Genomic DNA, 43,673 nt, shown 5'->3' with positions numbered 1-43,673 from the left:
TCTGACGAAATACCATGCGCGAAAAAGGACTTGCAAAAAGGGAGCCATCCACACAAGACTAAGGTGTCTCATTGCTTGAACGAATTCTTGCCCAGTGGTCGTGTATCCGTTGAAGAGGTCGCGCGGTAATTGGCGATGAGCAAACGCACGCTCCAGCGACGTCTTTCGGATGAAGGGACAAACTGGCTCGAAGTGCTGAACGAGGCGCGCGAAGCCTTGGCTAAACACTATTTGACGACAACAAATTATGGCACGTCCGAGGTCAGTTTCCTTTTGGGGTTTGAGGACCCGAATTCATTCTTTAGAGCGTTCAAGCGGTGGGAGGATACCTCACCCGAGCTTTGGCGTTTGCGAAAAAAGGAGCAAGGCGGCTCGCTACACTAAACCTTGGCTGGTTTGGCGTCTTGGGCAGGTATGTTGGCGCGTCAAGCGAGTGTTGAACGCGCGAATGTATCGTAGGATTGACCGGTCTGTTTACCCCAGAAGGAGCACCTGACAATGGCCCGCTTAACCCGTTCTATGTATCACAAAGACCTTCAGCCAGCTTATGGTTTGGGCCGAGCGGTGACTTGGATAGGCCGTCGCAATTGGGGCCTGCGCATGATGCATCGGTTCATGATGCTGCCCTTGGTTGGCAACAATATCGACGGTGTCGATTGCACTGAAATTTACATCCCAAGCGTGGCAACCGCAGGGCATAAAATCCGTGCGCGCGTTTACAAACCAGCAGGTGCAAAGGGCCCGCTTCCTGCAATGCTGTATGCCCACGGCGGTGGGTATCAGGTTGGTGTGCCAGAACAGGCCAATCCGTTCTTTGAGGATGTGATCAAACGGCGGGATGTAGCCATTATTGCGCCTGCTTATCGGCTGTCCTTGCAAGGTCATCCATATCCAGACGGGTTGAACGATTGCTATGACACGTTGCTGTATATGAAAAAGAACGCAGCCGATCTTGGCATCCGCAACGACAAGTTCATCATTGCAGGCCATAGCGGTGGTGGCGGGATGGCCGCAGCGGTGACGTTGAAAACCATTGATACACAAGCCGCTGACATTGCCTTTCAGATGCCGATCTATCCGATGCTGGATCACAGGAAGAACACGAAGTCCGCGCGCGAGATGGTCGGGACCGCCGTTTGGGACTGCCGCTCAAATGCTTTGGCTTGGGAAAACTATCTTGGCCATTTGAAAGGCAACATTCCCGATCATGCGTCCCCGGCCTTGCGACAAGACCTGTCCGGCATGCCGCCCACGATCAGCTGGGTCGGTGATATGGAGCCATTCAAAGATGAAACAATCACGTATATGACGGCCCTCGAACACGCTGGAGTGCCAACCAAATTCAAGCTCCATCAAGGCGGTTTTCATGGGTTTGAGACAGTTCTGCCGAAAGCCGGTGTGTCCATAGAGGCCAACGAATTCCAAGTCAGCGCGTTCGCAGAGTTCTACGACAAGTATCTGTAAGCAGCATCTATGAAACGGTCATTAGTGCAGCCGCAGCGAAAGCACAGTTTGGTCGGCAATGCTGGCCTTCCAAACCTGCACAAGAAACAACCATTCCACCCATCCGAGCAACGGAGGTTTCCGCCCCAATGCCATCGAAGCTGAAACAAGTTCAGAAAATAAACGCGTACGGAGGGCCTATAAGCCGGATTTTGTCCAATGCGGCCCTCTCGAGCCGCAAATAGATGACCATTCATCTTAGCACTGGATTACCCCAGCGCCTCTAGCTGCCAACCCGGATGCCTCAGGCTAAAGCTTCCCTGCGCGGATATCGATTGCTCGATCACACGCGCGCAGCATCCCTATTTGGCATTGCTCCCGGTGGGGCTTGCCGTGCCGGTCCGGTTACCCGTCCCGCGGTGCGCTCTTACCGCACCGTTTCACCCTTACTTAAGTCGAAACAAAAGCGGTTTCTTCTCTGTGGCGCTATCCCTCAGGTTACCCTGGCCGGGCGTTACCCGGCACCGTTGCTTCATGGAGTCCGGACTTTCCTCGGCCCAATTAAGAACCGCAGCCATCCAGCCTTCCGTACGCTGGTGTCGCCTAACTTGTGCCAACCCATGGGTCAACTGCGAATCGCGCAGCAAGCGACGCAGCATCGCGTTGGTCTGCAACAGTTTCCGCCCCCTGACGCCAAGGAGCAAAGCGCAAGCGGAACGCATTCAAACACGCCTCAACACCAAACTCAGCAACGCTGTAGCCCAGCGCCTGTAAACTATCGGTTAATGGCTGTTCTTGCGCCTCAGAGGGCCACACAGACAGCCCCCCCAGCGCCAACCGGCACCAGTCAAAACGCGCGCCGGGATCACCTTTGCGCAAAGGCGCCATATCCGAATGCGCAATCACATGATGCATAGGAATATCCCAACGACGCAGGATCGCATCCAGCAGCTCTTCCAAAGAATCCATAAGCGGCGCAGAGAAGGGCGAGAAACCATCGTTATCCAGCTCGATCCCGATAGAGCGCGAATTGATGTCATCGCACCCTGCCCAGCGCCCTGCCCCTGCATGCCATGCACGCGCAGCTTCATCGACCATCTGCGTCACAACTCCGTCGCGCGCAATCAGGTAGTGCGCAGAAACTTCGCGCTCAGGATCACAAAGCAAGCAAATCGCATCCTCGGCGCTTTGCATCGCTGTGTAGTGAAGCACCACCATATCAGGTTTGAGAATGCCGCCTTTGCGCGGCCCACAATTGGGCGATGGACGCTGTAGGGCCGCGCCCATCGAATGATCAACCGCTTACTGCATTGCGAAAGGGTGCCGGATCCCATGCGCAGGCGAAACCATCACCATCGGGATCCATACCACTGCGATCCTTCACAGGACCGCCAGCAGCCAAGAATTCTTGTTGCGCTTGATCTTGAGAGGCAAAACCAGAACACGCGCGCTGATATTTGCGTTCAGCATTAAAACCGTTGCGTCGATAGACCCGCTGGCCTTTGGCGTTCTTTGCAGCAAGTGCAAATGCAACAATGTTCGGCCCTGCATTGCCTTGTCGCGTGGGCAGTGCCGTTGGCTGGATCACTTGATATTGTTGTTGGTTCTGCGCGCGTTTCGCGGCGTCGCCCTCGATCGAGCGCTGGCCAGAAACCGCGTTAAAATCATTCTCAGCACTGATGCCACCCGCACGCAGCACAGGCGCTGCATTGGTCGGGCTTGCGTTCACCGTTGCTTGTCCCGACGTTGCTTGCGCAATTCCAGACGCAGCAGCAGGCGCAAGGCTTTCAGAGCTTACCGCTTGCGGAGGCGGCAACGCCCCACCGCCCGTCAGAGCCGCGTCGCGCGCAGCTTGTGCACGTTCGAACTCATTATAATCACCAAAGCCAACACCAGCACCGCTGTCGGGGATGGTGGGGCTACATGCGCTCAGAGCAACGAGTGCGCCCAGCGCAAGTGTCGGAAGAAAAAACCGCTTCATTTTAGATGTGCCTCGAATGTCTTTTTGGGGCGTTTACCACCATTTGCTTGGTTTTGCTACAAAACCCGCGGATTGCTCGAGCGCATAGGCGGTATTTAGCAGATCACCCTCTTCCCACGGCTTGCCAATCAGTTGCAGCGCAAGCGGAAGACCATTCGCGTCAACACCCGCAGGCACCGCAATACCTGGCAGACCCGCAAGGTTCACAGTGACCGTAAAGACGTCATTAAGATACATCTGAACCGGATCTGCGTCCTTCATTTCGCCAAGGCCAAAGGCCGCGCTTGGGGTTGCAGGCGTCAGGATCGCATCGACGCCAGTGGCGAACACATCATCAAAATCTTTCTTGATGAGCGCACGCACGCGACGCGCGCGGTTGTAATATGCATCATAAAAACCAGCGCTCAAAACATAGGTGCCGATCATTACGCGACGCTGCACTTCTGGGCCAAAGCCTTCGGCGCGGGTCTTTTCATACATCTCTGTGATGCCGTCACCTGCATCCAGCTTGGCGCGGTGTCCATAGCGCACACCATCATAGCGCGCGAGATTCGAGGACGCCTCCGCAGGTGCGATCACGTAGTAAGCAGGCAATGCGTATTTTGTATGCGGAAGCGAGATATCAACAACCTTAGCGCCCGCCTCTTTCATCATAGCAGTGCCGTCAGCCCAAAGCTGCTCGATCTCGTCAGGCATACCGTCCATGCGGTACTCTTTCGGGATACCGATGGTCTTGCCTTTGATATCACCCGTCAACATCGCTTCAAAATTCGGAACAGGCAGGTTCGCGCTGGTGCTGTCTTTTGCATCGAATGAACACATGGCCTCTAGCATGATCGCCGCGTCGCGCACGTCTTTGGTCATAGGACCCGCTTGATCCAAGGACGATGCAAACGCAATCGTGCCCCAACGTGAGCAACGCCCGTAGGTCGGCTTGATCCCAGTAATGCCCGTAAAGGCCGCAGGCTGGCGGATGGAGCCACCAGTGTCCGTGCCCGTCGCCGCGAGGCAAAGATCAGCCGCGACCGCAGAAGCAGACCCGCCGGAAGAGCCACCAGGCGTGAGATCTGCTTCATCGCCGCTGCGACGCCAAGGGTTGACCACGTTGCCGTAGACAGAGGTCTCGTTGGAGGACCCCATCGCGAATTCATCCATGTTCAGCTTGCCCAGCATCACTGCGCCTGCGTCAAACAGGTTTTGGCTGACAGTGCTTTCGTATTCCGGCTTGAAGCCTTCCAGAATCGCCGATGCCGCCTGAGACGGCACACCTTTGGTGCAGAACAAATCCTTGATACCAATCGGCAAACCGCACATGTCAGGAGCATCGCCTGCTGCAATCCGTGCGTCCGCGGCTTTGGCCTGCTCAAGCGCGATCTCTGGTGTGTGATGCACAAATGCATTCAACGCGCCTGCGCCCTCGATAGCTTTCAAATGCGTCTCAGTCAGCTCAACGGATGTGGTTTCGCCCTTGCGCAGCGCATCGCGTGCGCCAGCCAGCGTCAATTTAGTGAGATCAGACATTATTCAACAACCTTTGGAACTGCGAAAAATCCTTCGCGCGCATCAGGCGCATTCTTGAGAATTTTTTCCTGCTGATCACCGTCCGTGACCACATCGCTCCGGCGATAAAGCCGCTGCGGCGTCACAGATGTCATTGGCTCAATGCCCTCAACGTCAACTTCATTGAGCTGCTCGATAAAGCCCAAAATATTGGTGAATTCCTGCGCCAAAGCGGGCAGTGCTTCTGGCTCTACCTTGATGCGCGCCAGTTTGGCGACGCGCGCGGCGGTTTGTTCATCAATGGACATTGGGCAAGTCTCCACAATAGCAAGTTGCGCTAGCGTTTAGCGCCCACGCCGCGCACTCGCAAGGGTGCAAGAGTTTGCAATTCTCAAATTGCCAAACCCTGCTAGCCTCTGCGTGTCAAAAAGGAAGGTAACACTATGAAAATCATCCCCCTCGGTCATTCCGGCTTTCGCATTGAAATCGAAGATCAGGTCTTGCTGATTGATCCTTGGCTCACAGGCTGCCCTGTGTTTCCTGAAGAGCGTCGCGCAGAGGCGATAAAGGGGGCAACGCACGTGCTTATTTCGCACGGTCATTTCGACCACTGCGCCGATGGTTTTGATGTTGCCAAGGAACTCGATATTCCAGCCGTCGGGATCTACGATCACATGGGTTTCATGGAGGGCAAACTCGGCATCAAAACCGTTGGGTTTAACAAAGGCGGTACCGTGCAGCTTGGCAAAGTGGCTGTCACAATGGTTACCGCTGCGCATTCCAGCACCTATAATTCCGACGATGGCCCCATGTATGCAGGCACCGAGAGCGGGTTCATGATCGCAGGCGAAGGCAAGGTCATTTACTTTAGCGGCGACACGGATGTGATGATGGATATGGAAATATTCGAAGACCTGCACCATCCAGATATCGGTATTCTGTGCGCTGGTGGGCATTTCACGATGGACATGAAGCGTGCCGCCTATGCTGCGAAACGGTTCTTCAACTTCAGCACGGTGATCCCATGTCACTACAACACTTTCCCTGTGCTCGAGCAAAGCGTACAGCCGATGATTGATGCCGTTCCAAACGCAAAGGTAATCGAACCTGAAGTGCTTGTCGCGATTGAGATTTAAAGTCCTGCAATGGAAATCATGTGCTTAAACGGTTGGGGCGGCAAACTGCATGAGGTGCTGTTGCCCTACCTGAACACTGCGACACCCGACGTGCTGTGTTTACAAGAAGTTGTGCACAGCCCGACCAGTGACAAAGACTGGCTCACCTACCGTGACGGTGACCATGTCCTGCCACAACGCGCGAATTTATTTCGCGATGTGTGTCGTGTGCTGCCCGATCATCACGCCATTTTTTGCCCACACGCTCAGGGCACTCTTTGGGATGGAGAGATGGAATTGCCGTCCCAATTTGGCATCGCGACCTTTGTGCACAAATCCTTGACCATCATCGGCCAAACCCAAGGTTTCGTTCACAAAGACTACTCTCCCAACGGCTATGGCAGTCACCCGCGTTCGCGAAACGCACATGGTGTGCGGGTCTATGACGACAATGCATGCCGCGCTGTGAGTATCACCCATATGCACGGACTTCGCGACTTGCGCGGGAAAATGGACACCCCAGATCGCGCAAGACAGGCGCAAAAGTTTCTCGACGTGAACCAGCAACTTTCCCAATCAAACGACATCAGCGTGCTTTGCGGCGATTTCAACTTGGAGCCCGAGAGCGAAACCCTCACCATCCTCGCGACTGCGGGTTTCACAGAGCTGGTCAAAGCACACGCTTTTCCCACGACGCGCACATCGTTTTACAAAAAATCTGACAAATTCGCCGACTACATGCTGATCAACTCTTTTACCGCAGTGAAAAAATTCGAGGTTATCAACAAACCTGAGGTTTCAGATCACTGCCCGTTATTCTTGCACATTTAGCATCACGGACCTGTCAGCTTGACGTAACGTACAACCGCGTCAAATAGCATTGCTCCTCCCAAACAAACCGCTAAGCTGAATTTTCAACAGAGAGCGTCCCCCACCCAATAGATCGCAAAGCGACGTCGTGATGGGGGCAAAAACAAGGTTTTGATCGGCCATGCTAAGCGTATCGGACTTGCATCTATCCTTCGGCGGGATCAAAGCGCTGCAAGGGGTCAACTTTGAAGCCAAAGAAGGCGAGATCACAGGTGTGATTGGCCCCAATGGCGCGGGCAAAACCTCCCTTTTCAACGCGATCTCTGGCTTTTACGCGCCTGACAAAGGCACCGTGACCTTCGATGGCGACGACATCACGGGTATCTCGCCGGACAAACGCGCGTCGCTCGGAATGGCGCGTACATTTCAGAATATTGCGCTCTTTCGCGGCATGACCGTGCTCGATAACATCAAACTTGGTGGTCATACGCGGCTCAAGACCGGTCTTTTCTCCGCGTTCAAGTATTTCGGCTCTGCGCGTGCAGAAGAGTTAGAACTGCGCCGCGACATCGAAGAGCGCGTGATTGATTTCCTAGAGATCGACCACATCCGTAAATACCCGATCACGATGCTCTCTTATGGTCTTCAGAAACGGGTTGAATTGGCACGCGCGCTGGCGATGCGCCCGCGCGTTTTGCTACTTGATGAGCCGGTCGCGGGCATGAACCGTGAAGAGACCGCAGACATGGCGCGCTTTATCTTGGACGTGCAGGAACAGTTCGGCACAACCATTCTGCTGGTAGAGCATGACATGCATATGGTTATGGATATTTGCAGCCACATCGTTGTGCTCAACTTCGGTCAACAAATTGCCTCTGGCACCCCTGCGGAGGTGTCGCAGAACCCCGCGGTCATCGAAGCTTACTTGGGCGCGGCAGCGTAAGGATCGATCATGGGACAGTTTATTCAATTCGCAATTAATGGCCTGATGAGCGGCGCAATCTACGCGCTGATCGCTGTGGGCATCGTGTCGGTGTATAAAGCCACGAAAGTGGTGAACTTCGCGCACGGTTACCTGATCATGTTCGGCGCTTACTTTTATTTTACCTTCGCCGTGATCATCCCGGGAATGGAGGGCGCGCCAGCTTGGCTCGCCTCTTGGAAGCCTGCTTGGATGGTCGAAATGCGAGAAGGTTTGACAATGTTCTCGCCGCTCGGCGCTGTGCTCGATTGGGCGGCGAATATACCGCGCATCGTCTTTGGTTTGCTCGGTGCGCTATTCTGTAACGCGCTTCTTGGCCTGCTGGTGGAACGTACATTGATGCGTCCTCTGATGGGTCAATCGGTCTTTGCGATGATTATGGTGACCGTTGGCCTCATCTCGATCCTTTCGGGCGCTGCATCTTTGATATGGACTGCGGACGCTGCGTTCGTGCCGCATATCGCGCCGAATACGCCGATCCGTTTTGAATTGTTCGGCACGATGATCTTCCTCTTTGGCGCGGACATTGTGAATATGATCATCGCTTTGCTCATCTTTGGCGGTATCGTAGCCATGGTGAAATTCACCAAAGGTGGCGTCGCGATCCGCGCTACAGCAGAGGATCAATCGACGGCCTATTCCATGGGTATTTCTGTCCCGAAAGTATTTTCGCGCGCATGGGTACTGGCTTGCACCACCGGTGCTGTTGCTGGCGCGATCCTCGCGACGCGTAACGGTATTTCACCATCGCTTGGCCTGTTTGGTTTTTCGGTGCTCGCTATTGTCTTGATGGGTGGCCTTGATAGCTATGTCGGCTGTTTCATCGCCGCAATGAGCGTTGGCGTGCTGGAAGCGATGACCCAATGGAAACTCGGCGGTGAGTGGGCAGAGATTGTGCCCTACGTGGCCGTCTTGGTCGTCATCATCTTCCGTCCACACGGATTAATGGGTCAAAAAGAAGTTGAACGCATATGATTAACGGCAACCTCAAAGCCACCTATGGCGCGGATGAGCGGGTTCTGAACAACCGCAACAAGCAGGCATTTGTGATCATCAGCATCGCCTTGCTGGCAATCTTCCCTTTGTTTGCTGACGACTATGCGGTCCTTATGGCGTGCAAAATGGGGATCCTTTTGATCGCTGTCGTTGGGGTGAATGTTTTAACAGGATACACAGGTCTTGTGTCCTTGGGCCACGGCGCTTTCGTTGCCATCGGCGCATATGCGACGGTGATCCTGAGCAATGCATTCAGCGGCCTGCCCGCTGGCATCTTGCCGTTCATTGTCGTGCCGCTGGCTGTTATTATCTCAGCGCTCATCGGCATTGTCGTAGGCCTGCCCTCTTTGCGGGTTAAGGGCCTCTACCTTGCGGTGGCCACCCTCGCCGCCAGCTTCATTGTGAAATTTCTGATCGAGCAAGATCTCTTTAAGGATTGGACCGGCGGCGTTGTCGGGATCAACACACCTGTGCCGAACCTGCTAGGTTGGGAGCTGGACACCAAGCGCGAAATGTATGTGCTGATCACCACTCTCGCAGTTGTCACACTTCTTGCGGCGCAAAACCTGTTTCGCACCCGCGTTGGTCGCGCCTTTATTGCCATCCGTGACCGCGATTATTCTGCTGAGATCCTCGGGATTTCCCTACTGCGCTACAAGCTTATGAGCTTTGCGATTTCTGCGGCCTATTGCGGCTTGTCCGGCGCTCTGTTCGCCTATTTCTACGCACGCATACTGCCTGAGCAATTCAGTCTTGATCTGTCGCTCGAGCTGGTTGCGGCCCTGATCGTTGGTGGCATGGGACGAACGATGGGGCCTGTCTTTGGCGTATTCTTGGTTCTGCTGGTCCCTGAATTGATCAAGATTGGCATGGGCGCGGCGACTGGTGGTAGCCTAGAATTGGCGCGCTACACTGCCCCTGTCCAAGAAATCGTCTTTGGTCTTTTGCTGGTTTTCTTCTTGTTGAAAGAACCACTTGGGATCAACCAAATCACCGACCGCATACTGCGCTCTGCAAACCGTTGGCCGTTTGCGCGTGGATAACAACATCAAAGGCCACCACTTAGGGAGACACTTTATGACACTCAACAGACGTTCATTCCTTGCCACAGGCGCCGCTGCGGCGGCCGTCATGGGCACACCAATGATCCTCAAAGCGCAACCCAAAGAGTATGTGCTTGGCGCGTCCTTGCCGCTCACAGGTCCTTTCGCGACTGCTGGCCAACTTGTGGCACCGGCGTTCGCATTGGCGCAGAAGTTGTTCAACGACGAAGGTGGTATCGCGGGTACGCCGATCCGTTTCGTCACAGAAGACTCCGGTTATGTGCCACAGAACACATTGGCCAACTACCAGCGCGCTTTGGCGACTGAGGGCAATGCTCTGGTTGGTTATTTCGCCGACTCCACAGGTGCGATGAAACTGATCGCGCCAGAGCTGAAAGGCGAGAATGCACGCCTGATGGGCTCTACGTCGTTCGCGTCTGAATTGGCAAACCCAGAGACGAACCCCTACCAGTACCTCTCTGGCCCGACTTATCAGGACCAGTTCGATATTTTGCTGCAAAACATCAAAGCGGCAGGTGGTACGAAGGTGGCATTTATCTATTCCAACACTGAGTTTGGTCGTGACCCGATTGAGCATGGCCGCGCGAAAGCTGCTGACTTGGGCATCGAAGTTGTGCTGGAAGAAAGCACGAAAGCGCAAGGCGCGGATATCCCGACACACGTCACCAAGCTCGCACAATCAGGCGCAGAGCACTGCATCTTGCAAGGCTACGTCACAGGCGTTTGGCCACAGTTGATCGGCGGCGCACGTCAGTTCGGTTTGCCTGTACAGTTCCACGGCACCTTCTGGGGCATGGAAAAGCTGATCGCGGATCGTATCACTGCAGAGGCGGGTCCGTTCCTTGCGGGCTACCAAGGCGTGATGCCCTACCGCTACTTCTATGATCGCGAAGACGCGCCGCGCTATCAGCAATATGCAGAGCTGTCCAAAGCAATGTTCGCAGGCACGCCGCTGGAAAACTACATGTCGACATGGGGTATCCAGGCGATGTGTGGTCTCGAACTGGCCATGAAAGCGATGCGCGACACGGCAGAAGCAGGAAATGAGCTGACGGCAGATAATATCGCTGAAAGCCTGTCCAGTATTTCCGATTGGGACAGTGGCGGTTTCTTTGGTGGTCCGGTGTCGATGAACAACAACAAGATCGGTACTGGTCGTGTCTATGAATACGCACCTGACACAGGTCTGTTCACGCCTGTGTCTGACTGGTTGAGCACTTAAGACCCGGTTTCGAATGGCCTTTGGGCCATCCAACCAAAGCGAGGGGGCTAGCCCCCTCGCACTCCCCCAAAGTTTATTTGGAAAGTTGAAGAGGACGCGTCGCGTATGTTGGCAATCGAGAACATCGAGGTAAGCTATTATCATACCGTGCAGGCGTTGCGCGGCCTATCGCTCGAAGTGCCTAAGGGCAAAATCGTGACGTTGCTTGGTACCAACGGTGCGGGCAAAACTACGACGTTGAAAGCGGCCTCTAATCTTTTGAAGCTCGAAAATGGAGATGTCGGCGAAGGCCGCATTCACTTTGACGGCAAGAACATCAAGAATACAGCGCCAGACGCCCTGGTGAAGCAAGGCATGTTTCATGTACGCGAAGGGCGCCGAATTTTCGCCGAAATGACCGTTGAGGACAATCTGATCGCAGCATCCTACGCGCTAGACGGGCGCGGTATAAAGGCCGATTTCGACAAGGTTTACGCGTTCTTTCCGCGGTTGTTGGAGAGACGCAAACAGATAGCCGGGTATCTTTCTGGCGGTGAGCAGCAGATGCTCGCGTTCGGGCGCGCGATGGTCGCCAAGCCCAAGTTGATCTTGATGGATGAGCCATCTTTAGGACTGGCCCCAAAGATCGTGAAAGAGATTTTTGAGACGATCCGGCGTTTGAACACAGAAGACGGCACCTCTATTCTTGTTGTTGAGCAAAACGCTGGCGTCGCCTTTTCCGTCGCGGATTACGGCTACATTATGGAAAGCGGTCAGATCGTTCTTGAGGGCGATGTTGAGACACTGAAGAACGATAAAGACATCCAGAGCTTCTATCTTGGCGTCGCCGAAGACGGCAGCGAAGATCGCCAATCTTTCCGTGATGTGAAGCATTACAAACGCCGCAAGCGCTGGCTGAGTTAAGGAATTTCCCATGACCGACTTTCGCTCCAACGTCTCGATCGTATCATCGCACGCCGCCAATGAGCCAACCCGCGTCGCCATGCGCCAGAAGGATTTCGGCATCTGGCAAGAGATCACATGGTCCGGCTTTGAAGATATTATGCACGCCGTCGCCGCAGGCCTGATAGAATTGGGTATGCAAGATGGCGAGCACATCGGCATCCTGTCAGAAAACCGCCGTGAATGGGTGCTTGCACAGTTCGGCATCAATGCTGCTGGCGGCGTGGTGACGGGCATGTACCCCACCTCCCCCGCGCCCGAGATCGAACATCTTGCTGGATCATCCGACACCACAATGTTGTTCATTGAGGACCAAGAGCAGCTCGATAAGGTCATCGAGCTGCGTGGCAAGCTGCCAAAGCTGCGCCAGTTGATCATTTTCAACCCCAAAGGCACCGTCGGTGAGACGGAATTGAACCTCAAAACCTTTGATGAGGTGATTGAAATGGGGAGCAAAGCACTCGCCGCAGGGGTCGACAAAACAGTCGCCGCGCGTATTGCGGCCATTACGCCAGAACGCACAGCGATGATGGTCTTTACATCCGGTTCAACTGGCTTGCCGAAAGCCGCTGAAATCAGTCATCACAACCTGTCTGTTGCGGCATCGCTTAGCCGCGAAATCTTTGGTGAATATCCTGAGGGTACCAATGTTCTCAGCTACTTGCCGCTGTGCCATATCGCCGAGCAGAACGTGACTGTGACCAATGCACTTGCGTCTAAAATGGTGATGAACTTTGGCGAAAGCCTGCGCACGATCATTATTGATCTACGCGAAGTCGCGCCGCAAATCTTCTTCGGCGTGCCGCGTATCTGGGAAAAAATGCGTTCTGATTTGACAATCCAAGCGGCAACGGCGGGCAAGATAAAAGGTCCCGTGACCCTTTATGCTTTGAAACAGGCGGAACGGCGTGGCGCAATCCGGCGTGATGAATGGAGCGTTCAGGACAAAATCGCCAACGCGTTTTGGGACTGGACAGTTTATCGTCATATCCGCTCTTATCTCGGCCTTGGTCGCGTTAAATTCGCGATCTCCGCCGCCGCGCCTATCTCGGAAGATCTGCTCGCGTTCATGCGTGGCTTAGGCATCAACATTCGCGAAGCTTGGGGCATGTCTGAAACCACAGGGGCGGCAACAATCCAACCCGATTGGGGTTGCTCTGAGGGGCGCGTTGGCCACTTCGTTGACGGTGTGGACTATAAAATCGCCGAAGACGGAGAACTCCTTGTCAAAGGCGGAATCGTGTTCAAAGGCTACTACAATCGTCCCGATGCTACGGCCGAAACAATCGTTGATGGCTGGCTGCACACAGGCGATGTGGCAGAGGCTTGCGCAGACGGCTCCATCTCTTTGATTGATCGCAAGAAAGACATCATGATCAACGCGGCGGGCAAGAACCTCTCTCCCTCGTTGATCGAGAACATAATGAAGGCCTCTCCCTTTATCAAAGAGTGTATCGTAATCGCAGATAAACGCCCTTATGTCTCGGCACTCGTGCAGATCGACATGGACCCTGTGCGCCTTTGGGCAGAAAGCAAAGGTATCGCTTACACGACTTTCCGCTCGCTCGCTGAACATCCGCAAGTCGTTGAACTTATTGACAAAGAAGTCGCCAAGCAAAACGCCAACCTTGCGCGGGTTGAGCAGATCAAAAAGGTTCATTTGCTGTCCAAAGAACTGGATCACGATGATGGTGAAGTCACTGCAACGATGAAAGTGCGCCGCAACAAAGTGTTCGAACTCTATGATGGCCAGATCGAAGCGCTCTACGCGTGAGGGCGGATCTGTTTGCGCCCTTCACGGATATCGCCTCACAGCTTTTGCCGTTTGCCATCCCAAACGCTTCTGACGGCGCGCATGATATCGCCCATATCACACGCGTTTGGAAGAACGCTCAAAGCATCGCGGCGCAAGAGGGTGGAAATCTTGAAATTATAGTTTCTGCAACGCTTTTGCATGATTGCATAAGCGTCGAGAAAGACAGTCCGGATCGCGCGAAAGCGTCTATCCTCGCAGCCACGACTGCGCGCGACCATCTCTTAAATATGAGCTGGGACGAGGAAAAAATCGCCCAAACCTGCCATGCAATTGAAGCGCATAGCTTTTCTGCGGGAATTACGCCTGAAACTCTGGAGGCGAAGATCCTGCAAGACGCAGATCGCTTAGATGCCATTGGTCTCATTGGCATTGCACGCTGTTTTTATGTTGCCGGCAGAATGGGCAGCGCACTTTATGAACCAAACGATCCACGTGCGGCGCATCGCCTGCTTGATGATCGCTCCTACGCAATCGATCATTTCGAAACCAAATTACTAACTCTTGCAGATGGCTTTAAAACCGAGAAAGGCCAACGCTTGGCGAAAGCGCGACACGAAGAACTTTTGAGCTTTCGCTCAGCTTTCTTCACACAAATCGGCGCTTAAAAACCCACCTTCATCTTTCCAAATAAACTTCGGGGGAGTCTCAGCTTGCTGGGACGGGGGCTGGCCCCCACTTCTACAGTTGCCACAAAAAAACCCCCGCTGTCACTCACTCCAGCAGGGGTCTCTCGGGTCCGCTGGGGAGAACAGCGGGGTCTGTTAACTTTATTCCGCAGCCGTGGCGGAAGGATTATTCGGATGCGTTGTCCAGTTGGCATACTCCGGCTCAACCACACGGTCCGTCCGTGGGTCAATCGCGCCTACGGGCATCTGTTCCATGGTAATGCAATTTTCAACGGGGCACACGTTCACGCAAAGATTACATGCGACGCACTCCTCGTCGATCACCGAAAACACACGGTCGTCAGACATGGCGATCGCTTGATGCGAGGTGTCTTCACACGCCGCATAACACCGCCCGCAAGAGATACACAGATCCTCATCGATCTTGGCCTTCGCGATATAGTTGAGGTTTAGATATTGCCAATCCGTCGTGTTCGGTACAGCCATCCCGACGAACTCAGACGTGTCTGTATAGCCCTTCTCATCCATCCATTGGCTCAGGCCCGAAATCATCTCTTGCACGATCTTGAAGCCATAGGTCATCGCCGCCGTGCAAACCTGCACATTGCCACAACCAAGCGCCATGAACTCCGCAGCATCGCGCCATGTCGTAATGCCGCCAATACCCGAAATCGGCATGCCAGCGGTGTCTTGAGCACGCGCAATCTCGCTTACCATGCTCATCGCAATAGGTTTAACCGCAGGGCCACAATAGCCGCCATGGGTACCTTTGCCATCGATAGAAGGCTCAGGCGACATCGTATCCAGGTTCACGGAAGTAATTGAATTTATGGTGTTAATCAAACTCACTGCATCCGCGCCACCCCGATGCGCCGCAGCTGCAGGCTTTCGCACGTCGGTGATATTTGGCGTCAATTTGACGATGACTGGCTTGGAATAATACTGCTTACACCAGCGGGTCACCATCTCGATATACTCGGGAACCTGGCCAACCGCCGCGCCCATACCGCGCTCGGACATCCCATGGGGACAGCCGAAATTCAGCTCAATCCCATCCGCACCCGTATCCTCAACCAGCGGCAGAATGGCCTTCCACGCCTCTTCTTCACAAGGCACCATCAAGGACACAATCACCGCGCGATCAGGATAGTCCGCCTTCACGCGCTTGATCTCTTCAAGGTTAGTGAACAGATCGCGATCCGTGATCAACTCGATATTATTCAACCCCAGCAACCGCCGATCCGCGCCATAAATCGCGCCATAGCGCGGGCCGTTCACATTCACCACAGGTGGTCCTTCAGAACCGAGCGTTTTCCAGACCACGCCGCCCCAGCCTGCTTCAAACGCACGACGCACGTTGTATTCTTTATCCGTTGGCGGCGCAGAGGCCAGCCAGAAGGGATTGGGGCTTTTGATCCCCAGAAAATCAGTCGTGAGATCAGCCATTAGGACGCTCCCCCCATCAAATGCGCATGTATATCCATCGCCGCGTCGCGCCCTTCGGCGACCGCCGTCACGGTCAGATCATCGCCGCCAGAGGCACAATCGCCGCCAGCCCAGACACCTTTCACAGAGGTCGCACCACTTGCGGAGACCTTAATTTTGCGACCCTCCAACGTTGGCAAACCTTCGCCCACCAAGCTCTGTCCAATCGCACGAAAAACTTGATCCGCTGCGATGCGCACCGTCTGGCCTGTCGGCTTCAGATCATCATCAGTGTATTCAAATTCGACCTCGCGCACAGCACCGTTGCCATGCACCCCTTTGGGCGACGCATTGGTGATAATCCGCACACCTTTGGAGGCCGCGAGATCCTGTTCATACACGCTCGCGTTCATGCGAACGCGAGAGCGACGGTACACCAAAGTCACATTCAAAGCGCCAAGCAATTTCGCCTGCACCGCTGCATCCACAGCCGTCATACCGCCGCCAATTACGACAACATCGCGTCCAACGGGCACTGAACTTAAGTCGCTCGCTTGGCGAAGATCTGCAATGAAATCAACCGCATCCGCGATACCGTTTTTGTCATCGCCCTCAACACCAAGCCCATTCACACCACCAAGTCCCATTCCAAGGAAGACAGCGTCGTAGTCGTCTTGTAACTCGGCAAGACTCACGTCAGAGCCAAGCGCTACGCCAGGCTTGATCTCGATCCCGCCAATCTGCAAAAGCCAATCGACTTCGCGCGCGGCAAAATCATCGGTGCTTTTATAGGCCGCAATCCCAAACTCGTTCAGCCCGCCCGCTTTCGCGCGCGCATCCATTACAACAACATCATGCCCCTGCATCGCTAGACGATGCGCGCAGGCCAGACCCGCAGGCCCTGCTCCAACGACCGCCACTCGCTTACCAGTAGAGCCAGCGCGCTCAAACGGATGCACCCCTTTAGCCATCAAACCATCTGTCGCATAGCGCTGAAGTTGACCGATCAGAACAGGTTTGCCTTCTGCAACTTCGCGCACGCAAACCTCTTCGCACAATGTCTCTGTCGGACAAACCCGCGCGCACATGCCGCCCATGATATTCTGGCTCAAAATCGTTTTCGCCGCAGCATCTGATGTCCCCGTAGCGATCTGGCGAATGAACAATGGAATATCTATGTCCGTTGGGCAGGCCGTCACACAAGGCGCGTCATAGCAAAAATAACAGCGATCCGCTGCCACCAAAGCCTCATGATCATCCAGCGGCGCATGCAGATCTGCAAAATTCGCCTCATATTGATCAGCGCTTATGCGCCCTGCCTTTATCCCCTGAGCGAGCATATCTGCTGGCATTGACCTCTCCTCGTGACGTTCGATTTCCCTCACGTTTGCAGGGTTTTATTTTTTTATCAACTGGTAAAATTTATTTTCGCTTATTTTCCGCTGCTACGGCTTTGACTTGCCCACGCGCCAAGCGGGCGATAACCAAGTGGCAAGAGGTCCCAACATGAAGAAACAAGATATGAACCGCGATTGGATCGCCACAGCGCAAACGCTCTCTTCCGCGCTCCCGTATTTGCAGCGCTATGACGATGCGACTGTTGTCATCAAGCTTGGTGGTCACGCGATGGGCAGCGACGAAGGCATGGAGAGTTTCGCGCGTGACGTGGTGCTCATGCAGCAAGTCGGCGTGAACCCTGTAATCGTGCATGGTGGCGGGCCAATGATCAACGCAATGCTAGAAAGGCTCGATATCAAATCGGAGTTCGTGAACGGCAAACGCGTCACGGACGCGGCCACCGTCGAAGTCGTCGAAATGGTCCTTTCTGGGCGCGTCAACAAACGCATTGTCCAAGCAATCAACGCACAAGGCGGCAAGGCAGTTGGCCTTTCTGGCAAGGACGCGAACCTGATGGTCTGTGAGCAAACCGACCCAGATCTGGGCTTTGTGGGTACTCCTGTTGAGATGAATCCCGACTTCCTGCGTGGTCTCGCCAAAGATAACATCATTCCTGTTATCGCCCCCCTTGGAACAGGTCGAAACGGCGAAACGTTCAACGTCAATGGCGACACCGCTGCTGGCGCGATAGCGGCAAGCCTTGAGGCGGATCGCCTATTGCTGCTAACAGACGTGGCCGGTGTGAAAGATAGCTCTGGCGAAGTCGTGACAGAACTGACGGCCGCGCAAATCCGTGCACTGACCGCAGATGGCACCATCGCAGGCGGCATGATTCCCAAAACAGAAACCGCGCTTAACGCGATTGAGGGTGGCGTACGCGCTGTTGTCATCCTAGATGGCCGCGCACCCAACGCCTGCTTGCTAGAGCTCTATACAGAGCACGGCGCTGGCTCGCTGATCCGTGATTGAACAAATTCGCGCCGCTGCGCGCTTGGATTTTCTGGATGTGTTTGGCTCCGTCGTTAAAGATGGCGAAACAGTCCTCCTCCTTGGTCCCCATGAGCCCGGCTTCTGGCCGCATGTCACCATATCTGTTGAACTTAATGATGGCGCGCCTAATCCTTTAGATCGATGGTCCAAACGCGTGATTGGCAAGCTTGCCAAGAGCTTTGCAGCCGATGCGCTCTTTCCCTCCGATGGACCTCCCTACCCGCCTTTCATCTCTTGGGCGCTTGCCAGCCAGCAAGCATGGCTCGCCCCTGTTGGTATGTTGGTGCACGACCGCGCAGGCCTGATGACGTCTTATCGCGGAGCGCTAAGGATCAAGGGCCAGTACACTCGCACATCACTCGAACTGTCCCCCTGCGTCCCCTGCGCCAAACCCTGCAAAACTGCCTGCCCTGTCGATGCGCTAAGCGAAACGTCCTATTACGTAGAGGCGTGCAAAACGCATATCCTAGGGCCCGATAGTAAAAACTGCCGCACCATGGGCTGCGCTGCCCGCCGCGCGTGCCCGATCTCGCAAACCTACGGGCGCCTACCCGAACAATCCGCTTTCCACATGCGTGCTTTTTTGGGAGAATAATACCATGAGCAAAACCCTAATCGTCATGCGCCACGCCAAATCAAGCTGGGACTTTCCTTTTGACGACTTTGACCGCCCTCTCAACGCGCGCGGATACAAAGCAGCAAACGCCTTGGGGGATTGGCTGCGCACTCAAAACCTCGCACCAGACGAAACCTTCTGTTCCGCTGCGAAACGTGCTCAAGAAACCGGCGCGGGTCTAGATCTCAGCATTGCGCTCACTCAAATCAAACCCCTCTACATGAGTTCCCCAGACACGCTGCTCGATCACGTCCACCAAGCAAAAGGCGACACTGTCCTCGTGATCGCTCATAACCCCGGTATTGGTGAATTTGTCGAAAACCTCGCAGCCAATGCTCCAAATCACGAACGCTTCTTCGACTACCCGTCAGGTGCCACAACCGTTTTTGAATGCGACATTACAGATTGGCGCGACCTCACGTGGTCATCTGCCAAAGTTGTGCAGTTTGTCATCCCACGCGAACTTCCTTAATCCTCTTCCTCTTTTCAGAAATATCCCGGGGAGTCTCAGCTTGCCTGAGACGGGGCAGAGCCCCCAAACAAAAAAAGACAGGCCCGAAGGCCTGCCCTTTGAAAAACACCAATGTGCCTTGAACTTAGTGACCCAAAATCTGGCTCAAGAACAACTGTGTACGCTCGGACTGCGGGTTGTTAAAGAACGCTTCCGGCTCGTTCTGCTCAACAATCTGCCCTTGGTCCATAAAGATCACGCGGTTCGCAACCTGACGGGCAAAACCCATCTCGTGCGTGACGCAGAGCATCGTCATGCCCTCTTCCGCCAGTTCGATCATCGTATCAAGAACTTCCTTGATCATCTCAGGGTCAAGCGCTGACGTCGGCTCGTCGAACAGCATGATTCGCGGCTGCATGCACAAAGAGCGCGCAATCGCCACACGCTGCTGCTGACCACCAGACAACTGACCGGGATATTTGTCCGCTTGCTCTGGGATCTTCACCTTCTCAAGGAAATACATCGCCAATTCTTCGGCTTCTTTCTTGGGCGTTTTGCGCACCCAGATCGGAGCCAAGGTACAGTTCTCCAAGATCGACAAATGCGGGAAGAGGTTAAAGTGCTGGAAACACATCCCCACTTCCGAGCGGATCTTGTCGATATTCTTGATGTCGGATGACAAAACTGTGCCATCGACTTCAATGCGACCCTGCTGATGCTCTTCGAGCGCGTTTATGCAGCGAATGAGCGTGGATTTACCAGACCCCGAAGGTCCACAAATCACGATGCGCTCGCCGCGGTTAACTGTCAGATCAATGTCGCGCAGCACGTGGAATGTGCCGTACCACTTGTTCATGTTCTCGATTGAGATAGCGATCTCATCGGACACCTGTAGTTTTGCTTCAGCCATGACTGAGACCCCTTCTTATCGGTGACCGGTTGCGAGCTGACGCTCCAACCATTGTGAGTATTGTGAAATGCCGTAGCAGATTGGGAAGAAGAACAAGACAGCTGCAAGCCAGAGCTCCCAATAGACGCCGTTCCATTCTGTGGAGGCCAAGATCGGACCACGGATCATACCGACCAGATCGAACATCGAGATGACCGAAACCAGAACCGTGTCTTTGAACAATCCCACGGCCACGTTCACGATCCCCGGAATGGAAATCTTGAGCGCTTGGGGCAGAATGATCAAACGCATGGACTGGGCATAATCCAACCCCAAGCTGCCTGCGGCTTCTGCTTGACCCTTTGGCAAAGCAGCAAGGCCACCACGCACCACTTCCGCGATATAGGCGGCAGAGAACATGGTGATCATGATGATCACACGCAGGATAAGGTCAAAGTTCGTACCTGGTGGTAGGAAGTATCCAAGAACCACGTTGGCCACGAACAACAATGTAATCAGCGGAACGCCACGAATGAATTCAATGAAGACCACGCAGATCCATTTGATGATCAACATGTCCGACTGACGACCAAGTGCGAGCAGAATACCCAGCGGCAAGGACAAGGACACGCAGGTTACACCCAGAATGAAGTTCAACATGAACCCACCCATGTCGCGTGAGGGCACAGGCTCTAGCGCCAGAAAACCCGACAGCGGATCAGTGATATAGCCTGACAGCATCCATACGGCAACTGTCGCCACGAGTCCGCCGATCATACCCATCGCAGAGCTTTGATACACAAGGCGCGTGAAGACCACGTAACCCACGATCAAACCAACTGCGACCATGATAGGCACAAGGATGGAGCCGCCCCAGATCAACCAAAAAGCTGCAAATGGGAAGATCGCCGTGACGATCAACAGCTTGCGCGGCAATTTGTTGAATAACACAGGCGCAACGGCAACGAACAAAGCAAAGAATGCGATTGTCGGACGCCAATATTCCTCGGACGGGTATTTGAAGCCGAACAAAAGCTGCGGCCAACGTTCGGTCAGAACCGAAAAGCATCCACCCGTCTTGCCTTGCAAGATTTCACGGCACTCCGCGAGGGAGTCCGTTGTCCAGACCCCGTTGTAAAACCAAGGGAATGCGCCAGACACGATCAAGTAAATGAAGTAGATCGCGACAATTGTCAGGATCGAATTGAACCAGCCGTCAAACAAGTTCTTCTTGATCCAAGCCAATGGTCCCGCCGCTGTTATCGGAGCAGCTTGTTCTGGCAACATTGCATCGCGCACAAAAGCGACAGGTGTGGTGTTGGTATCGCTCATCCTACCGCTCCTTCAATTTTACAGAATTGTTGTACACGTTCATCACCGCAGAGATGCTGAGCGAGATGATCAGGTAGAAAGCCATCAACAGCAGAACCGTCTCAATCGCGCGGCCTGTCTGGTTCAGCGTGATACCACCCAAAGTGCCGGTGATGTCCATGTAACCCACCGCAATCGCCAGCGATGAGTTCTTGGTGATGTTAAGATACTGCGAAATCAGCGGCGGAATGATCACGCGCAAAGCTTGCGGCAAGATCACAAGGTTCATGATGCGACCCGGACGCAGACCCAGCGAAGCGGCTGCCTCTGTCTGTCCGGTCGAAATTGCGAGGATACCCGCACGCACGTTTTCCGCAATAAAAGCTGCCGTGTAGATCGACAACGCGAATGTCAGCGCGATGAAAGAGTTACGCGCATAGATGCCACCTTGGAAGTTGAAGCCCTTCAGAGCGGGATAATCCAGGGTGATCGGCTGGCCCATAATGAAAAACATCAAAATCGTGGGAACGAAGAACAACCCGATAGAGGGCCAAAGCGTCGATACCATGCGACCGTGATCGAACAACTGCTGCTTGGCGTAGCGGCGATAGCCCCAAATCCCAACAAGCGACGCGATAAACGTCAAAACGACGATCATCGACCCTGGCCCAAAGACCGGCTTAGGGAAATAAAAGCCACGCCCTGTGAAAGCGAACGATCCTAGTACCATACTCGCAGTCGCATCATCACCACGAAATTCGCGCGGCTGCGGCAACACGGCGACAAAGACCGCCATGATGATCAGGATCCAAATAAGGACAGGGACGTTGCGGAAAATTTCCACGTAAACACCCATCAACTTGTTGACGAGCCAGTTCTTGGACAATCGCAAGACGCCAACGATGACGCCGATAATTGTCGCAAAGAAACAGGCAACCACAGCGACAAGCAGCGTGTTCAACGCGCCGACCATCGCAGCGCGAAGGTGTGTGGATTGGGATGTATACTCGATCAAGCGCTGGTTAATGTCGTAGCCCGCAGGCTCGCCCAAGAACCGATACGAGATATTCAGACCCGCCGCTTTGAGGTTGGCAACAAGGTTGCTTCCCAAATAGCCGAAGGCTGCGATCAGCGCGATCAGAGCAATGAATTGGAATGTGTAGGATCGGTAACGCGTATCGTTGATCAACATCGATAAGCGAAATCCGCCCTTGGGAGGGTCAGATAGAGTCGTCATGGACTGTTCCCTGATGTGCTGCCTCTGGTGAAACCTGCCAGTTAATCCGGTCATGGCTCAGGGGCGGCGTTTTCTAGTATTGCCTAAAGGAAAAGGGCGCGGAGTGCTCCGCGCCCTTCCTAGATCAATCCGGATTTAGCGGAATGGTGGAACGTAGAGCAGACCACCGTCTGTCCACTGAGCGTTCAGACCACGACCAAGACCGATTGGTGTGTTCTCACCAATGTTCTTCTCGAAGATCTCGCCGTAGTTACCGCCAGCCATAATCGCATTCTTCGCCCAGTCAGCGGACAGACCGAGCATTTCGCCCAATGTGCCTTCTGTACCGAGGAGACGGTTGATTTCTGGGTTGTCACCAGCAGCCATAGACATTTCGCCGATGTTTGCAGATGTCACACCCAGCTCTTCAGCTGCGATAAGTGCGTTCAAAGACCAGCGAACAACGTCGCCCCACTCAGAATCGCCGTGACGGACCAGTGGGCCGAGTGGCTCTTTAGAGATGATCTCTGGAAGAACAACGTGATCACCTGGGTTCTCGAATGCGGCACGTGTTGCTGCAAGACCGGATGCGTCTGTTGTGTAAACGTCGCAAGCACCCTCAAGATACAAAGGCTGAGCTTCAGCGTTTGTCTCGATTGGAACTGGCTCATAAGAGATGTTGTTTGTACGGAAGTAGTCCGCCAAGTTCAGCTCTGTTGTTGTACCAGTCTGGATACATACTGTCGCGCCGTCGAGCTCTTTCGCGGAAGATACGCCAAGGGCCTTAGGAACCATGAAGCCTTGTCCGTCGTAGTAGTTAACACCTACGAATTCGAACTTCAGGTCAACGTCACGAGAGAACGTCCATGTTGTGTTACGTGCCAGCATGTCGATTTCGCCGGACGCCAACGCTGTAAAGCGTGTCTTACCAGTTGTTGGAACGAACTCGACCGCGGATGGGTCGCCAAGAACAGCAGCTGCGACCGCGCGGCATACGCCCACGTCGAAACCTTGCCATTCGCCGTTCGCATCTGGTGCCGCGAAACCAACGAGACCAGTGGTCACGCCACAGTTCAGCTTGCCGCGCGCTTTAACATCGTCAAGCGTACCGGCCGCTGCTGCGCCAGCTGCCAAAGCAGCTACAGTCATCGCACCAAAAAATACGGATTTTTTCATTTTTACCTCTTCCTGATTTCCCACCCTTTGCGGGCGGTTCTTCCCGCGAGTGAGCACGGGGGTTCATACCAAAGGAGGGATAGTCCCCCATCAGTGGCGATGAGTTTGGCCGCAATCGTCGACAAACGTCAAGTAGAACATCTGAAGAATTGGCCAATTTCGCGTTGCCGGACCTTAGGTAAGCCTGAACAGTTCAAATTAACGTCAAAAAACGTATTTTTAACTGTGTTATTTACTCATTTTGTAGAAATCATGCGCATGTTTGAAGGCTTCCAGCTTGATTCTTGCCATCTCTTCAGCGTCATCATCGAGCCCCCATTGTTCTTGCTGATAACGCTCATCTAGGCGCGACAACTCCCACAACTCCTCTGGGCGAGCGTACTCGTGCATCGCAGCAAGACCTATGACGAAAGAGCCGGGCAAAGTGATCAGATCATGCATCGCTGTTAACTCAAACGCACTCATATCATCCAAAAGCGCGCGTAACGTAACGAGGCTTGATTCGGGTTGAGCCGCGAACATCACACCTGAAACCGGGGTCAAAGGCGCAGCAAATCTCTGTGCACACCAACTCAACAATGGATCCCAATGCTCTGCTTGGCGCGCACTTAAAGCAACAGGTCGATCCGCACGATAACACAGCAAGTCTGTCCCCGCATATTCGCCCAACATATCCGCTACAGCATCAAATTGCGCCGTCACCTTGTCCACCGCCGAATTGGCTGATTTGGTTACGGGCATCGTGTTTGGATTGACCACTTTTTCCTGTGCATCCCACTCCAGCGCCATGCGCTCAGCCATCACCTGTGTCGGCACAACCAACGCTGACTTGCCTGGCGTTTTTATCGAACGCCCGTCCAGATGCACGCTAAACCCGCCCTCGACTTCAACCGCTTCAGCGACTTTCCAAAAGCGCTTCATTGTCCAATCAGTCATTGGCCTTGCTCCAAATCAAATCGAGCGCGCCATCAAGCTGCGCGAAATCTTCGATCACAACATCGGCCCCCGCGAGGCGGCTGGTCTCGTGATAACCCCAACTCACAGCGATGAAATGCACACCTGCAGCGCGCGCCATGTCCATATCAAAACTGGTATCGCCGATCATCACCATGTCGCGGGCCTCAACGCCCAGTTCATGCATCGCTTGCAACAACATCGATGGGTTCGGTTTGCTCGGATGGTCATCCGCCACCTGTTGGGTGAGGAAGGTTTTCGCCAACCCATGTGCTTCGATTAATTTATCCAAACCGCGTCGCGACTTGCCAGTTGCAACCCCGAGCAAGATTTCATCTTGCTCTTTTAAGCGCGCCAGTGCCTCGCGTGCACCAGCGTAGAGTGGCGAAGAGACATCCGCCCCCTGTAATAAGCGCAAATTCGTATAGGCGTCTTTGTAGCCCTGAACCATTCGCGTGCAGGCCGCATGATCGCTCTGGGGCGCAAGCATCGGGATCGCAACATCCAGCGATAACCCCACAATACCGAGCACTTCATCTCTACTCGGCGGCTTAATACCTTCCGCCTCGAACGCAGCACTCATCGCGGCCAAGATATCCGCCTGACTGTCCACAAGCGTGCCATCCACATCAAAAATAACAGCCCTCAAGCGCATTACATCATCTCTTCAAAGGGATCTTCCGGCACCTCTTTGGGGTTCCATGCGAATGTATCCCAAGTGCGCTGCATGTGTTCAGGAAGCGGCGCAATCACGTGCAGCATTTCTTTGCTGACCGGATGTTCGATCTGCAAAGACCGCGCATGAAGGTGGAGCTTCTTGCTGATATCACCACCAAGTTGCGACCCCCAGCCATCGCCCATATTTTCCTGACCGGATCCGCCGTATTTCCCGTCACCCACAACAGGATGCCCCATCTCGGCCATATGCGCGCGCAGCTGGTGCGTGCGGCCTGTGATCGGGATCAGTGCGCACCACGCGGTGCGCTGCCCTGCCGTTTCAAGGACTGCGTAATCGGTCATGGCGCGCTTGGCACCGTCAGTAGAATCCACTTCATTGGGGTGGACACAGATCATCTTTTCGCCTTCGCCGCGTGCTCCGTGGCCTAGCGCTTTCATCAAGCCGTATTTGATTGTTCCCATGCGCGGATGCGGAACGCCTGCAATCGCGGCCCAGTAGATCTTGCGCGTTGCACGGTGGCGGAAAGACGCGGTGAGATCAGCCGTCGCGCGACGCGTGCGCCCCAAGATCAAAACACCCGTCGTGTCTTTGTCCAAACGGTGCACCAAACGCGGGCGTTCTTCTGCGTCATAGATCAAGGCATCCAACAACCCATCAATGTGGCGCGAATGGCCCGAACCACCTTGAACAGGCAAACCCGCTGGCTTGTTCAGTACAATCACAGCGTCATCTTTGTAAATCACACAAGAGCGAATGAATTTCGTATCCGCTGCACTGACACGGTTGGTCGGCGCATGTTTAGGTGCATCCCCATCAGGGAGCGGCGGAATACGCAATTGTTGGCCTGTATTGACGCGACTGTTGGCCTTCACGCGACCACCATCCAAACGCAGTTCGCCCTTGCGGCACATCTTTTCGATCATCCCTTGGGTGATCTTGGGAAACTTGCGCTTCAGGAAACGATCAAGGCGCTGATCGCCATCATCTTCTTCTATCATTATCGTTTGAACGCGGCTCATGCCCATATTCCTCTCGCGATGGCGAGACCCGCCATCAAACCTAAAATCGATAGGGCCACAGATAGCCCAACGTATAGCGCTGCTTGGCCTAAATGCCCGCGCTCCATCAATGTCACCGCCTCAAGTGAGAACGCCGAAAACGTGGTAAACCCACCCAGTAAACCGGTCATCACAAACAAGTTCGCAACGCTCAATCCCTTTTGATGCGCAAAGACCACGAAGAGTCCCATCGCAAACGAGCCGAGTATGTTCACCGGTAAAACACCCATCGGAAACCCGAGCGGCATCGCTTTTACGAAAGCCAAGCCCACCAGATAGCGCAGGCTTGAACCAAGCGCACCGCCGAGGGCCACAAGTGAGACATTGAGTAACATGGGGCCGTGTCGCTCTGTGCGCGACAAGAGTCAAGTTTTGCGCACGACGTTCGATGCTCCGATTTTTCTAGAAAAATCGCTCACCCGCCCCGTTGCGCGCGTAGTTTGGCAAAATACTCAAGTCGCTTTTTCAAATCGCGTTCAAAACCACGCTCTACAGGTTGATACATCGCGGGCCGCTCCATCCCTTCTGGAAAGTAGTTCTGCCCAGAAAACCCATCATCTGCGTCGTGATCATAGGCATAATCCGTGCCGTAGCCTTGATCCTTCATCAAATCCGTCGGGGCATTCAGAATGTGTTTTGGCGGCAGCTTCGAGCCCGTCGCCTTCGCAGCGCGGCGCGCCGCTTTGTAAGCCACATAATTCGCGTTCGATTTTGGCGCCAAGGCCAGATAAATCACCGCTTGCGATAACGCCAATTCACCCTCAGGCGAACCAAGCCGTTCATAGGTTTGCCAGCTTTGCAAACACACAGCCTGCGCGTGTGGGTCAGCCAAGCCTATATCCTCAACCGCCATGCGCACCAAACGACGCGCCAAGAAACGCGGGTCTTCTCCCCCCTCAAGCATCCGTGCAAACCAATACAAAGATGCATCAGGATCAGAACCGCGCACAGATTTATGCAAGGCAGAGATCAGATTGTAATGCGCATCACCGGATTTATCGTATTGCGCAGCGCGCTTTTGAAGGCGTTTGGATAGGTCGATTGAAGTTAGCTTGTGATCCGTTTTCCAAGCAACCACTTGCTCAATCAAATTGAGCAACGCACGCCCGTCTCCATCCGCCATTTCCAAAAGCGCTTCACGCGCAGGGCCATCCAGCGGCAGTTCCTTTTGCAAGTCTTGCTCAGCGCGCTGCGCCATGCGTTCCAAATCCGCAAGATCAAGACGTTCCAACACCAGAACCTGCGAACGCGAAAGAACCGCAGAATTCAGCTCAAACGATGGGTTTTCTGTTGTCGCGCCCACCAAAAGAATGGTGCCATCTTCCATATGAGGAAGGAAACCGTCTTGCTGTGCTTTGTTAAACCGATGAATTTCGTCAACAAACAACAAAGTACCTTGTCCATTTTGCCGCCGGATTTTAGCGGCTTCAAATACTTTTCGAAGGTCTGGCACACCTGTGAAAATTGCACTGATCTGGACGAAATGCAGATCCGTCTCGTGGGCCAAAAGCCGCGCGATCGTTGTTTTGCCAACACCCGGAGGTCCCCAGAAAATGATCGATGACAACGAGCCGGACGACAGCATGACCTCAAGCGGAGCACCCTCGCCCAACACTTGTTTCTGACCGATCACATCACTCAAGGTCTGAGGCCGCAATCGATCCGCAAGCGGGCGCGGACCTTTTAGCGGTTCAGCACCAGCGGCACCATTGTCGAACAAATCGCTCATAGTCTGAACCGTAGCAGGACCAATTGCCCACCACGCTCAACGACAAGTGAAACCGAACGCCGCGCATTTCGAAGTGCTCTCACAGCATCCATAGGAGAGTTTATCTCTTGCCCGTCAATCTCACGCAAGAGATCGCCTTTTTGTAGGCCAATACGCGGCGCGATTTGACCAGTGTTGAGCACCACGACCCCGCTCGGTAAAATCGGCAATTGATACTGAGCCAAAACCGCAGGGTTCACGTTGGCAATTGTAAGCCCTTCCAAAACATCGCGCGCGCCTAAGGTCTGCTCTTCACGCGGTGGCAATTCCGGCGGACCAATCATCGCCACCTTGAACTCTTCTTGCACCCGATCGCGTACAGCGGTCACTGTGATCTGCGCTCCAATTCCTGCAACGGTCATATAATAGAGCATTTCTGACGGCGAATTAACGGCGCGCCCATTTGTAGCGACGATCACATCGCCGACGCCAAGTCCGACTTCGGCAAAAGGACTGCCCTCTTGCACCTGTGTGATCGCCATGCCGCCCGGACGCTCAAGACTGAGCGAGTTCGCCAAATCTGCGTCGACAGTTTGTCCGCCCATTCCGGCCCAAGGACGCATGAACCGCGTCTCACCTGCGCGTGCTTGGGTCACAAATTGCGCGACCAAAGCCGCCGGAATCGCAAAACCAATCCCGTTTGAGCCCCCCGAACGCGTCACAATCGCAGTGTTCACACCTATCAGTGCACCATCCATGCCGATCAAAGCACCGCCAGAATTGCCCGGATTGATAGGCGCATCGGTTTGAATGAAATATCCACGCTCGTTTCCAGTGACCGCACCCGAGCGCGCAAGGCCGGAAATGATTCCGCTTGATACCGTCTGGCCAACACCGAATGGGTTGCCAATTGCGAGGGTAAGTTCACCCACTTCAACCGTGTCGCTCTCACGCAGTGGCAAGAAAGGCAAATCCTGCGCATCTTTCAAACGCAGAATTGCAAGGTCGCTCGCTTGATCGCCAAGCAACACCTCAGCAGAATATTCGCGCCTGTCGTTGAGAACGACGCGAATGTCGCTTGCTCCGCCAACCACGTGAAAGTTCGACACCAAATACCCGTCGCTTGAAAGGATAACGCCCGACCCCAACGAATTTTGTACACGCGGTTGCGCGCGGCCCATATCGCCAAAGAAGTCGCGAAAGAACGGGTCAGATGCAAATGGACTAACGCGCGATTGCACGATGCGTTTGGCGTAAATGTTAACGACCGCTGGTGCGGCCTGTCTTACCAAAGGGGCAAAACTAAGCGAAATCTGTGCTTGGCTTGTTGGAACTTGTGTTTGTGCTGCAGCGTTTAGAGGCAAGAACAGACAAAGCGACGTTAAGAAAATGCGTAACATGGGCGTTTCCGTAATTGATCATGCCTTTGATATGAGAGGCGCGCGCACGCGGCGCAAGTGTGAAGACAGACTTAGCCTGTGTTACATGGATTTATCCCACCTTCAAAGCGAGCCGTGAAGGCGTGTGATCCCCCAAAATAAAAAAGCCCCCGCAATTAGCGAGGGCCCTTCAAAATCTCAAAATGTAAGCGTCGCTTACTCGTCCGCGTCAGCCTGTGCTGCAACGCGCGCTTTGTCAGCGGCGCCCTTCGCGTCAACGTCGCGGTCAACCAGTTCGATGATCGCCATTGGCGCCATGTCACCGTAGCGGAAACCCGCTTTGAGAACACGTGTGTAGCCACCCGGACGGTCTGCGTAGCGTGGGCCGAGGATTTCGAACAGTTTTGCAACGTCCTTGTCTTCCTTCAGCTGAGCCGCAGCCTGACGACGCGCGTGCAGATCGCCGCGTTTGCCAAGTGTGATGATCTTATCCATGATACGCTTCAGCTCTTTAGCTTTAGGAAGCGTTGTTTTGATTTGCTCATGCTCGATGAGCGAGCCCGCCATGTTCGCCCAGAGCGCTTTACGGTGCTCGTGAGTACGGTTTAGGCGGCGGTAACCTTTTGCGTGACGCATGTGTCTTCTCCAATAATGTGCCCTCTACGGGCTGTTTTTACTTTGTCTGGCAAGCGGTGCGTACCCGCCTACTCTCCTTGGGGTCATTGCTGACCCAGTCGTAAAGTAAGGTGCGTGATATCACGCACCTTACCAATTCTTAAAAGGCGTCTTCGAATTTCTTCGCAAGATCTTCGATGTTGTCCGGTGGCCAGTCCTCGACGTCCATGCCGAGGTGCAAGCCCATACCGGACAGCACTTCTTTGATCTCGTTCAAAGACTTGCGGCCGAAGTTTGGCGTGCGCAGCATTTCTGCTTCGGTTTTCTGGATCAGATCGCCGATGTAAACGATGTTGTCGTTCTTCAGGCAATTCGCGGAACGTACAGAAAGCTCCAGCTCGTCCACTTTCTTCAACAGAAGTGGGTTGAACTCAAGACCGTCATCCTCATCCTTGGCGGATGCGGACTCTGGCTCGTCGAAGTTCACGAAGATAGACAGCTGATCTTGCAAGATGCGCGCTGCATAAGCAACCGCGTCATCCGGCGTCAAAGAACCGTCTGTTTCGACTTTCATCGTCAGTTTGTCATAATCAAGCACCTGACCTTCGCGGGTCGGCTGCACGTCATAAGAAACCTTTTTCACAGGCGAGTAGATCGCATCGATCGGGATAAGACCGATTGGCGCATCTTCTGGCTTGTTCTTCTCAGCTGCAACATAGCCTTTGCCCGTGTTTACGGTCAGTTCCATGTACACATCTGCACCATCGTCGAGGTGGCAAATCACGTGCTCGCGGTTGAGAACTTCGATGCCAGCGCTGTCGGAAATGTCACCAGCGGTGACAATGCCTGGACCTTTTGCATTGATTGAAAGACGCTTTGGTCCTTCAACTTCCATGCGCAAGGACACACCTTTGAGGTTCAAAACGATGTCTGTGACATCTTCGCGAACGCCGGCTACCGAAGAGAACTCGTGCAAAACGTTGTCGATTTGTACGGATGTGATTGCTGCGCCCTGAAGCGAGCTCATCAATACACGGCGCAGCGCGTTACCAAGCGTGAGGCCGAAGCCGCGCTCAAGGGGTTCTGCTACAACAGTCGCCTGACGGCCTGCATCGTTGCCCGGCTTCACGTCAAGCTGTGTTGGCTTGATCAGTTCTGCCCAATTTTTGTGGATCATACGTCCCTCCATCCTTGTTTCGACCTCATGTCCAAAAGATCAAAACGCTCGAGGTTAAAATGACGAAGCAGAGGCCGCGCGGACATGCAGCCTCTACCGAAAAATAATAGTGCTTAGACGCGGCGACGCTTTGGTGGGCGGCAACCGTTGTGAGCCATAGGCGTCACGTCACGAATGGACGTGATGTTGAAGCCTGCCGCTGCCAACGCACGAAGCGCGGATTCACGACCAGAGCCTGGGCCCTGAACTTCAACTTCCAGCGTTTTCACGCCGTGCTCGGAGGCCTTGCGGCCAGCATCTTCAGCAGCCATCTGCGCCGCATATGGCGTGGACTTACGTGAGCCTTTAAAGCCCATCGTGCCCGCAGAGGACCAGGAAATCGCATTACCCTGAACGTCAGAGATTAGGATTTTTGTGTTGTTGAACGAAGAGTTCACGTGAGCAACGCCAGCGGCGATGTTCTTGGAGACCTTCTTCTTTGCGCGTTTAGCTTCGCGTGCCATTAGTCAGTCCTCCCTTATTTCTTCTTACCAGCAATGGCCTTTGCAGGACCTTTGCGAGTACGAGCATTCGTTGATGTACGCTGACCACGAACGGGCAGATTACGGCGATGACGCAGGCCACGGTAGCAACCGAGATCCATAAGACGCTTGATGTTCATCTGCGTGTCACGGCGAAGGTCGCCTTCTACGGTGTACGTCGCGTCGATGTGCTCACGAATTGCGAGGACTTCTGCATCGGAGAGCTCGTTGATACGACGTGTTTCGTCGATTTTAACGGCTTCGCAGATTTCTTTGGCAGAGGTTGGACCAATACCAGTGATATATGTGAGGGCGATCGGGACCCGTTTGTGGGTCGGGATGTTTACGCCGGCAATACGTGCCAAGTGGGAACTTCCTTCTTCGTTGCGGGTCCGTAATGCCGGACCCTTTTTTCACAACACAAAGCCCTAGGCGACTGAGCCGAGGGCTTAAGCTGATCAGGTGATCTGTCAGAGATGGGAGCTACCCATCTATGACGGTTTGATTCTCGTTAGAGATGGTGTGGATTAGGAGCTTTTGACGCTATGGTCAATAGGCTCTAAATCAACCTTATACTTAAGCGTCCAAGACACCCGCAATATCAGCCTTCACACCGTCCATGGTGCCAAGACCATCGACGCCTTTGAGCATACCCTTTGCATGGTAATACCCGATCAGCGGAGACGTTTGCTTGTAATACGCCATCAAGCGAATCTTCAGGCTTTCGGCGTTGTCATCAGCACGTGCGGTTCCGCCAGCGGCAACCGCCTCAGCGGCGCGGCCAACGATGCGCTCTACCAAGACTTCGTCGTTCACTTGCAACTCAATCACGTGGTCAAGCGTCTCGCCCTGCTCGGCCATCAACTCACCGAGAGCATCAGCTTGCGCCAATGTACGGGGGAAACCGTCAAAGATGAAACCGCCCGCTTTGTCGCCCTGCAACTTCTCGCGGATCAAGCCGATCACGATCTCGTCCGTCACCAGATCACCGCGCGCCATGACGTCTGCTACGATCTTTCCCATTTCGGTGCCGCTGTCTTTGGCTTCGCGCAGCATGTCACCCGTGCTTAACTGGATCATGTTGCGCTCTTCAACGAGCATACCGGCTTGTGTGCCTTTACCCGCGCCGGGTGGTCCTAGCAGAATAATATTTGTCATCGGCGAATTGGGCTCCGTTTCTTACGACCTTTGCCGCCCTTACCGCGCAGCTGGGATTTCTGGATCAAACCTTCGTACTGATGTGCCAGCAGATGGCTTTGGACTTGCTGGATAGTATCCATCGTGACCGAAACAACAATCAAAACCGACGTACCACCAAAGTAGAAAGGAATAGCGAACTGACCGCGAATGACTTCAGGAAGCAGGCAGACCAAAGTGAGGTAAGCCGAACCGAGGACCAAAAGACGTGAAACCACGAACTCAAGGTACTCTGCGGTCTTCTTGCCGGGACGTACGCCGGGCACAAAGCCATTTTGGTTCTTCAGATTATCCGCAACATCGTCGACTTTGAAGCTGACGTTGAACGTGTAGAAGAACGTGAAGAAGATGATCATCGCCGCGAAGAACAACAGATAAAGCGGCTGACCCGGTCCGAAATACGCCAATAGCGTGGACATAATTGGCCCAGTAGAGTTGCCCGAGAAGGTCGAAACCGTCGCTGGTAGCAGCAACAAAGACGACGCGAAGATCGCAGGGATAACGCCGGCTGGGTTCACTTTAACGGGCAGGTGCGAGCTTGAGCCTTCCTGAACGCGCATGCCAACTTGGCGACGCGGGTACTGGATATGGATCTTGCGCAAGGCCCTCTCCATAAAGACCACAAAGGCAATGGTGACGACCACCATTAGAATAACCCCGACGATAACCGCAGGGCTGATCGCGCCGGAACGACCGGATGCGAAGAACTGTGCCAAAGCTGCAGGAACCTCAGCGATGATGCCGACGAAGATAATAAGGGAAATACCGTTACCAATGCCGCGCGCGGTGATCTGCTCACCCAGCCACATCAGGAACATTGTACCACCAACTAGCGTGATCAAACATGCCGCGCGGAAGTAAAGACCGCCCTCGGTCACGAGACCGCCCGCTTCCAGCGAAACAGCAAGACCGTAAGCCTGCATCGTCGCCAAAGCGACCGTTCCGTAACGCGTGTATTGGTTGATTTTCTTTTGGCCTTGCTGGCCCTCTTTCTTCAATTGCTCCAAGGCTGGAACCATCGAGGTCAGAAGCTGAACAATAATGGAGGCCGAAATATAAGGCATGATGCCCAGAGCAAAGATGCCCATCCGCCCCAAAGCACCACCTGTGAACATGGAAACCATGCCACCAATGCCCTGCCCTGCACTTTCCATGAATTCACGCAGGGCTGCACCGTCAATACCGGGAACCGGAATAAACGTACCCAATCGATAAACGATGAGCAAACCAAGCGTGAAAAGGATGCGGTTGCGAAGATCAGTGGCTTTGCCAAGGGCGGACCAACTTGTGTTGGCTGCCATTTGTTCTGCTGCGGATACCATGAACGGCTCTCTTTTGAATGTAAAACGCCGCCAAAGCGTTTTCAGCTCAGGCGGCATTTAGGAAAACGTCTAAAGTTACTTAGGGGCTAGGTCGCCCCGTCACAACCTCTTATTCAGCCGCTACTGCTTTTGTGACCGTCAGTGAGCCACCCGCTTTTTCCACCGCTTCGACTGCCGCTTTAGAAGCGCCTGTCACTGTGATGTTCAGTTTGGACGTGATTTCACCCTTAGCAAGCACGCGCACACCGTCTTTGATACGACGTACGAGGCCGGAAGCAACGAGTGATTCCTCGGTGATCGCCGCTTTCGCGTCGATCTTGCCTGCGTCTACAAATTTCTGGATCAGACCAAGGTTCACAACAGCGTGTGTCTTGGAGTTGATGTTGTTAAAACCACGCTTTGGAAGGCGCTGGTAGATTGGCATTTGACCGCCTTCAAAACCCTTGATCGCTACACCTGAGCGGGATTTCTGGCCTTTGATACCACGGCCACCGGTCTTACCCATGCCGGAACCAACACCGCGACCTACGCGCTTGCGTTTTTTCGTGGCACCTGGATTGTCGTGCAGTTCATTAAGTCTCATGTCGCTTCTCCTTTGCCGGATGCGACCCCCAGCGACGGGAGTGGCCGAACGCGGCGTATAATTGATTCGTACGTGACACGGATTGCCACTCGGGGGCGTATAGAGCGCAGAGTGGTTTTGAGCAAGAGGAATGGCACGCGATTATGAAAGCTTGGCGCACGCGCTTGTTGATCGTAGCCTGCTCGCAGATCAAGGCATTGAGGTAAGGTCTTTTGACAATGAACAAACGCAGCTCCCAATATGCCTGTGCCCTAATTGTGCGCGACAACCAAGTGCTACTCGGCAGGCGCGCGCATTTTCGTGCAGCTTACCCTAATTGTTGGGATTTCATTGGTGGAAAGATCGAAACCGGAGAATCGAAAGAGGCCGCGTTGACGCGCGAATTAGCGGAAGAAATCGCGATTGTGCCTACAAATCCAATCTATTTTGAGAAAATTGAAGACAAGCATGTCTGCACTGATCAACCACCTGTCTATCATTTTTACAAAGTAACCGAATGGCAAAACGGTGATCCGCATATAAACAACCATGAACACGCCCACTTGGCTTGGTTCACGTTGGAACAGGCTTGCGATCTCTCAAATCTCGCGCTGCCAGAGTACCGTAACCTGCTGCGCTCTTTGCTGAAGTAGAATGCGCTTAGGACAAAAGGCATGCCAAACCCGCCAACTTGAGCTAAGCTCAGCCCTATGGATATTACAGCGCTCAGTTTCTACGCGATAATTTGTGGTGTGTTAAGTTTGGCCGCCCCCCGGTTTGGCGGCGCTTGGATACGCTTTGGCTTGGGTGCCCTTGTTGGCATATTGGCGGCTTTGTTCCTGCCAATCATAAAGCAAAGCCTAGGGTATTGAGCGGCGGCAAGGTGCGCGAAATCACGCACCTTGCCCGATCATTTAATACCAGCCGCGTAGCTGAACAGTCGCGGCATCGCCCACGAGATCTGCAAACTCTTGTGGATCTTGCGTTCCGCCATCTCGGCCACGGAAATGGTATGGGTACACGTTCTTGGGTTTGAACTCGCGCACAGCGTCTGCTGCTGCAGAAGCAGGCATGGTGAATGGCAAATTCATGCAGACAAACGCAAGATCGATGTCTTTTAGCGCACGCATCTCAGGGATGTCCTCCGTGTCGCCTGAGAGGTAGATGCGAAAATCGGCCATGGTGAGAACATAGCCATTGTCGCGACCCATCGGGTGGAAATTTTTGCGCTCTTCTGTCAGGTTATAGGCAGGGATCGCATCGACCTTAAGCTCGCCAAAACTGGTGCTTTCGCCATTGGCAACCTGAACTGATTTGCTTTGCATCTCCTCGGACAGCTTGGCGTAAACGGCTGGGTTGGTGACAAGTTTGGTACCCTCTTGAACAAGCGCTGCAAGCGTCTCTGCGTTGAAGTGGTCGCCATGTTCATGAGTAATCAGGATCAAATCAGGCTTTGGACGGCTCGCGTAAATATTTGGATCACCAACAGGGTCGACGTAGAGAACACCAACAGGTGTTTCCATGATCACAGAAGCATGCCGGATTGGGTGTACTTTCACCGGACCTGCGCTTGATTCAAACATGTCTCCGCTATGGTTGGCAGCACTTGCGGCAAATGGAAAGACAGTGATGGCCGCCCCCGTTGCAGCAGTTGTTTTAGAAATTCACGTCGTGTCTGTGTCATACCTATGCCCTTATGTTGCGTAAGGAGAGGGTAGCATGACGATAGGACAAGGCAAGTTTTTGAAAGACACGTATCAAAACGAAAAACGCCCTCGGAGCGATCCGAAGGCGTTCTTTCTGGTCGCCTTACGTGTTCAGCACGCAAGGCCACTGGGCTGAATTCAGCCTTTTTCTTCGATGATCTCAACCATGTGAGAGATCTTGTTGACCATGCCGCGTACCGCTGGCGTGTCTTCAAGTTCACGTGTCTTGTGCATCTTGTTCAGGCCAAGACCGATAAGTGTCTGGCGCTGCTTTTCTGGGCGGCGGATCGGGGAACCGATCTGCTTTACAACGATTGTTTTAGCCATCTCTCAGGTCTCCTTACGCGTCAGCTGCTTCAGGAGCGGCCGCAGCAGGTGCGTCGTCCTTCTTCAGAATGTCAGCAACTTTCTTGCCACGGCGCTGTGCAACAGAGCGTGGGCTGCTTTCTTTCTTCAGACCGTCCATAGTGGCGCGGATCATGTTGTACGGGTTTTGCGAACCGATAGATTTCGCAACAACGTCTTGTACGCCAAGCATCTCGAATACGGCACGCATTGGACCACCGGCGATGATACCAGTACCTTGTGGTGCTGTGCGCATCACAACTTTGCCTGCGCCGTGACGGCCCTCGACATCGTGGTGCAACGTGCGGCCTTCGCGAAGGGCAACGCGGATCATCTGACGCTTTGCTTGCTCTGTGGCTTTACGGATCGCTTCAGGAACTTCCTTCGCTTTACCTTTGCCAAAGCCTACGCGGCCCTTTTGGTCGCCAACAACGACAAGTGCGGCGAAGCCAAAGCGCTTACCACCCTTAACGGTTTTGGAAACGCGGTTGATCGCAACCAAGCGATCGGCGAATTCCGGTGTTTCATCGCGGCGATTGCCACGGCGGTTGTCACGTTCTGCCATGTGGAGCAGTCCTTTTATGAGTGGCGCACTTGGCACCTGAATTTCGTTCGATCCTAGTGAGTGAGGCACCCCTGGGTCATCGGAAGAGCCCGCCTAAGCGAGCTCTTCTCAAGTGATTTAGATCTTCAAACCACCTTCACGCGCGGCTTCGGCAACTGCCTTGACCTTACCGTGAAAGAGGAAACCGCCACGGTCGAAGTAAACTTCTTCCACGCCAGCTTTCTTTGCGCGTTCTGCAATCGCAGCACCAATTTTGGTGGCTGCTTCAACATTGTTCTTGCCGACAACACCCAAAGACTTCTCCAAGGAGGAAGCCGAGGCGAGTGTAACGCCATTCACATCATCAATCACCTGAGCGCTGATGTTTTTGTTGCTGCGGTGAACAGAGAGACGAAGACGTCCCGCGTTAACCTTGCGCAGTTTGTTCCGGACGCGCAGACGGCGCTTCAGAAACAGAGTTCTTTTGCTATTTGCCATTTGACTGGTCCTTACTTCTTCTTGCCTTCCTTACGGAAGATAAACTCGCCTTTGTAACGAATGCCTTTGCCCTTGTAGGGCTCAGGCTTGCGCCACGCACGAATGTCGGCGGCCACTTGGCCAACCTGCTGTTCGTCGTTGCCTTCGATGATGATTTCGGTCGGCTTCGGGACAGTAATCGTGATGCCCTCAGGGATTGCGAAATCGACGTCGTGAGACAGACCGAGGTTCAGTTTCACTACATTACCGGCCAAAGTGGCACGATAACCAACGCCGTGGATCTCAAGCTCTTTCTTGGCACCGGTGTTCACACCAGTCACAAGATTTGCGATGCGAGTGCGGGACATGCCCCACTGCTGACGCGCGCGCTTGGAATTGCCACGAGGTGTGACTTTAACGGTGTTTTCCTCAACTGTGAGGGTAACATCGTCTGTTGCGGTGAAGCTGCGTGCCCCCTTAGGGCCTTTCACTTCAACAGTCTGACCGGAAACAGCTGCGGTAACACCTGTAGGTAGATCGACTGGTTTTTTACCAATTCGAGACATACGCTTTCCTTAGAAGACTGTGCAGAGCACTTCGCCGCCAACGTGGGCAGAGCGTGCAGATGCATCCGACATCACACCTTTGGAGGTGGAGACAATCGACACACCCAAGCCCTGACGGACTGTTGGGATGTCATTAGCGCCCATGTAAACGCGACGACCAGGCTTGGAAACCCGCTTCAATTCGCGAATGACAGGGATGCCATCGTAGTACTTCAGGCTGATTTCGAGAGCCGGGTGGCCGTCAGAACCAGTCATTGCTTCGTAGCCACGGATGTAGCCTTCGTCTGCAAGCACATCCAGAACCCAAGCACGAATCTTGGACGCAGGTGTCATCACAGTAGACTTGCCACGCATCTGAGCGTTGCGGATCCGTGTGAGCATGTCGGCGATAGGATCAGTCATATCTTATCTCCTTACCAGCTCGACTTCACGAAGCCCGGCAACTGACCATGGGAGGCCAGGTCACGTAGGGCGATACGAGAAACCTTGAGTTTACGATAATATGCGTGAGGACGACCAGTCAGCTGGCAACGGTTGTGCAAGCGTGTGGCCGAGCTGTTGCGCGGCAGTTTTGCAAGCTTCAGGCGAGCCGTAAAACGCTCTTCCATTGTCTTGCTTTCGTCATTCGCGATCTCTTTCAGCGCAGCACGCTTAGCAGCATATTTTGCTACCAGTGCTTCACGCTTCTTTTCGCGTTCGATCATTGCTTTTTTAGCCATAACTCTCTCTCCCGCGCTTAGCTGTTGAACGGCATGTTGAAGTGCTTCAACAGTGCTTTAGCTTCAGCGTCGGTTGCAGAAGTGGTGGTGATGATGATGTCCATCCCCCACACTTCGTCCACTTTGTCATACTCGATTTCTGGGAAAACGATGTGCTCTTTCATGCCCATGGCGTAGTTGCCACGGCCGTCAAAGCTTTTCCCGGAAACACCGCGGAAGTCACGTACACGTGGCATCGCAATGGTGATCAGACGGTCGAGGAATTCATACATACGGTCGCCGCGCAGGGTTACTTTCGTACCCAGTGGCATTTCTTCACGTACGCGGAAACCCGCGATGGATTTCTTCGCTTTGGTTACAACAGCTAACTGGCCTGCAATCGCGGTCAGGTCTTCCTGAGCGGATTTGGCTTTCTTGCTGTCACGAACGGCTTCTGCGCCACACCCGATGTTCAGAACAATTTTGTCCAAACGGGGGATTTGCATGTCGTTCTTGTAACCGAACTCTTCCTTCATAGCTGCGCGGATCGTGTCGCGGTACTCAGCCTTCAGGCGGGGTGTGTAATCGCTAGAATCAAGCATCAATCACGTCTCCCGTGGTTTTTGCGAAGCGCACTTTCTTGTCGCCTTCCATGCGGAAGCCAACGCGAGTTGCTTTGCCGTTTGCGTCGATAAGAGACAGGTTGCTCAGCTGGATTGGCATCGCTTTCGGGATGCGGCCACCTTGAGACGTTTGGCTCTGGCGTGTTGCGCGGATGGCGATGTTGATGCCATCTACAACTGCTTTACCTGACTTAGGATCAACAGAGCTGATTGTGCCCTCTTTACCCTTATCTTTGCCAGCAAGCACGACGACTTTGTCGCCCTTTTTCAACTTAGCAGCCATATCACAGCACCTCCGGCGCGAGCGAGATGATTTTCATGAAGTTCTTTGCACGCAATTCGCGAACAACTGGTCCAAAGATACGTGTACCTACTGGCTCATTGTTGTTGTTCAGAATTACCGCGGCATTGCGATCAAAACGGATCACAGTCCCATCTTCACGGAATACTTCTTTGGCGGTACGTACGACGACGGCTTTACGCACGTCACCTTTCTTTACGCGACCGCGCGGGATGGCTTCCTTAACTGAAACGACGATAATATCTCCAACGGAGGCATAACGACGTTTGGAACCACCCAGAACCTTGATGCACTGAACACGGCGAGCGCCGCTGTTGTCAGCTACATCCAGATTTGTTTGCATCTGGATCATTTGGTTTCTCCGGACCTATGGGGCAGCGATGCGCGCTGAAATCCCCAGGGTTTCACTTCCTAAGAAGCGCCGGAAGCTTGAATTAAGCTTCCAACACTTCCCAGCGTTTTGTCTTCGAGCGAGGTGCGCATTCGATAATCCGAACTTTGTCACCAACCTTGAAGGCATTCTGTTCATCGTGCGCCCGATACTTTTTGGACTTACGAATGGTTTTCTTAAGAACCGGGTGTGTAAAGCGACGCTCTACAGATACGGTAATTGTTTGTGCGTTTGCGTCAGAAGTTACGACGCCGTTAAGAATACGCTTAGGCATATCGAGACTTCCTTATTCTGCAGCAGCCGCAGCTGCCTTTTCGTTAAGAATGGTATTCACGCGAGCGACGTCGCGCTTCACACCGCGCATACGCGCTGTGGATTCCATTGCGCCTGTGGCTTGCTGAAAGCGCAAGTTGAAGGCTTCTTTCTTGAGATTTGCCAGCTCTTCACGGAGCTGATCGGGCGTTTTATCCCGCAGTTCGTTGGCGTTCATAGCCTATTCCTTTTTCAACATCACGAGGTTGCCGCAAGAGCGTGACAAACGAATCCCGTGGAGGTCACTAGAAGTTGTGCGTTTAGAGGGGTTATTGCCTTGGCGCAAGTGTTGTTTCGCAACAGTATTTCCATGCGGTGTTTAGGTGTCGCGCGCGCCGCCCTCGTATGGAATTAATCAAAAGTCGACGCTGACTTCAGTGATTGTTTCTAGTTTGGGAACATCTGCGCCCAATCCAAAGAAGAGCATCGCCGTGATCACTAAGATTCTTGTTATTTTCGTTGCATGCCGCAATCTCGCGCCTCACTCTCATCTTTTAAATGTACGAGGGAGTTTGGGTATTTGGGTTATTGCGCTGATGTTTGCTTTGATGCTGGGCGTTGTTTTTGGATTTGAGAACACTTCTGAGCTAACTGACCCCGATCCATCAGACGCTCCACAAGACGAAGGCATGGAGCCTGATCCCGTCGCTCCCCTGGCCGACCCGATGCCCGAACCTGCGCTTGAAACTGTGGAAGAAGACACCACAGAGCCTGAGCTAGAGCCTGCAAGTCCGGAGCCAATCGTTTCAGAAGAAATAGGGGAAACGTTCGAACTGCTTTCAAACCAATCCGCTACAGGAACAGGCAGTGACGACCGGTTTGTACTGATCGAGGGCGAACGCCTTCCCTCTGATGGGACCGCTATTTCAATTAGCGGCGGTGCTGGCGATGATACGTTCGACTTACTTAACCCAACGGGCGAGGCAGACACCCTTAACTCCCCTTTCCTTTTCAGCGAGGCACTCGTCGATGGCGGCGCTGGTAACGACACCATTAACGTGGCCGCGCCCGATTCAACCGTGTCTGGCGGGGACGGCGATGATCGGATCAATGTTGTCGTTGCGGGCAATACGTTCATTACAGGCGATGCTGGTGATGATTACATCTTTGGCGATCAAGTTAATGATCCTGTGACCATCCAAGGCGGAACAGGTAACGACACGATTGATGCCACAGATATGAGCAATGTGGCGGCTTTCGGCGATGAGGGGAATGATCAAATCATGGTCACAGGTCGTGACTTACTTGGAACGGGCTATTCGACTTTTGCATCCGGCGGCGATGGCGAAGACACTCTTAGTCTTGCAGATGAAGCATTTAGAAGTGACCCGCGTTTTATGCCTATTGGGTTGCGCGGTGATGCTGGAAACGACATCTTTGAATTGACCTTCAACGAGGGTCGCGAGATCGACGTTCCCTTGGACGCGACGCCCCCTGCATCCGTTTTTGTGGCGGAGTTGCTCGACTTTGAACCCGGTATCGATGCCATTTTGATCGAACCGCAGGTGATGAATGACGCCTTTGAGATCACTCAAGCGCGCCTTGATGAGAATGCAACCGCAGGAACCACCGAGTTGATCATTTCTTATCAGAGCGAAACAGAAATAGATCGCGAAGTCCGCGTTATCATCAATGCAACAGGGATAAGTTTTGATGATATTTCTCTTGTCGGCATAGACGAAGCCGCACTTACAACACCACTGATCTCATAACTTATAGGTTTCGTTCAGAGTGTCGGTGCGTTAAGCGATGCGCATGTTAGATCTATCAAAAACACCCCTCGCGCAGCTATCCCTTCAGGAAGACGCCCGCCCGAAAATGCCACCTATCGCGGGGGCGACTGATGTGGATCGGCGCAAAGGGAAACATCTGGCCGCGATCCATCGTCATTATCTTTCCGAGATGGCGCAAATCGCGCAAGTGTTGGAGCGGATCAAAGCGGGGGATGAACCGCCTGAGGCACTATCGCAAATCGTGCTGCATTCAGACATGCGCAAAAACTTCGAAGTCGTGGGAACGATCTGTGGTCACCAATGTCGCGTTTTAACGATGCACCACAATATCGAAGAACACTCTATGTTCCCTGCACTTGCCGCTAAAGGAAATTCCGCATTGACAGCGGTGGTCGAAAAATTACGCGCAGAGCATTTGATCGTGCACGAACTTCTCAAACGTCTTGAAGCCGCAGGCAGCACCCTCACCCAAACCCCAAGTGATGCGCACTTTCGCGACGCCACTGAGGTGTTCTTTAAGCTACGCCGCGTGGTGATCTCGCATTTTGGCTATGAAGAAACCGAGCTTGAAGAAGCTATCGGGCTATATCTTGACGGCCTTTAAGCGCCTCGTCGGTCTACACAAACGTGGCGACGGCGCGGGCACGGTAAAGCATTCGGACGCTTTTGGCTGATTGTTCCCAATTTTCGCAAAAATTGGTCGGATATCTGGACGAAACCAGCCAGAACACCCTGAAAAGCGCTCTATTAACCTTCGTTAATTGACGCCCTCTGCGCTGAGTGAAGTGGTCCTACTAATTCGGACAGGTTTGTGGCTCAGCTAAGATGTAATCGGG

General features: G+C 53.7%; 54 protein-coding genes and 1 other RNA gene. 19 read left to right on the top strand and 36 right to left on the bottom strand.

What is annotated here, in order from left to right; all coding sequences use genetic code 11:
- Nucleotides 1–135: 135 nt before the first annotated feature.
- Entirely contained in the window at nucleotides 136–384 is a 249-nt protein-coding gene (locus PFRI_RS21520; RefSeq protein WP_072630353.1) for a helix-turn-helix domain-containing protein, read from the top strand.
- A gap of 114 nt (nucleotides 385–498) precedes the next feature.
- Nucleotides 499–1,464 carry an alpha/beta hydrolase gene (locus tag PFRI_RS08895; RefSeq protein ID WP_084649648.1) on the top strand — a complete coding sequence of 322 codons (966 nt, stop codon included), beginning with the start codon at nucleotides 499–501 and terminating at the stop codon, nucleotides 1,462–1,464.
- A 164-nt stretch (nucleotides 1,465–1,628) separates the two neighbouring features.
- Here PFRI_RS08895 and rnpB read toward each other — a convergent pair.
- The 5 genes from rnpB to gatC form a co-directional block, all read right to left on the bottom strand.
- An RNA gene (gene rnpB, locus PFRI_RS08890) (RNase P RNA component class A) lies at nucleotides 1,629–2,033 on the bottom strand.
- A 13-nt stretch (nucleotides 2,034–2,046) separates the two neighbouring features.
- Nucleotides 2,047–2,730 carry an N-acetylmuramoyl-L-alanine amidase gene (locus PFRI_RS08885; protein WP_483878466.1) on the bottom strand — a complete coding sequence of 228 codons (684 nt, stop codon included), beginning with the start codon at nucleotides 2,728–2,730 and terminating at the stop codon, nucleotides 2,047–2,049.
- A 7-nt stretch (nucleotides 2,731–2,737) separates the two neighbouring features.
- Nucleotides 2,738–3,424 carry a hypothetical protein gene (locus PFRI_RS08880; protein WP_072630351.1) on the bottom strand — a complete coding sequence of 229 codons (687 nt, stop codon included), beginning with the start codon at nucleotides 3,422–3,424 and terminating at the stop codon, nucleotides 2,738–2,740.
- A 33-nt stretch (nucleotides 3,425–3,457) separates the two neighbouring features.
- Nucleotides 3,458–4,945, bottom strand: a complete 1,488-nt coding sequence (gene gatA / locus PFRI_RS08875) for an Asp-tRNA(Asn)/Glu-tRNA(Gln) amidotransferase subunit GatA (protein WP_072630350.1) — start codon at nucleotides 4,943–4,945, stop codon at nucleotides 3,458–3,460.
- Nucleotides 4,945–5,232 carry an Asp-tRNA(Asn)/Glu-tRNA(Gln) amidotransferase subunit GatC gene (gene gatC, locus PFRI_RS08870; protein WP_072630349.1) on the bottom strand — a complete coding sequence of 96 codons (288 nt, stop codon included), beginning with the start codon at nucleotides 5,230–5,232 and terminating at the stop codon, nucleotides 4,945–4,947. Before gatC ends, gatA begins: the two co-directional genes overlap by 1 nt.
- A 135-nt stretch (nucleotides 5,233–5,367) precedes the next feature.
- On the opposite strand from gatC, the gene PFRI_RS08865 reads away from it, so the two are divergent.
- From PFRI_RS08865 to PFRI_RS08825, 9 genes are all read left to right on the top strand, one after another.
- Nucleotides 5,368–6,060 carry a metal-dependent hydrolase gene (locus tag PFRI_RS08865; protein WP_072630348.1) on the top strand — a complete coding sequence of 231 codons (693 nt, stop codon included), beginning with the start codon at nucleotides 5,368–5,370 and terminating at the stop codon, nucleotides 6,058–6,060.
- A gap of 9 nt (nucleotides 6,061–6,069) precedes the next feature.
- Nucleotides 6,070–6,870 carry an endonuclease/exonuclease/phosphatase family protein gene (locus PFRI_RS08860; RefSeq protein ID WP_072630347.1) on the top strand — a complete coding sequence of 267 codons (801 nt, stop codon included), beginning with the start codon at nucleotides 6,070–6,072 and terminating at the stop codon, nucleotides 6,868–6,870.
- A gap of 160 nt (nucleotides 6,871–7,030) precedes the next feature.
- Nucleotides 7,031–7,792 (top strand): ABC transporter ATP-binding protein, encoded by a 762-nt coding sequence (locus PFRI_RS08855; RefSeq protein WP_072630346.1) that lies wholly within the window; start codon nucleotides 7,031–7,033, stop codon nucleotides 7,790–7,792.
- Nucleotides 7,793–7,801: 9 nt separating this feature from the next.
- Entirely contained in the window at nucleotides 7,802–8,806 is a 1,005-nt protein-coding gene (locus PFRI_RS08850) for a branched-chain amino acid ABC transporter permease (protein ID WP_072630345.1), read from the top strand.
- Nucleotides 8,803–9,870 (top strand): branched-chain amino acid ABC transporter permease, encoded by a 1,068-nt coding sequence (locus tag PFRI_RS08845; RefSeq protein WP_072630344.1) that lies wholly within the window; start codon nucleotides 8,803–8,805, stop codon nucleotides 9,868–9,870. The genes PFRI_RS08850 and PFRI_RS08845 overlap by 4 nt, the downstream gene beginning before the upstream one ends.
- A 34-nt stretch (nucleotides 9,871–9,904) precedes the next feature.
- Nucleotides 9,905–11,113: an ABC transporter substrate-binding protein gene (locus PFRI_RS08840; RefSeq protein WP_072630343.1), complete on the top strand. Its 1,209-nt coding sequence runs from the start codon at nucleotides 9,905–9,907 to the stop codon at nucleotides 11,111–11,113.
- A gap of 105 nt (nucleotides 11,114–11,218) precedes the next feature.
- Complete coding sequence (locus PFRI_RS08835; protein WP_072630342.1) at nucleotides 11,219–12,016, top strand: ABC transporter ATP-binding protein; 798 nt, start codon at nucleotides 11,219–11,221, stop codon at nucleotides 12,014–12,016.
- A gap of 10 nt (nucleotides 12,017–12,026) precedes the next feature.
- Nucleotides 12,027–13,829, top strand: a complete 1,803-nt coding sequence (locus tag PFRI_RS08830; RefSeq protein WP_072630341.1) for an AMP-dependent synthetase/ligase — start codon at nucleotides 12,027–12,029, stop codon at nucleotides 13,827–13,829.
- The gene (locus PFRI_RS08825; RefSeq protein ID WP_072630340.1) at nucleotides 13,826–14,476 is read left to right on the top strand and encodes an HD domain-containing protein; all 651 of its coding nucleotides are present in this window, start codon (nucleotides 13,826–13,828) and stop codon (nucleotides 14,474–14,476) included. Before PFRI_RS08830 ends, PFRI_RS08825 begins: the two co-directional genes overlap by 4 nt.
- A gap of 162 nt (nucleotides 14,477–14,638) precedes the next feature.
- Here the strand turns inward: PFRI_RS08825 and preA are convergent, their stop codons facing one another.
- Together preA and PFRI_RS08815 are read right to left on the bottom strand one after the other, a co-directional pair.
- On the bottom strand, nucleotides 14,639–15,943 hold the full coding sequence (gene preA / locus PFRI_RS08820) for an NAD-dependent dihydropyrimidine dehydrogenase subunit PreA (protein ID WP_072630339.1): 1,305 nt from the start codon (nucleotides 15,941–15,943) through the stop codon (nucleotides 14,639–14,641).
- The gene (locus tag PFRI_RS08815) at nucleotides 15,943–17,274 is read right to left on the bottom strand and encodes an NAD(P)-dependent oxidoreductase (protein ID WP_072630338.1); all 1,332 of its coding nucleotides are present in this window, start codon (nucleotides 17,272–17,274) and stop codon (nucleotides 15,943–15,945) included. Before PFRI_RS08815 ends, preA begins: the two co-directional genes overlap by 1 nt.
- Nucleotides 17,275–17,428: 154 nt before the next feature.
- On the opposite strand from PFRI_RS08815, the gene argB reads away from it, so the two are divergent.
- Genes argB through PFRI_RS08800 form a run of 3 tightly spaced genes read left to right on the top strand, consistent with a single transcriptional unit; the run spans nucleotide 17,429 to nucleotide 19,398 of the window.
- Nucleotides 17,429–18,289, top strand: coding sequence for an acetylglutamate kinase (argB, locus tag PFRI_RS08810; protein WP_072630337.1), 861 nt, complete (start codon nucleotides 17,429–17,431; stop codon nucleotides 18,287–18,289).
- Nucleotides 18,282–18,905 carry a ferredoxin gene (locus tag PFRI_RS08805; protein WP_072630336.1) on the top strand — a complete coding sequence of 208 codons (624 nt, stop codon included), beginning with the start codon at nucleotides 18,282–18,284 and terminating at the stop codon, nucleotides 18,903–18,905. Before argB ends, PFRI_RS08805 begins: the two co-directional genes overlap by 8 nt.
- A 4-nt stretch (nucleotides 18,906–18,909) precedes the next feature.
- Nucleotides 18,910–19,398: a SixA phosphatase family protein gene (locus PFRI_RS08800; protein WP_072630335.1), complete on the top strand. Its 489-nt coding sequence runs from the start codon at nucleotides 18,910–18,912 to the stop codon at nucleotides 19,396–19,398.
- A gap of 124 nt (nucleotides 19,399–19,522) precedes the next feature.
- Here the strand turns inward: PFRI_RS08800 and PFRI_RS08795 are convergent, their stop codons facing one another.
- The 17 genes from PFRI_RS08795 to rplO form a co-directional block, all read right to left on the bottom strand.
- On the bottom strand, nucleotides 19,523–20,287 hold the full coding sequence (locus PFRI_RS08795) for an amino acid ABC transporter ATP-binding protein (RefSeq protein ID WP_072630334.1): 765 nt from the start codon (nucleotides 20,285–20,287) through the stop codon (nucleotides 19,523–19,525).
- Between the two features lie 15 nt (nucleotides 20,288–20,302).
- The gene (locus tag PFRI_RS08790) at nucleotides 20,303–21,598 is read right to left on the bottom strand and encodes an amino acid ABC transporter permease (RefSeq protein ID WP_072630333.1); all 1,296 of its coding nucleotides are present in this window, start codon (nucleotides 21,596–21,598) and stop codon (nucleotides 20,303–20,305) included.
- A gap of 1 nt (nucleotide 21,599) precedes the next feature.
- On the bottom strand, nucleotides 21,600–22,814 hold the full coding sequence (locus PFRI_RS08785) for an amino acid ABC transporter permease (RefSeq protein WP_072630332.1): 1,215 nt from the start codon (nucleotides 22,812–22,814) through the stop codon (nucleotides 21,600–21,602).
- A 135-nt stretch (nucleotides 22,815–22,949) separates the two neighbouring features.
- A complete protein-coding gene (locus tag PFRI_RS08780; RefSeq protein ID WP_072630331.1) occupies nucleotides 22,950–23,969 on the bottom strand; it encodes an amino acid ABC transporter substrate-binding protein in 1,020 nt (339 codons plus the stop codon).
- 228 nt (nucleotides 23,970–24,197) lie between these two features.
- Nucleotides 24,198–24,905, bottom strand: coding sequence for an ATP12 family chaperone protein (locus PFRI_RS08775; RefSeq protein ID WP_072630330.1), 708 nt, complete (start codon nucleotides 24,903–24,905; stop codon nucleotides 24,198–24,200).
- Entirely contained in the window at nucleotides 24,898–25,578 is a 681-nt protein-coding gene (locus tag PFRI_RS08770) for an HAD-IA family hydrolase (RefSeq protein ID WP_072630329.1), read from the bottom strand. Before PFRI_RS08770 ends, PFRI_RS08775 begins: the two co-directional genes overlap by 8 nt.
- Nucleotides 25,578–26,621, bottom strand: coding sequence for an RluA family pseudouridine synthase (locus tag PFRI_RS08765; protein WP_072630328.1), 1,044 nt, complete (start codon nucleotides 26,619–26,621; stop codon nucleotides 25,578–25,580). Before PFRI_RS08765 ends, PFRI_RS08770 begins: the two co-directional genes overlap by 1 nt.
- On the bottom strand, nucleotides 26,618–26,995 hold the full coding sequence (gene crcB, locus PFRI_RS08760; RefSeq protein ID WP_072630327.1) for a fluoride efflux transporter CrcB: 378 nt from the start codon (nucleotides 26,993–26,995) through the stop codon (nucleotides 26,618–26,620). The genes PFRI_RS08765 and crcB overlap by 4 nt, the downstream gene beginning before the upstream one ends.
- 80 nt (nucleotides 26,996–27,075) lie before the next feature.
- Entirely contained in the window at nucleotides 27,076–28,389 is a 1,314-nt protein-coding gene (locus PFRI_RS08755) for a replication-associated recombination protein A (protein WP_072630326.1), read from the bottom strand.
- Nucleotides 28,386–29,768: a trypsin-like peptidase domain-containing protein gene (locus tag PFRI_RS08750; RefSeq protein WP_072630325.1), complete on the bottom strand. Its 1,383-nt coding sequence runs from the start codon at nucleotides 29,766–29,768 to the stop codon at nucleotides 28,386–28,388. Before PFRI_RS08750 ends, PFRI_RS08755 begins: the two co-directional genes overlap by 4 nt.
- 195 nt (nucleotides 29,769–29,963) lie before the next feature.
- Complete coding sequence (gene rplQ / locus PFRI_RS08745) at nucleotides 29,964–30,383, bottom strand: 50S ribosomal protein L17 (RefSeq protein ID WP_072630324.1); 420 nt, start codon at nucleotides 30,381–30,383, stop codon at nucleotides 29,964–29,966.
- A 139-nt stretch (nucleotides 30,384–30,522) separates the two neighbouring features.
- Nucleotides 30,523–31,539, bottom strand: coding sequence for a DNA-directed RNA polymerase subunit alpha (locus tag PFRI_RS08740; RefSeq protein ID WP_040777493.1), 1,017 nt, complete (start codon nucleotides 31,537–31,539; stop codon nucleotides 30,523–30,525).
- A 113-nt stretch (nucleotides 31,540–31,652) separates the two neighbouring features.
- Entirely contained in the window at nucleotides 31,653–32,042 is a 390-nt protein-coding gene (gene rpsK, locus PFRI_RS08735) for a 30S ribosomal protein S11 (protein ID WP_072630323.1), read from the bottom strand.
- Between the two features lie 14 nt (nucleotides 32,043–32,056).
- Nucleotides 32,057–32,425 carry a 30S ribosomal protein S13 gene (gene rpsM / locus PFRI_RS08730; protein WP_072630322.1) on the bottom strand — a complete coding sequence of 123 codons (369 nt, stop codon included), beginning with the start codon at nucleotides 32,423–32,425 and terminating at the stop codon, nucleotides 32,057–32,059.
- A 211-nt stretch (nucleotides 32,426–32,636) separates the two neighbouring features.
- On the bottom strand, nucleotides 32,637–33,218 hold the full coding sequence (locus PFRI_RS08725) for an adenylate kinase (RefSeq protein ID WP_072630321.1): 582 nt from the start codon (nucleotides 33,216–33,218) through the stop codon (nucleotides 32,637–32,639).
- A complete protein-coding gene (secY, locus tag PFRI_RS08720) occupies nucleotides 33,215–34,579 on the bottom strand; it encodes a preprotein translocase subunit SecY (RefSeq protein WP_072630320.1) in 1,365 nt (454 codons plus the stop codon). Before secY ends, PFRI_RS08725 begins: the two co-directional genes overlap by 4 nt.
- A 109-nt stretch (nucleotides 34,580–34,688) precedes the next feature.
- A complete protein-coding gene (gene rplO / locus PFRI_RS08715; RefSeq protein WP_072630319.1) occupies nucleotides 34,689–35,162 on the bottom strand; it encodes a 50S ribosomal protein L15 in 474 nt (157 codons plus the stop codon).
- A 218-nt stretch (nucleotides 35,163–35,380) separates the two neighbouring features.
- Here rplO and PFRI_RS08710 point away from each other — a divergent pair, with 218 nt between their 5' ends.
- Together PFRI_RS08710 and PFRI_RS21360 are read left to right on the top strand one after the other, a co-directional pair.
- The gene (locus tag PFRI_RS08710) at nucleotides 35,381–35,794 is read left to right on the top strand and encodes an NUDIX domain-containing protein (protein ID WP_072630318.1); all 414 of its coding nucleotides are present in this window, start codon (nucleotides 35,381–35,383) and stop codon (nucleotides 35,792–35,794) included.
- A 57-nt stretch (nucleotides 35,795–35,851) separates the two neighbouring features.
- Complete coding sequence (locus PFRI_RS21360; protein WP_175549244.1) at nucleotides 35,852–36,013, top strand: hypothetical protein; 162 nt, start codon at nucleotides 35,852–35,854, stop codon at nucleotides 36,011–36,013.
- Nucleotides 36,014–36,055: 42 nt separating this feature from the next.
- On the opposite strand, the gene PFRI_RS08705 is transcribed toward PFRI_RS21360, so the two are convergent.
- Complete coding sequence (locus PFRI_RS08705; protein WP_342742264.1) at nucleotides 36,056–36,724, bottom strand: MBL fold metallo-hydrolase; 669 nt, start codon at nucleotides 36,722–36,724, stop codon at nucleotides 36,056–36,058.
- A 136-nt stretch (nucleotides 36,725–36,860) separates the two neighbouring features.
- On the opposite strand from PFRI_RS08705, the gene PFRI_RS21850 reads away from it, so the two are divergent.
- Entirely contained in the window at nucleotides 36,861–36,983 is a 123-nt protein-coding gene (locus tag PFRI_RS21850; protein ID WP_281249318.1) for a hypothetical protein, read from the top strand.
- A 2-nt stretch (nucleotides 36,984–36,985) separates the two neighbouring features.
- Here PFRI_RS21850 and rpmD read toward each other — a convergent pair whose 3' ends face one another.
- The 11 genes from rpmD to rpmC form a co-directional block, all read right to left on the bottom strand.
- The gene (gene rpmD, locus PFRI_RS08700) at nucleotides 36,986–37,174 is read right to left on the bottom strand and encodes a 50S ribosomal protein L30 (protein ID WP_072630317.1); all 189 of its coding nucleotides are present in this window, start codon (nucleotides 37,172–37,174) and stop codon (nucleotides 36,986–36,988) included.
- A gap of 13 nt (nucleotides 37,175–37,187) precedes the next feature.
- Nucleotides 37,188–37,757, bottom strand: a complete 570-nt coding sequence (gene rpsE, locus PFRI_RS08695) for a 30S ribosomal protein S5 (RefSeq protein WP_072630316.1) — start codon at nucleotides 37,755–37,757, stop codon at nucleotides 37,188–37,190.
- 117 nt (nucleotides 37,758–37,874) lie between these two features.
- The gene (gene rplR / locus PFRI_RS08690; RefSeq protein ID WP_072630315.1) at nucleotides 37,875–38,234 is read right to left on the bottom strand and encodes a 50S ribosomal protein L18; all 360 of its coding nucleotides are present in this window, start codon (nucleotides 38,232–38,234) and stop codon (nucleotides 37,875–37,877) included.
- Between the two features lie 11 nt (nucleotides 38,235–38,245).
- Nucleotides 38,246–38,779, bottom strand: a complete 534-nt coding sequence (gene rplF / locus PFRI_RS08685) for a 50S ribosomal protein L6 (protein ID WP_072630314.1) — start codon at nucleotides 38,777–38,779, stop codon at nucleotides 38,246–38,248.
- Between the two features lie 9 nt (nucleotides 38,780–38,788).
- Nucleotides 38,789–39,181 (bottom strand): 30S ribosomal protein S8, encoded by a 393-nt coding sequence (rpsH, locus tag PFRI_RS08680; RefSeq protein WP_072630313.1) that lies wholly within the window; start codon nucleotides 39,179–39,181, stop codon nucleotides 38,789–38,791.
- 11 nt (nucleotides 39,182–39,192) lie between these two features.
- Nucleotides 39,193–39,498, bottom strand: a complete 306-nt coding sequence (gene rpsN / locus PFRI_RS08675) for a 30S ribosomal protein S14 (protein ID WP_009827563.1) — start codon at nucleotides 39,496–39,498, stop codon at nucleotides 39,193–39,195.
- Between the two features lie 17 nt (nucleotides 39,499–39,515).
- Nucleotides 39,516–40,079 carry a 50S ribosomal protein L5 gene (gene rplE, locus PFRI_RS08670; protein ID WP_072630312.1) on the bottom strand — a complete coding sequence of 188 codons (564 nt, stop codon included), beginning with the start codon at nucleotides 40,077–40,079 and terminating at the stop codon, nucleotides 39,516–39,518.
- Nucleotides 40,072–40,383: a 50S ribosomal protein L24 gene (rplX, locus tag PFRI_RS08665; protein ID WP_072630311.1), complete on the bottom strand. Its 312-nt coding sequence runs from the start codon at nucleotides 40,381–40,383 to the stop codon at nucleotides 40,072–40,074. Before rplX ends, rplE begins: the two co-directional genes overlap by 8 nt.
- A 1-nt stretch (nucleotide 40,384) precedes the next feature.
- Nucleotides 40,385–40,753: a 50S ribosomal protein L14 gene (gene rplN / locus PFRI_RS08660; RefSeq protein ID WP_072630310.1), complete on the bottom strand. Its 369-nt coding sequence runs from the start codon at nucleotides 40,751–40,753 to the stop codon at nucleotides 40,385–40,387.
- Nucleotides 40,754–40,835: 82 nt separating this feature from the next.
- A complete protein-coding gene (rpsQ, locus tag PFRI_RS08655) occupies nucleotides 40,836–41,066 on the bottom strand; it encodes a 30S ribosomal protein S17 (RefSeq protein WP_009828361.1) in 231 nt (76 codons plus the stop codon).
- Nucleotides 41,067–41,078: 12 nt separating this feature from the next.
- The gene (rpmC, locus tag PFRI_RS08650; protein ID WP_072630309.1) at nucleotides 41,079–41,282 is read right to left on the bottom strand and encodes a 50S ribosomal protein L29; all 204 of its coding nucleotides are present in this window, start codon (nucleotides 41,280–41,282) and stop codon (nucleotides 41,079–41,081) included.
- A 334-nt stretch (nucleotides 41,283–41,616) separates the two neighbouring features.
- Here rpmC and PFRI_RS08645 point away from each other — a divergent pair, with 334 nt between their 5' ends.
- Entirely contained in the window at nucleotides 41,617–42,816 is a 1,200-nt protein-coding gene (locus PFRI_RS08645) for a calcium-binding protein (protein WP_072630308.1), read from the top strand.
- 43 nt (nucleotides 42,817–42,859) lie between these two features.
- Nucleotides 42,860–43,441, top strand: coding sequence for a hemerythrin domain-containing protein (locus PFRI_RS08640; protein WP_072630307.1), 582 nt, complete (start codon nucleotides 42,860–42,862; stop codon nucleotides 43,439–43,441).
- The last annotated feature ends 232 nt before the right edge of the window (nucleotides 43,442–43,673 follow it).

It is taken from the genome of Planktotalea frisia, from assembly GCF_001890925.1.
Taxonomy (GTDB): domain Bacteria; phylum Pseudomonadota; class Alphaproteobacteria; order Rhodobacterales; family Rhodobacteraceae; genus Planktotalea; species Planktotalea frisia.
This window is presented reverse-complemented; position numbering and strand designations above follow the sequence as displayed.

Excerpts from the sequence above, each read along its gene's own strand:
- PFRI_RS21520 (WP_072630353.1), top strand. The coding sequence starts at position 136 with ATGAGCAAACGCACGCTCCAGCGACGTCTTTCGGATGAAGGGACAAAC.
- PFRI_RS08895 (WP_084649648.1), top strand. The coding sequence starts at position 499 with ATGGCCCGCTTAACCCGTTCTATGTATCACAAAGACCTTCAGCCAGCT.
- PFRI_RS08885 (WP_483878466.1), bottom strand. The coding sequence starts at position 2,730 with ATGGGCGCGGCCCTACAGCGTCCATCGCCCAATTGTGGGCCGCGCAAA.
- PFRI_RS08880 (WP_072630351.1), bottom strand. The coding sequence starts at position 3,424 with ATGAAGCGGTTTTTTCTTCCGACACTTGCGCTGGGCGCACTCGTTGCT.
- gatA (WP_072630350.1), bottom strand. The coding sequence starts at position 4,945 with ATGTCTGATCTCACTAAATTGACGCTGGCTGGCGCACGCGATGCGCTG.
- gatC (WP_072630349.1), bottom strand. The coding sequence starts at position 5,232 with ATGTCCATTGATGAACAAACCGCCGCGCGCGTCGCCAAACTGGCGCGC.
- PFRI_RS08865 (WP_072630348.1), top strand. The coding sequence starts at position 5,368 with ATGAAAATCATCCCCCTCGGTCATTCCGGCTTTCGCATTGAAATCGAA.
- PFRI_RS08860 (WP_072630347.1), top strand. The coding sequence starts at position 6,070 with ATGGAAATCATGTGCTTAAACGGTTGGGGCGGCAAACTGCATGAGGTG.
- PFRI_RS08855 (WP_072630346.1), top strand. The coding sequence starts at position 7,031 with ATGCTAAGCGTATCGGACTTGCATCTATCCTTCGGCGGGATCAAAGCG.
- PFRI_RS08850 (WP_072630345.1), top strand. The coding sequence starts at position 7,802 with ATGGGACAGTTTATTCAATTCGCAATTAATGGCCTGATGAGCGGCGCA.
- PFRI_RS08845 (WP_072630344.1), top strand. The coding sequence starts at position 8,803 with ATGATTAACGGCAACCTCAAAGCCACCTATGGCGCGGATGAGCGGGTT.
- PFRI_RS08840 (WP_072630343.1), top strand. The coding sequence starts at position 9,905 with ATGACACTCAACAGACGTTCATTCCTTGCCACAGGCGCCGCTGCGGCG.
- PFRI_RS08835 (WP_072630342.1), top strand. The coding sequence starts at position 11,219 with ATGTTGGCAATCGAGAACATCGAGGTAAGCTATTATCATACCGTGCAG.
- PFRI_RS08830 (WP_072630341.1), top strand. The coding sequence starts at position 12,027 with ATGACCGACTTTCGCTCCAACGTCTCGATCGTATCATCGCACGCCGCC.
- preA (WP_072630339.1), bottom strand. The coding sequence starts at position 15,943 with ATGGCTGATCTCACGACTGATTTTCTGGGGATCAAAAGCCCCAATCCC.
- PFRI_RS08815 (WP_072630338.1), bottom strand. The coding sequence starts at position 17,274 with ATGCCAGCAGATATGCTCGCTCAGGGGATAAAGGCAGGGCGCATAAGC.
- argB (WP_072630337.1), top strand. The coding sequence starts at position 17,429 with ATGAAGAAACAAGATATGAACCGCGATTGGATCGCCACAGCGCAAACG.
- PFRI_RS08800 (WP_072630335.1), top strand. The coding sequence starts at position 18,910 with ATGAGCAAAACCCTAATCGTCATGCGCCACGCCAAATCAAGCTGGGAC.
- PFRI_RS08795 (WP_072630334.1), bottom strand. The coding sequence starts at position 20,287 with ATGGCTGAAGCAAAACTACAGGTGTCCGATGAGATCGCTATCTCAATC.
- PFRI_RS08790 (WP_072630333.1), bottom strand. The coding sequence starts at position 21,598 with ATGAGCGATACCAACACCACACCTGTCGCTTTTGTGCGCGATGCAATG.
- PFRI_RS08785 (WP_072630332.1), bottom strand. The coding sequence starts at position 22,814 with ATGACGACTCTATCTGACCCTCCCAAGGGCGGATTTCGCTTATCGATG.
- PFRI_RS08780 (WP_072630331.1), bottom strand. The coding sequence starts at position 23,969 with ATGAAAAAATCCGTATTTTTTGGTGCGATGACTGTAGCTGCTTTGGCA.
- PFRI_RS08775 (WP_072630330.1), bottom strand. The coding sequence starts at position 24,905 with ATGACTGATTGGACAATGAAGCGCTTTTGGAAAGTCGCTGAAGCGGTT.
- PFRI_RS08770 (WP_072630329.1), bottom strand. The coding sequence starts at position 25,578 with ATGCGCTTGAGGGCTGTTATTTTTGATGTGGATGGCACGCTTGTGGAC.
- PFRI_RS08765 (WP_072630328.1), bottom strand. The coding sequence starts at position 26,621 with ATGAGCCGCGTTCAAACGATAATGATAGAAGAAGATGATGGCGATCAG.
- crcB (WP_072630327.1), bottom strand. The coding sequence starts at position 26,995 with ATGTTACTCAATGTCTCACTTGTGGCCCTCGGCGGTGCGCTTGGTTCA.
- PFRI_RS08755 (WP_072630326.1), bottom strand. The coding sequence starts at position 28,389 with ATGAGCGATTTGTTCGACAATGGTGCCGCTGGTGCTGAACCGCTAAAA.
- PFRI_RS08750 (WP_072630325.1), bottom strand. The coding sequence starts at position 29,768 with ATGTTACGCATTTTCTTAACGTCGCTTTGTCTGTTCTTGCCTCTAAAC.
- rplQ (WP_072630324.1), bottom strand. The coding sequence starts at position 30,383 with ATGCGTCACGCAAAAGGTTACCGCCGCCTAAACCGTACTCACGAGCAC.
- PFRI_RS08740 (WP_040777493.1), bottom strand. The coding sequence starts at position 31,539 with ATGATCCACAAAAATTGGGCAGAACTGATCAAGCCAACACAGCTTGAC.
- rpsK (WP_072630323.1), bottom strand. The coding sequence starts at position 32,042 with ATGGCACGCGAAGCTAAACGCGCAAAGAAGAAGGTCTCCAAGAACATC.
- PFRI_RS08725 (WP_072630321.1), bottom strand. The coding sequence starts at position 33,218 with ATGACAAATATTATTCTGCTAGGACCACCCGGCGCGGGTAAAGGCACA.
- secY (WP_072630320.1), bottom strand. The coding sequence starts at position 34,579 with ATGGTATCCGCAGCAGAACAAATGGCAGCCAACACAAGTTGGTCCGCC.
- rplO (WP_072630319.1), bottom strand. The coding sequence starts at position 35,162 with ATGAGACTTAATGAACTGCACGACAATCCAGGTGCCACGAAAAAACGC.
- PFRI_RS08710 (WP_072630318.1), top strand. The coding sequence starts at position 35,381 with ATGAACAAACGCAGCTCCCAATATGCCTGTGCCCTAATTGTGCGCGAC.
- PFRI_RS21360 (WP_175549244.1), top strand. The coding sequence starts at position 35,852 with ATGGATATTACAGCGCTCAGTTTCTACGCGATAATTTGTGGTGTGTTA.
- PFRI_RS08705 (WP_342742264.1), bottom strand. The coding sequence starts at position 36,724 with ATGTTTGAATCAAGCGCAGGTCCGGTGAAAGTACACCCAATCCGGCAT.
- PFRI_RS21850 (WP_281249318.1), top strand. The coding sequence starts at position 36,861 with ATGACGATAGGACAAGGCAAGTTTTTGAAAGACACGTATCAAAACGAA.
- rpmD (WP_072630317.1), bottom strand. The coding sequence starts at position 37,174 with ATGGCTAAAACAATCGTTGTAAAGCAGATCGGTTCCCCGATCCGCCGC.
- rpsE (WP_072630316.1), bottom strand. The coding sequence starts at position 37,757 with ATGGCAGAACGTGACAACCGCCGTGGCAATCGCCGCGATGAAACACCG.
- rplR (WP_072630315.1), bottom strand. The coding sequence starts at position 38,234 with ATGGCAAATAGCAAAAGAACTCTGTTTCTGAAGCGCCGTCTGCGCGTC.
- rplF (WP_072630314.1), bottom strand. The coding sequence starts at position 38,779 with ATGTCTCGAATTGGTAAAAAACCAGTCGATCTACCTACAGGTGTTACC.
- rpsH (WP_072630313.1), bottom strand. The coding sequence starts at position 39,181 with ATGACTGATCCTATCGCCGACATGCTCACACGGATCCGCAACGCTCAG.
- rpsN (WP_009827563.1), bottom strand. The coding sequence starts at position 39,498 with ATGGCTAAAAAAGCAATGATCGAACGCGAAAAGAAGCGTGAAGCACTG.
- rplE (WP_072630312.1), bottom strand. The coding sequence starts at position 40,079 with ATGCTTGATTCTAGCGATTACACACCCCGCCTGAAGGCTGAGTACCGC.
- rplX (WP_072630311.1), bottom strand. The coding sequence starts at position 40,383 with ATGGCTGCTAAGTTGAAAAAGGGCGACAAAGTCGTCGTGCTTGCTGGC.
- rplN (WP_072630310.1), bottom strand. The coding sequence starts at position 40,753 with ATGATCCAGATGCAAACAAATCTGGATGTAGCTGACAACAGCGGCGCT.
- rpsQ (WP_009828361.1), bottom strand. The coding sequence starts at position 41,066 with ATGCCTAAGCGTATTCTTAACGGCGTCGTAACTTCTGACGCAAACGCA.
- rpmC (WP_072630309.1), bottom strand. The coding sequence starts at position 41,282 with ATGAACGCCAACGAACTGCGGGATAAAACGCCCGATCAGCTCCGTGAA.
- PFRI_RS08640 (WP_072630307.1), top strand. The coding sequence starts at position 42,860 with ATGTTAGATCTATCAAAAACACCCCTCGCGCAGCTATCCCTTCAGGAA.